Below are 55,488 nucleotides of genomic sequence, written 5' to 3' on the forward strand. Positions count from 1 at the left end.
TGCTGTCGCCGAGCGAACAGGCGCGGGTCAAAGGCTTCGTCATCAATCGTTTTCGTGGCGACATCGCGTTGCTGCAACCCGGTCTCGACTGGCTCGAAGAGCGCACCGGCAAACCGGTGATCGGCGTGCTGCCGTACGTGATGGACCTGCACCTGGAGGCCGAGGACGGCATCGATCAACGCCAGACCGACAAAGCCGAACAGGTGCTCAAGGTGGTGGTGCCGGTGCTGCCGCGCATCAGCAATCACACCGATTTCGATCCGTTGCGCCTGCATCCGCAAGTGGACCTGCAATTCATCGGCCCCGGCCAGGCGATTCCGCCTGCCGACCTGATCATTCTTCCTGGCTCGAAAAGTGTACGCAGTGACCTCGCGTACCTGCGGGCCAACGGCTGGGACACCGCCATTGCCCGGCATCTGCGTTACGGCGGGAAGCTGCTGGGGATCTGTGGCGGCCTGCAGATGCTCGGTGAGCAGGTGCATGATCCGCTGGGTCTGGAAGGTGCGCCGGGTTCCAGCGCCGGCTTGGGGCTGCTGGCGTTCCAGACTCAGCTCGAACAAGAGAAGCAGTTGCGCAATGTGCGTGGTCGTCTGGCACTGGAAGATGCGCCGGTGGCGGGTTATGAAATTCATGCCGGCGTGACTACCGGTCCGGCCCTGGAAAACGCCGCTGTGCAGCTGGATGACGGCCGCTGTGATGGTGCGCAAAGTGCTGATGGGCAGATTTTCGGCACCTACCTGCACGGGCTGTTCGAATCGCCGGCGGCGTGCAGTGCGCTGTTGCGCTGGGCCGGGTTGCAGGAGGTGCAGGCCGTGGATTATCACGGCTTGCGCGAGCGCGATATCGAGCGGCTGGCGGATCTGGTGGAGACGCATCTGGATACCGGGTTGTTGCGGCAGCTCTGCGGGATTTGAGGCGTCTGTCATGGCCTCATCGCGGGCAAGCCCGCTCCCACAGAGATTTGGTTTGATCATGAAATTTGAGTACACCTCGCAACCCTGTGGGAGCGGGCTTGCCCGCGAAGAGGCCAGTCGCTTCACTGAAGATTTTAAGGAATAAGCAATGCTCCAACTGATCCTCGGCGGCGCCCGCTCCGGCAAGAGTCGCCTGGCTGAAAAACTCGCCATCGACAGCGCCCTGGCCGTGATCTACATCGCTACCAGCCAGCCACTGGACGGAGAAATGAGCGAACGGGTAGCCCATCACCGCGCCCGTCGTCCTGCCGAATGGGCATTGATCGAAGAACCAGTGGAGCTGGCCCGGGTGCTGCGCGAATCCGCCCGTATCGACCGCTGCCTGCTGGTGGATTGCCTGACCCTGTGGCTGACCAATCTGCTGATGCTCGACGATGCCGAGCGCTTGCAAGCCGAGCGTGATGCCTTGCTGGACTGCCTGGCGTCGCTGCCGGGTGAAATCATTTTTGTCAGCAACGAGACTGGAATGGGTGTCGTGCCGCTGGGCGAATTGACTCGCCGCTATGTCGATGAAGCCGGTTGGCTGCATCAAGCTCTGGCTGAGCGTTGTCAGCGTGTCGTCCTGACTGTCGCCGGCCTGCCCCTGACTCTGAAAGGAACTGCGTTATGACTCAATCCTGGTGGCTGAACCCGTGCAAGCCGGTCGATAGCCAAGTGGTCGAACAGGCACAGGCGCGGCAACAGCAACTGACCAAGCCGGCCGGCTCCCTCGGCCAGCTGGAAGCGCTGGCGGTGCAACTGGCGGGTTTGCAGGGGCGGGTCAAGCCGAGTCTGGAGCAGGTGTGGATCGCGATTTTTGCCGGTGACCACGGCGTCGTCGCCGAGGGCGTGTCGGCGTTTCCCCAGGAAGTGACCGGGCAGATGCTGCTCAACTTCGTCAGCGGTGGTGCGGCGATCAGCGTATTGGCGCGGCAACTGGGCGCTTCCCTCGAGGTGGTTGACCTTGGCACGGTGACGCCGTCGCTGGACCTGCCGGGGGTGCGTCACCTGAACGTCGGCCCGGGCACGGCAAATTTTGTACAGGGACCGGCCATGACCGAAGCCCAGGGGCAACTCGCCTTGCAGGCCGGCCGTGACAGCGTGCAGCGGGCAGTTGCCAGCGGTGCACAGTTGTTTATCGGTGGCGAAATGGGCATCGGTAACACCACCGCCGCCAGCGCCCTGGCGTGCGCGCTGCTCGATTGCCCGGTGGTGCATTTGACCGGGCCTGGCACCGGGCTCAATGCCGAAGGTGTCAGCCACAAGGCCCAGGTGATCGAGCGCGCCCTGGCATTGCATGGCGCGCAGCGCGGCGATGCCTTGCAGACCCTGTTCAACCTCGGCGGTTTCGAGATCGCCGCGCTGGTTGGTGCCTATCTCGCCTGTGCCCAGGAGGGTGTCGCGGTGTTGGTGGACGGCTTCATTTGCAGTGTCGCGGCGCTGGTTGCGGTGCGTTTGAATCCTGATTGCCGTCAGTGGTTGTTGTTCGGTCATCGCGGTGCCGAGCCGGGGCATCGTCACGTGCTGGAAACCCTGAATGCGCAACCCTTGCTCGACCTCGGCCTGCGACTGGGCGAAGGCAGTGGCGCGGCGTTGGCTGTGCCGCTGCTGCGCCTGGCTTGCGACCTGCACGGGCAGATGGCGACCTTCGCCGAAGCCGCCGTGGCAGATCGTCCGGCATGACCTTGCGCGTGGATCTGTTGCGTCACGGTGAAACCGAACTCGGCGGCGGCCTGCGCGGCAGCATCGATGATGCGTTGACCGACACGGGCTGGGCGCAGATGCGCGCCGCCGTGATCGGGCAAGGCCCGTGGGACCGGCTGGTCAGTTCACCCTTGCAGCGTTGCGCACGGTTTGCCGAGGAGCTCGGTGCGCAACTGGGTGTGCCGGTGCAACTGGACAAGGACCTGCAAGAGTTGCATTTCGGCGCCTGGGAAGGGCAGAGCGCGGCGGCCTTGATGGAGACCGACGCGCAGGCCCTGGGCTTGTTCTGGGCCGACCCTTATTCGTTCACGCCGCCTCGGGGGGAGCCGGTTGCAGACTTTTCGGCACGGGTGCTGGCAGCACTGGAGCGTTTGCACGCGACCTGTGCCGGTGAGCGCATTTTGCTGATCAGCCATGGCGGTGTGATGCGTCTGTTGCTGGCACAGGCGCGCGGGCTGCCGCGGGAGCAACTGCTCAACGTTCAGGTCGGGCATGGCGCGCTGTTTTCGCTGACGGTGGAGCCTGCGGGCGTGTTGAAGGAAGTGCTCTGACCATGTTGCCATTCTGGATCGCCCTGCAATTTCTCAGCAGCCTGCCGATTCGCCTGCCCGGTATGCCTGAGCCCCGGGAACTGGGGCGGTCGCTGCTGTTTTATCCGTTGGTGGGATTGCTCTTTGGCGTGATTCTGTGGGCAGTCAACTGGCTGTTGCTCGGCACGCCGACCTTGTTGCACGCGGCGCTGTTGCTGAGCCTTTGGGTGCTGCTCAGCGGCGGGCTGCACCTGGATGGCCTGGCGGACAGCGCCGATGCCTGGCTCGGTGGTTTTGGCGACCGCGAGCGTACGCTGACCATCATGAAAGACCCGCGCAGCGGGCCGATCGCCGTGGTGACGCTGGTGCTGGTGTTGCTGCTCAAGTTCACCGCGCTGCTGGCGTTGATCGAGCAGCCGCATTCACTGGCATTGATCATCGTGCCGTTGATCGGTCGCAGCGCATTGCTCGGCTTGTTCCTGACTACGCCCTATGTGCGCGCCGGTGGCCTGGGCCAGGCATTGGCCGACCATCTTCCGCGTTCGACGGGCAAACAGGTGTTGGCGGTCAGCGCACTGGCCTGTGTGTTGATCGCCGGTTTAAGTGGTGTGGTGGCGGTGGTGTTAGCGGCGCTGGGGTTTGTCTGGCTGCGCCAGGTGATGTTGCGGCGCCTGGGCGGCACGACGGGTGACACGGCGGGCGCGATGCTGGAGTTGCTGGAAGTTGCAGTGCTGGTAGGCTTGGCGCTGTTTTAACTGTTATTCCGGTTCTGTAACTTGATTTAACCGACTCGCGGGTATATACACGCACCATGCTCGACTCCCAATGTTTATGCATCAACCTGCGTCGCGCCGCCCGTGGCGTCAGCAGGCACTACGACGGCGCTCTCGACGGCTTCGGGATCAACGTTGCGCAGTATTCTTTGCTGTGCAATCTGCAGCGTCTGGATCAGCCGAGTATCTCGACCCTGGCCGAGGCCATGGGCCTGGATCGCAGCACCCTGGGGCGCAATTTGCGGGTGCTGGAGGGTGACGGCCTGGTGACGCTGGTCGAGGGCGAGGACATGCGCAACCGCATCGTCCTGCTGACCGAGGCCGGGGCAGAACGCCTCAAGGCTGCCTTGCCGGCCTGGGAAGCCGCGCAGCAACGCTTGATCGATCGCCTGGGCGCCGAGAAGCGCGAAACCTTATTGAAGCTGCTGGACGAGCTGGCGTGACGCCGGTTTTTCCGATCATAAGCGGGTATATACCCGCTACCGGAGAACAACAATGACATCGATGTGGCGTACATGTGGCTGGGTTCTGTTGGGGAGTGCGCTGATCCTTGCGTTGTCGTTGGGCGTTCGCCATGGCTTCGGGCTGTTTCTGGCGCCGATGAGCGCCGAGTTCGGCTGGGGCCGTGAAGTCTTTGCCTTCGCCATCGCCCTGCAGAACCTGATCTGGGGTCTCGCTCAGCCATTCACCGGCGCCCTGGCCGACCGCTTCGGCGCGGCGAAAGTGGTGCTGATCGGTGGCGTTCTGTACGCGGCCGGGCTGATCTGCATGGGGCTCTCCGACTCGGCGATGACCTTGTCCCTGAGCGCCGGCCTGCTGATCGGCATCGGACTGTCCGGTACGTCGTTCTCGGTGATTTTGGGGGTGGTCGGCCGCGCGGTGCCGCCGGAAAAGCGCAGCATGGGCATGGGGATCGCCAGTGCGGCCGGCTCGTTCGGCCAGTTCGCTATGTTGCCCGGCACGCTCGGTTTGATCGGATGGCTTGGCTGGTCCGCGGCGCTGCTGGCGCTGGGCTTGCTGGTGGCGCTGATCGTGCCGCTGGTGAGTATGCTCAAGGACAAGCCGCTGCCTGTCCTGGGCCACGAACAAACCCTTGGCGAAGCGCTGCGCGAAGCCTGCTCTCACTCAGGATTCTGGCTGCTGGCGTTCGGCTTTTTCGTGTGCGGATTCCAGGTGGTGTTCATCGGCGTGCACTTGCCGGCCTATCTGGTGGATCAACATCTTCCGGCGACGGTCGGCACCACGGTGCTGGCGCTGATCGGCCTGTTCAACATCTTCGGCACCTACACCGCTGGATGGCTCGGCGGGCGCATGTCCAAGCCGCGTTTGCTCACCGGTCTGTACTTGTTGCGGGCGGTGGTCATCGCATTGTTCCTGTGGGCGCCGGTGACGACCACCACGGCTTACCTGTTCGGCATGGCCATGGGATTCCTGTGGCTGTCGACGGTGCCATTGACCAACGGCACGGTGGCGACCTTGTTTGGTGTGCGAAACCTGTCCATGCTCGGTGGGATTGTTTTCCTGTTTCACCAACTCGGTTCGTTCCTGGGCGGCTGGCTGGGTGGCGTGGTGTATGACCGAACCGGGAGTTATGACTTGATCTGGCAAGTGGCGATTCTCTTGAGTCTGTTGGCCGCTGCCCTCAACTGGCCGGTGCGTGAGCGGCCGGTAGAGCGTCTGCAATCACAAATGAGTGCGATATGAACAGTCTTTGGCCGCGGATCGCTGTAGCCGCTGTCTGCGCCTTATTGCTGGCGTTGTCGTGGTGGGGCTGGCATCAGGGCGGGCTGGCGCTGATGCAGTTGGGCATGGGTGCTTGCTAGTGAGCGTTGATGGCGAGTAACGTCGGGTTTGACGATTGCTCAAGGATGCTCGATATGCTCAAACGCTGGTGTGCCGTTCCCGCGTTGCTGATGGCGTTGTCCGGACTGACCTGGGCCGCTGATTGTCCGAAAGTGCTGCAGGGCTCGCTGCCGAAATTGCGAGCCAAGGAGTCCATCGACCTGTGCCAGCGCTTCGCCGGTAAACCGTTGGTGGTGGTCAACACCGCAAGTTTCTGCGGCTTCGCCCCGCAGTTCGAGGGCCTTGAGGCTCTCAATCAGCGCTACAAGGGGCAAGGGCTGGAAATATTGGGTGTACCTTCCAACGACTTCAAGCAGGAGTCCAGGGACAGCGCAGAGACTGCGAAGGTGTGCTATGCCAACTACGGCGTGACCTTCACCATGACCGAGCCGCAAAAGGTTCGTGGCGACGATGCGACGCATTTGTTCAAGGTCCTCGCCAGTCAAAGCAGCGCGCCGAAGTGGAATTTCTACAAGTATGTGGTGGACCGCCAAGGCAAGGTGATCGCCAACTTTTCCAGCCTGACCAAGCCCGATGATCCCGAGTTCATTGCAGCGGTGGAGCAAGCCCTGGCTTCACAACCTTGATCCGCACTCACTAAAAAGCCCCGCCTCTGTGAAGAGAGCGGGGCTTTTTTGATTCCGATGGCGAGCGGTTCAGGCTCGCCGGGAATCATCAGAAGCGATAGGTCGCACCGAGACCGAAACCGTTCGCGTAGTTGTCATACTTGGCATTGTAGGTCTGGCCATGGTCGTCGCCGTTGACCTTGACCGATTCCTCGCGCAGGTACGAGTACGCCAGGTCGATGGTCAGGTCGTCGGTCGGACTCCAGCCGGCGCCCACGCTGAAAATCGTGCGATCGCCAGTCGGGATGCGTGGGGAACGGTCGACGTTGTTGGTCGGTGCCTGGTCAACGGACAGGCCGGTACGCAGTACCCATTGCTTGTTCAACTGGTAGGACGCGCCGAGGGCGTGAGCCCAGGTGTCGTGCCAGTTCTGTTCTTCGGTGATGGTACCGAACTGGCCGTTCAGAACAGCCGGAACACCTTTGTTTTCAACGGTGATTTCTTTCAGGCGGCTCCAACGGGTCCAGGTGCTGCCGGCGTAAAGAGTCCACTTGTCGTCGAGCTGGTGAGTGACCGAAAAGTCCACCGATTCGGGCGTGGTCACATCCAGCGAAGCGTCGTATTTCTGGCTCGGATTCTGGCCGACCAGGCCCAGCAGGTTGTAGTTGACCTTGGTGTCACCCTCGAGCTTGTACTTCACTTTCGAGTGGTAGGTCAGGCCGACACGGGTGCTGTCGGTGGCTTGGACCAGCACGCCGATGTTGTAGCCCAGGGCGGTGTCGTCACCCTTGATCTTGACTTGACCATCGGGCAAATTCGTTAAGGTCGGCAAGGCCGTTATGTTCGATTCCAAGGTGCCGTCGATGCGGTTGATGGTCGGGCCGAAACCGATGGAAACCTTGTCGTTGAAGGCGTAGCTGACAGTCGGTTGCACGGTGACGATCTTGACTTCGCTCTTGCTGCCGAAGTAACGACCCTCAAAGCCGTTTTCGTAGTCGGTTACCAGGCCGAACGGGGCGTATATGCCAATACCGAAGGCCCAATGGTCGTCGATTGGCTTGACGTAGTAACCCATGGGCACGGCGATGAACGGAACCATGTCGCCGTCATTGCTGCCACGGTTGTTCGGGGAGGAGCTTGCGTGGCTGATGTCAGTGTGTGCGTCGATCATCGCAACACCGCCGGTGACTTGTTCGCGCTTGATGCGCGACATGCCGGCAGGGTTGCCAAAAATGGTGGATGCGTCGTCGGCAGAAGAAGAGCGCCCGGCAAACCCTGTCCCCATCCCGCTGATGCTTTGTTCGTTAAGGGCAAAGCCACTTGCGAAGATGTGCGTGGATGCCATGGCGACGGCGAGGCTAAGGGTGGTTTTGAGCATTACTTTTTTCATTATTAGAATTCCTGGTGATCACCGGGGCGAAAATTACCAACATTTTCGTCCCGGCGCCATAGGCTGTATGCCTTGATTTAGAGCGGTTTTGTAGGACAATCCGACCAGATTCGCAGCGTGTTGCGCGATGTTTGGATCCAGAGGTGTCAGCAGGCTACCTGATTCAGCGGTGAAACACAGGTCTGCCAGGCGCAAGTGAAATCACGCAGACGTCCCTGGGGCTGAAATGTCTGGCGCCAGATTCTGGCCATACCCAACAAATCATCAGGGGCGGGGAGGGGGGTATTCTGTTCTTCCACCAGCAGCCAGGCGATGGCGGTGGCGTAACGCAGGTTGACAGTCAATTCGAGGTGCGGGCCACTGAGAAACGCATGCTGGCTGGCCAGGCCGCGGACCAGGCTTGCACGGTCGGGATCAAGGGCCAGGTAGTGGTCCCAAAGGGCCTGGTGGCGGGGTTCGGCGATGCGGTACAGGCCGTGCCCACGGCGGTCATGCAGGGCGGAACCAAGGGCGGACTGGCTGGCGGCAATGCCCAGCAGCAGGGATTCGGCAGTAGCGCTATGGCGTCCGAGGTAGATCAATGTCGGACGAATCACATAACGGCACAGTTCGCTGGCAGCGATACCCATAAAACCCTCGAAACCTGAATTGGACGGCGATACCTGAAGGGGGGCTTGGCAGCAGTGAATCGGCTCAGGCTCGCCGCAAGCGGGTCAAGCCGCTTGAGTTGAAGTGTAGTGTCATATTCGCGCTGTAAAGGCCTGTTTTTAAAATATTTCCAGCGACCCGTTATAACCCTTATATCGGATCGTGCTTAGTCGTGATTCGAGATGAGGGAAATATCGGGCAATAAAAAGCCCTGCTTTTCGGGCAGGGCTTTTGGGTTTTTCAGCCGTTCTGGCGTTTCAGGCAACCAGTGCCTGACGGGTACGCTCGATCACGGCCTGCAGCGGCTCGGCGCTGGAGTATTGATCGGGGTACAGGCGTTCGCTGTGACGAGCGATACCGTGTTCGTTGACCAGGGTGAAGCTGAAGCAGCCTTTGCGAGCGGCCATGATCAGGCAGTTCATTGGTGCAAAAGCGTTGGTTAGGGTGCGAATGGCATCCTGAGTGTGGATTTGAGTAGACATTATTGGGTGTTCCTACAAATGACACGGATAAGAACCGTGCAACGTTAAAACGTTCCAGTAACGTCGATCACCATTGATCGAACGAAGAACCCGACTGGAACAAAGCAGCCAGTTTGAAGCGCTGATAAGTTGGCGCGCTTGGGCTGGCAGGTAGGTACTTAGGAGGGCAGGCAACACATCAAGGGCAAAGGTTCTGGGCCCGGGGTGAAGATCCTGATCAATTTGCAGGTTGGTTCGAGCAGAGTAGGCAGGCGGAGCAACACCCTTTGCTGTCGATTCAAAGGTTGTGTTGGCGCAAGATTTACCTGGAAACCATCGAGGTGGTCGATCCCGCTTGTTCGGTGGAGGCTTCCTTTGGGAAGGCTGACCGGGGGGATTTGTTCGACCAGAATTGACTTTCAGCTTGGTACTAACGCCGCGGATACTAACGGATTGAACTGGACAATGGAAGTGTGTTAGCAAAAAGAATTTCCTGGCAGGAGCTCGATCGGACTGTTTTGCCTTGTAGCCAAGCGTATGAAACTGCGCTGTCTCCGATTGATACGCCCTGTAGCAGAACAGAATCCGACCATTGGTCATCGAGGTTTTTAGCAACGCAACCGTCCAAACACCGGGTTTGCCAAGGCTTATCCCCAGGCATGACCAAAAAACGCGCCGAAAAAGTGCATCGATATAACCGTCGCAAAGGCACTTGTGCACATTAGTTGCGCACTCTGTCACCCCGCTGTCATCTGATGTTCAAGCGCCATGGCTGCCTGTAACCAAAATTTAAGTCAATGAAAAACATCGCTTTTTTTTACTGGTGAAAAAATCGTCAGTTTGACTGCGAGCCCCATTCCACAGGGCTTTGCGCGGGTTCAGGGGCGGTTGTCCACTGAGTTATCCACAGCTTCTGTGGATTGTCCCGAGCGCTTGCTCTAGGACGGGCGTGCCGGGATATTTTCAGCTTTACCTGTAAGAAAAAGAGAGTAAAGTTGCGCGCCTTCCGATCTGCCCCACAGTGCTTTATGAAGTTTCGCTCAGCCCCTGTTTCCTCTTCCTCCACACCGCCCTCCGTTGCCCCTACCAAGCGCTTTTCCATGCGCGTGGCAGAGTGGCTGTTGGACAGTCCGCATCTGGGTGAAAACCGCAACGTCAAACACATCGCCGGGCGATTGCTCAAGCAACCGGCCCGTGAAGGCGTGGTGGCTGCGCAAAGCCGCCTTGGCCAGTTGATGTGCCGCGAATGCGGGAATGCCCGGGACCGCCGGATCGGTCAGGACCTGTTGCGTCAGGCCGCTCGGGCAGGCGATCACCGCGCTCAACAGGAACTGGGGCTGATCGAAGACTGAGCTGTCCAAGACCGGACGCCTTGGTTAACCTTCAGGCTTTATCCGAATCGCAGGAGTGGCTATGGCAATGGACTTGACCAGCATATTGCTGGGTCTGGCAGGGGCAGCGTTGCCGTTGCTGGTATTGGCCTGGCAACTTCAGCGTCGGGCCAGCACCACGCAAGCCGATGTCGCGCTGCTGCAAGAACGCCTGGCCATGGCGCAACTGGCGCAGGACGGATTGAATGCCCAGCTCGAATCCAGCCGCGATGAAGCGGCTGACCTGACCCAGGCCAACGCCGCCAAACAGGCTGACCTGGCTGCGCTGCGTCGTGAAGTCGAACTGTTGCAGATCGAGCGCGACGACGCCCGGGACGCCGCCCATGCGTGGAACATCGAACGCGCCGGCAAAGAAGCCGAATTGCGCCGCCTGGATGCCCAGGCCGCTTCGCTTAACGCCGAATTGCGCGAACAACAGGACAGCCATCAGCAACGCCTCAACGACCTGCAAGGTTCGCGGGACGAGTTGCGCGCGCAGTTCGCCGAGCTGGCGGGGAAAATTTTCGATGAGCGCGAGCAGCGTTTTGCCGAAACCAGCCAGCAACGCCTGGGGCAGTTGCTCGATCCACTCAAGGAACGCATCCAGTCCTTCGAAAAACGTGTCGAAGAAAGCTATCAGAACGAGGCCCGTGAGCGTTTCTCCCTGGCCAAGGAGCTGGAGCGTCTGCAACAACTGAATTTGCGCCTGAGCGATGAAGCCACCAACCTGACCCGCGCCTTGAAAGGGCAGAAGACCCAAGGCAATTGGGGCGAACTGATTCTTGAGCGCGTACTCGAACATGCAGGGCTGGAGAAGGGCCGCGAGTACCAGACCCAGGTCAATCTCAAGGGGCCGGACGGCGAGCGCTTCCAGCCGGACGTGATCATTTACCTGCCGGGCGACAAGCAGGTGGTGGTCGACTCCAAGGTCAGCCTGACGGCTTACCAGCAATACGTCGCGGCTGAGGACGAGGCCATCGGCCAGATCGCCATCAAGCAGCACGTACTTTCGTTGCGCAATCACGTCAAAGGCCTGGCCGGCAAGGATTACAAGCGCCTCGATGGCTTGCACAGCCTGGATTTCGTGTTGCTCTTCGTACCGATCGAGGCGGCGTTTTCTGCCGCGTTGCAGGCTGAGCCGACGCTGTTTCAGGAGGCATTCGACCGCAACATCGTGATCGTCAGCCCCACCACCTTGCTGGCGACCCTGCGTGTCATCGACAGCCTGTGGAAGCAGGAGCGCCAGAGCCAGAATGCCCGGGAAATCGCCGAACGGGCCGGGTGGCTGTACGACAAGTTCGTGCTGTTCATTCAAGATCTGGACGAGGTCGGCAATCGTTTGCAGCAACTGGACAAGGCCTACAGTTCGGCACGCAACAAGCTGACAGAGGGGCGTGGCAACCTGGTCAGCCGCAGTGAACAACTCAAGCTGCTGGGGGCGCGGGCGAGCAAGAGCCTGCCGGCGGACTTGCTGGAGCGGGCGATGACCGATGTGGACGGGTTGGTCGAGTTGCCGGAATAAACCCCGGTCGACTGCTGATTACTGTGGCGAGGGGGCTTGCCCCCGTTCGACTGCGCAGCAGTCGTCAGTCGGGCAACGTGTTTTACCTGAAGAGGCTCATTGAATTGTATTGGGGCCGCTACGCAGCCGGACGGGGGCAAGCCCCCTCGCCACAGGAGGCTGCGTTGAACCTCGTTACAACGGCAAATACCGGCTCAACAACGCCCGCAACGCCGCCGGTTTCACAGGTTTGGCCAGGTAATCCAGCCCCGCGGCATGCACCAGGTCGACCGTCTCCGGCCGGCCATCGGCGCTGATCACCACCCCCGGAACCGGTTCGCCCATTTGCGTGCGCAACCAGGCCATCAAATCGGTTCCGGTTTCGCCATGATCGAGGTGGTAATCCACCAGCGCCAATTGCGGGCGCATGCCTTCGCCAAGCAACGCGGCGCATTCCTCGCGATTGCGCGCGGTCCAGACCTGGCAACCCCAGCGGCTGAGCAGGCTGTTCATGCCGATCAGGATGCTGTCTTCATTGTCGATACACAGCACCTGCGCGCCATTGAGCAATTTGCCATTGAGTTCGGCGACCTTGACCGGCGCTGCGGTTTGCGCGCGGTCCAGCGGCACGCTGACGCTGAACACGCTACCGCGTCCCGGCCAAGAGCGTACGCGCAAGGTATGACCGAGCACGCGACATAGCCCGTCGGCAATCGCCAGCCCCAGGCCGAGGCCTTTTTCGGCCCGTGTCTGGTGGCTGTCGAGGCGCTTGAACTCTTCGAAAATCACCTGCAGTTTATCTTCCGGAATGCCTGGCCCACGGTCCCAGACTTCCAGGCACAGTTGATCCTTGTGTCGGCGAACCCCTAGTAGCACCGGCCCTTTGCCGTAGCGGAAAGCATTGGTCAGGAAGTTCTGCAAGATCCGCCGCAGCAGTTTGATGTCGCTGTCGACCCGCAACGTGCTTGCACGAACCCGGAACTCCAGTTTTTGTTCTCGCGCCAGCACCTTGAACTCTGTACCGAGGGTGTCGAACAGTTCGTTGAGGGCGAATGGCTGGCGATTGGGGTTGATCTTGCCGTTTTCCAGGCGGGAAATGTCCAGCAGGTCGCTGATCAAGTCCTCGGCCGAGCGCAGCGAGCTGTCCAGGTGTTCGACCAGTTTCTGCGCTTCGCCGGACACCCCATCGTCCTGATGGGAGAGGGCGGCGGAGAACAGCCGCGCCGCATTCAACGGTTGCATCAAGTCATGGCTGACGGCCGCGAGGAAGCGGGTCTTGGACTGGTTGGCGGCCTCGGCGGTGCCCTTGGCTTCGGTCAGGGCAACGTTGAGCTGCGACAGTTCGTGGGTCCGTTCGGTGACCCGTCGCTCCAGCCCTTCGTTGGCTTCGGTCAGCGCCTGTTCGGCTTCGCGGAACGCGGTGATGTCGGTGAAACTCATGACGAAGCCGCCGCCCGGCATCGGGTTGCCGATCAACTCGATCACCCGGCCGTTTGGGAACAGACGCTCGGAGGTGTGCGCGCGGCCCTGACGCATCCAGTGCAGGCGACGCGCGACGTGCACTTCGGCTTCGCCGGGGCCGCACAGGCCGCGCTCGGCATTGTGGCGAATGATGTCGGCGATGGGCCGGCCGACTCTGATCAGGCCATCCGGGTAGTTGAACAAATCCAGATAGCGACGGTTCCAGGCCACCAGCTTCAGCGACTGGTCGACCACGCTGATGCCCTGGGTGATGTTCTCGATGGCGCCTTGCAGCAAGGCACGGTTGAACTGCAGCACTTCCGAGGCTTCGTCGGCGATGCGCACGACGTCCTCCAGTTGCATCTCCCGGCCTTCAATGGCGGCTTTTACCACCGCACGGGTCGAAGAGGCCCCCAGCACACCGGCCAGCAGGCGTTCGGTATGGGCGATCCATTCACTGTCGGCGTTCTGGTTCGGGTTGAAGCCCTTGCCCTGGCGATAGGCAAAACGGATGAAGCTTTGACGGGCGCGTTCTTCGCCGACGAAGCGCGCCGCCAGTTGCAGCAGGTCGTCGATCTGCACTGAAAGCATCGAGCGTGCGCTGGGGCGGGCACTGATTTCCTGGCCGATGAAGCGGCCCGCCTGCCAGTGCTCGGAAACCCGGGTGCGCGACAGCACCGAGACCCAGGCGAACAGCGTGAAGTTGCCTGCCAGCGACAGCACCACGCCTTGGGTCAGCGGGGTGATCGGCAGGTTCAGTGGATTGCTGTGCAGCCAGGCCAGCCCAGGGAAGGTGCTCAAGGACAATCCGAGGCTGAGGGCGGCAATCGGCAGGATCAAGGTGTAGAACCACAGGAAGGTGCCTGCGGCGAGGCCGGCGAAAACGCCGCGGCGGTTGGCCTGTTTCCAGTACAGCGCACCGAGCATGGCGGGGGCCAACTGGGTCACGGCGGCGAAGGCGATCTGGCCGATGGTCGCCAGGCTGGCGGTCGAGCCCAGCAGGCGATAACTGACGTAGGCCAGCAGCAGAATGACCACGATGCTGACGCGGCGCACCGACAACATCCATTGGCGGAACACTTCGAACGGGCGCTCGGCGTTGTTGCGCCGCAGCAGCCAGGGCAACAGCATGTCGTTGGACACCATGGTCGACAGTGCCACGCTGGCCACGATCACCATGCCGGTGGCTGCCGATGCGCCACCGATAAACGCCAGCAGGGCCAACGCCGGATGCGCCTGGGCCAGGGGCAGGCTGATGACGAACGAGTCCGGCAACACCGAACTGGGCAGCATCATCTGGCCGGCCAGGGCGATCGGCACGACAAACAAGGCGGCGAGGGCGAGGTAGGCCGGAAATACCCATTTGGCCAAGCGCAGGTCCTGAGGGTCGATGTTCTCGACAACGGTCACGTGGAACTGCCGTGGCAGGCAAATGATTGCCATCATCGCCACACCGGTCTGCACCACCATCGACGGCCAGTTGATGGTTTCCTTCCAGTACTGTTCGAGTCGTGGCGCAAGCATCGCCTGGTCGAACAGGTCGTCGAAACCGTCGTACAGGCCGTAGGTCACGAAGGCGCCGACGGCGAGAAACGCGAACAGCTTCACCAATGATTCGAAGGCGATGGCCAGCACCATGCCGCGGTGGTGCTCCGTGGCGTCTAGGTTGCGGGTACCGAAGACGATGGTGAACAGCGCCAGTACCAGCGACACGATCAGCGCGGTGTCCTGGGCGCGGGTGCCCGTGGCGTCGGCGCCGGCGCCGATCAGCAGGTTCACGCCGAGCACGATGCCTTTGAGCTGCAGCGCAATGTAGGGCAGCACACCGACCAGGCAAATCAGCGCCACCACCACCGCCAATGACTGGGATTTACCGTAGCGCGCAGCGATAAAGTCGGCGATCGAGGTGATGTTCTCCTGTTTGCTGATCATCACCATTTTTTGCAGGACCCACGGCGCCCCGATCAGCAACAGAATCGGCCCGAGGTAGATCGGCAGGAACGACCAGAGCTGTTCGGCGGCCTGGCCCACGGCACCGAAAAAGGTCCAGCTGGTGCAATAGACCGCCAGCGACAGGCTGTACACCCACGCCCGCACACGCGGCGGCAAGGGCGCGCTGCGACGGTCGCCATAGAAGGCGATGGCGAACAGGATGGCCATATAGGCCAGGGCGACGGTGGCAATCAGCCCGGTGGACAGCGACATGGGGACTCCAGACAAAGACTCCCGGGCCTCCCGCCCGGACAGACAGTCTCGCACGACCGCCAGCGTTAGTCAGTGTCGACCAAGGTCGTGGCGTGGCGGGGTGTCGCAGAGGAATTTGCACTGTCTGGACTGGCCTCATCGCCTTCCACCAGCGCTTGTACGGCTAGCCTGTGAATCCAGGTTACCTTGGCACCCTTTCATTGCACTCGAAGGATGGGAGGCATTGCTGAACGTCGGGGACATTTTCCATGCCTCGGTTGGCGCTGAGCATGTGGCCCACCCACTGGGCTCGGCGCGGATTCTGGTGATTGAATCGGAAGGCAGTGTTTGAATCTATATCTGTGTAATAGATAAGATATAGAGATATTACCCGTTATATAGATATTCGATTCGGATCTAACATGGGCTCTACCTCACGAGAGGACAGGAGTTCGCCATGACATGCGCCAATAGCATCAAGCCCGGCATCAAACCGTTCAGTCACTTGCAGCATCCCCGCGAGGTCATCCGCCAGTTCACCCCCAACTGGTTCGCGGCCACCATGGGCACCGGGGTGCTGGCGTTGGCACTGGCGCAATTGCCGGTCGCCATGCCTGCCTTGCACGCCTTTGCCGAAACCCTCTGGCTGTTCAATATCGCTCTGTTCCTGTTGTTTACGGCGCTATACACGGCGCGTTGGGTGCTGTTTTTCGACGAGGCGCGGCGGATTTTCGGTCACTCCACGGTTTCGATGTTTTTCGGCACCATCCCGATGGGCCTGGCGACCATCATCAATGGTTTTTTGGTGTTTGGCCTGCCGCGCTGGGGCGAAGGGGTGATTCATGTCGCCGAGGTGCTGTGGTGGCTGGATGTGGCCATGTCGCTGGCCTGCGGCGTGCTGATTCCCTACATGATGTTCACCCGTCAGGAGCACAGCATCGACCAGATGACAGCGGTCTGGCTGTTGCCGGTGGTCGCGGCAGAAGTCGCGGCCGTCAGCGGGGGCCTGTTGGCGCCGCACTTGGCCGACGCTCATGCGCAACTGGTGGTGCTGGTGACCAGCTATGTGCTCTGGGCGTTTTCCCTGCCGGTGGCCTTCAGTATCCTGACCATTCTGTTGCTGCGCATGGCCCTGCATAAACTGCCCCACGAAAACATGGCCGCCTCGAGCTGGCTGGCCCTTGGCCCGATCGGCACCGGTGCGCTGGGCATGCTGGTACTGGGCGGCGACGCACCGCTGATTTTCGCGGCCAACGGTATGCCGGGAGTCGGTGAGATTGCCGCTGGATTGGGTCTGGTGGCCGGCATCACCCTGTGGGGCTTCGGCCTGTGGTGGATGCTGATGGCGCTGCTGATCACTGTGCGCTACCTGCGTGCCGGCATTCCCTTCAATCTCGGCTGGTGGGGCTTCACTTTCCCGTTGGGCGTCTATTCTCTGGCGACGTTGAAGCTGGCCAGTACCTTGAACCTGACGTTTTTCAGTGTGTTTGGCTGTGTGCTGGTGGCGTTGCTGGCAGTGATGTGGCTGATTGTCGGCAAGCGCACGGTGCTGGGCGCCTGGCGCGGCGAGCTGTTTGTCTCGCCGTGCATTGCCGGATTGAAGAAATAACCGGCAAAGATTAGGTAATGTGTGGCCTGGATTGATGTTTGATACTCCAATACCAGTATCCAGGCCACTCTCTACCCAAATCATCAGGGACACATGGAAGATGAGTCACCCCTCACAGTTCACCTTGCTGCGCACCCGGCGTTTCCTGCCGTTCTTCATCACCCAGTCCCTCGGGGCGTTCAACGACAACGTGTTCAAGCAGTCGTTGATCCTGGCCATTTTGTACAAGCTGACAATCGAAGGTGACCGCTCGATCTGGGTCAACCTGTGTGCGCTGCTGTTCATCCTGCCGTTTTTCCTGTTCTCGGCCCTGGCCGGGCAGTTCGGTGAAAAGTTCGCCAAGGACGCGTTGATCCGCCTGATCAAGCTTGGGGAAATCGCCATCATGGCGGTCGGCGCCGTCGGCTTCCTGTTCGATCACCTGTCGTTGATGCTGGTGGCGCTGTTCGCCATGGGCACCCACTCGGCGCTGTTCGGGCCGGTGAAATACTCAATCCTGCCGCAGGCCCTGCGTGAGGATGAGCTGGTAGGCGGCAACGGCCTGGTGGAAATGGGCACCTTCCTGGCGATCCTCGCTGGCACCATTGGCGCCGGGATCATGATGTCTTCGGCGCATTACGCGCCGGTGGTGTCCGTGGCGATCATCGGCACTGCCGTGCTCGGCTACCTGGCCAGTCGCAGCATTCCCCGGGCGGCGGCCGCCACGCCGCAAATGCGCCTGAACTGGAACATTTTCAGCCAGTCCTGGGCCACGTTGAAGCTGGGCCTGGGGCAAACGCCGGCGGTGTCACGCTCGATTGTCGGCAACTCGTGGTTCTGGTTTGTCGGGGCGATTTACCTGACGCAGATCCCGGCCTATGCCAAGGAGTGGATGCACGGCGACGAAACCGTGGTGACACTGATTCTGACGGTGTTCTCGGTGGGGATCGCCGTGGGTTCGATGCTCTGCGAAAAGCTCTCCGGGCGCAAAGTCGAAATCGGCCTGGTGCCATTCGGTTCGTTCGGCCTGACCGTTTTCGGTCTGCTGCTGTGGTGGCATTCCGGCTCAATTGCGGACAGCGCCACCGGCCATGGCTGGATCGAAATCCTCGGTTTTGGCCACGCCTGGCTGGTATTGCTGGACATCCTCGGCCTGGGCGTCTTCGGCGGTTTCTACATCGTGCCGCTGTACGCGCTGATCCAGTCACGTACCGCGGAGAACGAACGGGCGCGGGTGATTGCCGCCAACAACATCCTCAATGCGTTGTTCATGGTGGTGTCGGCGATTGTCTCGATTGTCCTGCTGAGCGTGGCCGAGCTGTCGATCCCGCAGCTGTTCCTGGTGGTGTCGCTGCTGAACATCGGCGTCAATGCCTACATCTTCAAGATCGTCCCCGAGTTCACCATGCGTTTCATGATCTGGCTGCTCAGCCATTCCATGTACCGCGTCGAGCATCGCAATCTGGATCTGATCCCGGATGAGGGCGCGGCGTTGCTGGTGTGCAACCACGTATCGTTCGTCGACGCTTTGCTGATTGGCGGAGCGGTGCGTCGGCCGATTCGCTTTGTGATGTATTACAAGATCTACAACCTGCCGGTGCTGAACTTCATCTTCCGTACCGCGGGGACGATTCCGATTGCCGGGCGCCAGGAAGACATCCAGATATATGAACAAGCCTTCACGCGCATTGCCCGGTATCTGAAGGACGGTGAGCTGGTGTGCATCTTCCCCGAGGGTAAATTGACCGCCGATGGCGAGATCAATGAGTTCAAGGGCGGGGTGACGCGGATTCTCGAGGAGACGCCGGTGCCGGTGATTCCGCTGGCCTTGCAGGGGTTGTGGGGGAGTTTCTTCAGCCGCGATCCGGGCAAGGGGCTGTTTCATCGCCTGTGGTCGCGGGTGACATTGGTGGCAGGGCCGGTGGTGGCGGTCGAGGTGGCGGAGCCTGCCAGGTTGCAGCAGTTGGTGGGGGAGTTGCGCGGGGCAGTCAGATAACAGTTGAGTGTGCGGGCCGCTTCGCGAGCAGGCTCGCTCCCACTTTGGAATGCGATCCATGTGGGAGCGAGCCTGCTCGCGATGGCGGTGGTGGCCTAAGCGCTGACCTTGAGCCCAACCAACCCGGAAATGATCAACGCCACACTCGCCAACCGCACCAGCGCCATGGATTCGCCGAACAGAATGATCCCGGCAATCACCGTACCCACGGCGCCGACACCGGTCCAGATCGCATAGGCCGTACCCAGCGGCAATTCCTTCATTGCAAGGCCGAGCAAGCCAAGGCTGATAGCCATGGCCGCAACGGTCAAAACAGTGGGGAGCGGACGGGTGAAACCGTCGGTGTACTTGAGGCCGACGGCCCAGCCCACTTCGAACAGGCCGGCGAAAAACAGAATGATCCAGGACATGAAGACCTCCATCGTCTGACGGGGTCGTCCCCTGATTAATGACTCGATCGAGCCGCGAGGTCGTCCTCGCGATGCGCAATATGGTGCCCAACATTGACCGGGTGATCAAGTTTTCGAGTCAATCACTGATCTGTTGCGCCGCCATTTCCCGATCCTGTTTCTCGCTCATACGACGGAAATACGTCGAGAGCAAAGCCCCGGAAATGTTGTGCCAGACGCTGAACAAGGCGCTGGGCACCGCCGCCAGTGGCGAGAAGTGCGCGCTGGCCAGGGCTGCGCCCAACCCGGAGTTCTGCATGCCGACTTCCAGGACCAGAGACTTGCGCTGGGCCAGAGGCAGCTTGAACAGGCGCCCGGTGAAGTAACCCAGCAGGTAGCCGAAGCTGTTGTGCAGCATGACCACGGCCATGATCAACAGACCGGACTCTGCGATCTTCGCCTGGCTGGCGGCCACCACAGCGGTGACGATGATCACGATGCTGACCACCGACACCAGCGGCAATACGTCCACGGCGTGGCGAACCTTGTCGCCGAGCACCCGCTGGGCAACCACGCCACGCCGGGCATGATCACGAAATGGGCAACCACGCCCAGGGCCACGCGCCATGGGTGGCGAGCGACTTCGGCGAAGTCTTCGAGTTTGAGGGTCAGGCCCATGCCGAACATCACCAGCCCCAGCAGGGGCACGATGGCGCCTTTGAGGCCGAGGAACCATGCTGGCTGCAGAAACGCCACGACAGCGAAAATCAGTACCCAGTAGGCGAAGGTGTTGCCGACAAAACGACTCAATGCAGCCAGTGCGCGCATGGCCTGATCCTTTTTTTATTCAGTGGCACCACAAAACCAAATGTGGGAGCGAGCCTGCTCGCGAAAACGGTCGTTCCATCAACATCTATGTTGAATGTGAAACCGTCTTCGCGAGCAGGCTCGCTCCCACAGTAGTGATCACAAGCTTTTAGATCCCCTGCGGAGTCTCTTCACCACCCAGCGCTTCAACCAGCGCCGGCAGGAAGTCGCCGAAGGTCAGCATCATCAGGGTGAAGCTGGCGTCCAGTTGGCCCAGGGCTTCGTCGCCGCCGTCCTGTTCCGCCTGGTCTTGCAGCAGGTCTTCGAACTTCAGGCGCTTGACCACCATTTTGTCGTCGAGGACGAACGACAGTTTGTCCTGCCAGGCCAGGGACAGTTGAGTGACCACTTTGCCGGTGCTCAGGTGCAGCTGGATTTCTTCGCTGGTCAGGTCCTGGCGCTTGCAACGCACGATGCCGCCGTCTTCGTGGGTGTCGCGCAGTTCGCATTCGTCCAGCACAAAGAAATCGTCCGCGGCTTTCTGGGTGGTGACCCACTCGGTCATGGTCGCGGTCGGGGACATCTTCACGGTCAGCGGGCGCACCGGCAGGGTGCCGATCACTTCACGCAGGGTGGACAGCAAGTCTTCGGCGCGTTTCGGGCTGGCCGAGTTGACCAGGATCAGGCCCTGTTTCGGCGCGATGGCGGCGAAGGTCGACGAGCGGCGGATAAAGGCGCGGGGCAGGAAGGCCTGGATGATTTCATCCTTGATCTGATCGCGTTCCTTCTTATAGACCTTGCGCATTTGCTCGGCTTCGATCTCTTCGACCTTTTCCTTGACTGCGTCACGCACAACGCTGCCTGGCAAAATACGTTCTTCCTTGCGCGCGGACACCAGCAGGAAGTCACCGCTGACGTGTACCAGTGGCGCATCTTCGCCTTTGCCGAACGGCGCGACGAAACCGTAGGTGGTCAACTCCTGGCTTGCACATGGGCGCGCCAGTTTGGTGGCCAGTGCAGTTTCCAACGCCTCGGCATCAACAGGCAGATCTTGGGTCAGGCGATAGATAAGCAGGTTTTTGAACCACATGGGGTGAGTCTCTCCTTTATACAAAGGGGGGCATTATTGTCTTCGCCGTGCCATAGGCCAACCTTTCTCTAAGCCTTTGGAAGGGCTCGGAAAATTATTTTAAAAAGTGCTTGCCAGAGGTTGGGTCGCTCCGTAGAATGCGCGCCACACCGAAGCGAAGGGTGATTAGCTCAGCTGGGAGAGCGTCTGCCTTACAAGCAGAATGTCGGCGGTTCGATCCCGTCATCACCCACCATTCGTTTTCAGTGTTACGCGCAGCGGTAGTTCAGTCGGTTAGAATACCGGCCTGTCACGCCGGGGGTCGCGGGTTCGAGTCCCGTCCGCTGCGCCATATTCGGTAACCTGGAACACTGAACGCCAGGTCACCACGGAAAAGCCCGCTTAGGCGGGCTTTTTTCTGCCTAAAGTTTCACTGTTGTTCCTGTGGGTTTGCATCGTTTCACCGGTTTTTAGATTTTTTTGAAAAAAAACTTCAAATAAATCAACAATTTATAAAAACCTGTGGCATAATGTGCCCCGCAACGAAGGTAAAGGGTGATTAGCTCAGCTGGGAGAGCGTCTGCCTTACAAGCAGAATGTCGGCGGTTCGATCCCGTCATCACCCACCACTTTCAACGCTACGCGCAGCGGTAGTTCAGTCGGTTAGAATACCGGCCTGTCACGCCGGGGGTCGCGGGTTCGAGTCCCGTCCGCTGCGCCATATTCGGTAACCTGGAACACTGAACGCCAGGTCACCACAGAAAGCCCGCCTTGTGCGGGCTTTTTGCTGTCTGGCGTTTGGCAATTTCCCCCCTCCCGTACCGTGCATATACATATGTACCACCTGACAGGTACTCAGCTTTCGGACACTGGCAATGTTCTTCATGACCAACTCCGTCATGGAGCAAATTTTTTACTAGCCGAGACTGAAGCAATGAATTTCACTGCGCATGACCCAGTTGTTTCATCATCCACGTTTGATTCGGGCAATGAATCAAACCGGGCTTTCATCACTTGCGATGATGCCGCTGCCTATTTGCATGAGTCATTGAAAGAGCGACGAGGTACCGAATTCGCTGGATTTATCCTCCAGAACGAGTACGGGCACTACTTTTATGCCGCTGAAAAACCTGCCGCAGAAAAAGTTGAGGAAGAATACGATCCGATGCTGCCGCTAGTCGTATCTGTGAACTTGAGCGGCGAATTAGAAATACCTGCCGGATACACGATCGAAGCGCGGTTCATTTCGCATGTGCAAGGACGGCGAGGTCCACAGGAAAGTGATGTGGAGTGGACCCAGCGGAAGCTCTTCTTCAGGGTGTCTGACATGTTCGGAGTGATGACCCGTCGTCGAAAGTTCTCCAAGTGTTATCTGTCGGGAAGTGATGGCTGCCTCATCTCCTATACCTCCACCGACTCAGCGTTTGAACGGGAGTTGTCATCAAAGTTAGCGAGAAAGCCGGATGGTAAACTCAATTTGTTCGAGAGCCTGTATGAGAGGGGTGCAGTGCCAAGCAGCATTCTAATTTTGCTGGCAATGGCGGCTGGCGAGGTGACCACGGTGATACACGGAAGTCTCTGGAGGCGCAGGGGGAAGCTCAACGCCAGTTGGAGAGACGATATATTGGTGGACAGTCCGCCGATTGAGCTGATGCCGATCTGTGGGCCGATCTGCAAGGATGGCAAAGAGATTGCTCAATATCTTAATAACCGGATGGGCAAACTTTCGCCAGAGCATGTCGGCCTTGTACTCAAGCATCGAACGCAGAAAATATTTGTCGTCACTGACCCTGTTGTTAGTGATTACGCCACTTTCAACCGGGCGGTGCTCTTTCCCAAGGATGTGCATGGTAACCCCCTGATTCCGGCAGAGCTTCGAGTCCACGGTTCTTTCCACTCAACCAAACCAGCTCCTGCAAGCAAACTGCCCTCCACGGACGTTGAACGCTATAAAACTTCTTCTCCCCCGCAGACTTGAAGGTCGGCCTGGGTCGCATTTCGATTGCACCTCTTCATCGTTTGTTTCTGTGTACGCCCGATGGGGCGGTGTTGCGTTTCGCCCATCCGGATAACGCGAAAATGACAGCGCTACAACGGCTTCTTGCGCCTGAAAACGACAGCCAGCAAAGCATTGAGCAGCAGGTCATCTCAGGGGGCATGAGCATGCAGACATTCATCGATAAAGTAGCGGCTGCCGGGGAGCTGATTGTCCTTTTTCCAAGCGCGTCGTGGTCGACTGTCGGCAGGGTAGGTGCCCATGCTTCGGTTGTCGACGTTGAACCTGAGGTGCCGGAATGATTATTCGTCGTTACGCCTGTGTCGGTAGTCGCTGACGGCTTCATACACGGCCTTGCGCAGGCGATTGATCCCGCCAATCGGACGGTGCGCCTCGACGCCGAACCAGGGATTGAACGACTGGTTGTCGCATTGCAGGTTCAGCGCCGGTGTGTCGAAGTCCTGCGCCGGCACCTTGATCCGCGCCACCGTCTCGAAGGGCGCATCGCTCTCGCGCCACTCAATGCTGGTGTCTTCTATCGGCATGTACTTGTTGGCGTCCTGTCGCTGGATCTGCAAGGCGAAACACGCAGGCACCCGGTCGGTCGACAGCTGTTGGTTCAACGCATTGCGCAGAAAGTTCGGCAGCTTGCGATTCTGTTCCGGCAGGTTGTAGGGCGGGCAGTTATCCGGATCGGGCATCACCCGGAACTTCGCATTGGCTTCACCGAATTTGTAGGGTGAAACCGAAAAGTACGTCGTCTGGGTCGGGCTCGACGGGGCAGGGGCCAGTGTCGCCAGGGCAATGAACAGGTGGCGAACCTGCCAGGCGCGTGGATCCCGGCCGGGGAAGAAGGCCATCATCTTTTTACCGTCGGCCTGGGCGGCGACGTTCTGACGGTATTCGGCGACATTACTGACAAAGAAGTTCGGGTGGCTGAACATCACAAAGTCCTGTTCGCCTCGCCCCTGCCGGTCGCTCAACAGTTGCTTGCCCGGCACATCGAACAGTTTGATCGCCATGCCCCGTGCGTCGCGGATGCTGTCGAACTGCGGGTAGGCATTGCCGTTGGACAGGCGCATTGTCGCTTGCCAGGTTTTGCCCGGCTCGCTGAACACGCCCTGGCGCAACTCGCCTGGCAGTTCCGGCAGCACCTGAACCTCGGCCTTCACACAGCCGTGGGCCTTGGCATGGGCGTCGCGCAGGTAGCGGGTGCTTTCGCGGTGCTGATCGACGATGCGCACGGCGGTCTGGATGATGTCCCGGGTCATCGCGGCTTCGTCGTCCGCAATCAACTCCTGCGCCGAGACCGGCCCGCGATGCTGCCAGGCAAACCAGGCGCTGGCCAGGGCCCAGCCCAGCACGCCGAGACCCAGTAGCCACAGCAACAGCCTGGCGAGGAAGGCGCCCAGGCGCAGCCAGAGTGTTATCAGCATGGGAAAGTCCTTTTGACTGCGGCTGTGGTCATGGCAATTGCGCTTCCAGCGGGCCGCCCAGTACTTTCAGATATTCCAGAAGCGCCCAGCGTTCTTGCGGCTGCAACCCGCGGCCGATCACGCCATTGCCGAGTTTGCCGGCACGGAATTCATGGCCGCTGTTGTGGTTGCCGGTGATTCGCGTATCGAACAGAAAACCGTTGGCAAAGGCTTCGGTGCGGTAACCCAGGTGCCCCGGGTCGTATTCGAACGTGCCTTTATAGAACGTGGTTGCACGCTCATCCTGAGGCGACAGCAATTGATAAATGCTTGGCACCGAACCGTTGTGCAGGAACGGCGCTGTCGCCCATACACCCGCCAAAGGCCTGGCCTTGTACGAACGCAATTCGCGCACACCGATCGGCAGGCCGAAACCGTCCATTGCAGGACGCTCGGCAGGTGTGACATTGGCGTCTTGATAGGCGCGGTCCTGGACAAATGCGGTGACGTAGGCCAGCCCCTTGGCCACGGACATCTTGCTCAGGTCCAGAGGCTCGTCGGGTTTTGGCTCTACATCGAGCTTTTCCAGCTCCGCCTGCTTCCATTGCAGCGCTGTGAGGTCGAAGCGGTGGTCGGCGATGTTGTTGGCCGCGCCGGGGTCGGTGCCGATGTAATCCACCGGGAGCATTTTCAGGTGCTGGACGTATCGCCCCTCGCCCTGGGTGGTGCGCGGTACATGGCAACCTGCGCAGTTTTCGGCGAACAAGGCGCGGCCCTTGGCTGCCAGGGGTTTGTCGACCGCACCCAACAGGTCTTCCGGCCAGGCCGGCGGCGAAAGTCGTTGCAGGGTTTCTTCGATCAGGTGCAGATCGCGCACGCGGACACTGGAGGGATAGCGGGCGTCGCCCGTCAGCGGCTGGCCGTTCTTGTCGAAGAAGTTCAGCGTGGCGCCGACGCCCAGCGCCTCGCCGATGTTGCGGGCCATGGGTTGTTTCGCCGAGCCATTCCACTGCACCCATTCGAACGTCCACATGTCCCACAACTGCGGATAATCGACCGGGGCATTGGCCACGCGGTAGTTTTCGGGGGATATCGCATCACCGAAGCTGGCGTTGGCGATGCGCCCGAAGGCGTCTGTGCGCCCCGGGCCTTCCTCGGTCGGATAGAGCCCGCGATGGGTGTCGTTCCAGGCCACGTTGAGGAACGTATCCAGTGAGGATTTGAAATCTTTGCGCAACTGTTGGTGGCTCGTCTCGTAGTCCTGGCCGAGCACGTTGCGTGCGAAGCGCTCGAATTTCCACGGGTTGTAGTAAGTGGAGGCGAGGCTGGCCACCAGGGCCTGTCCGAAACTGCCGCCTTTGAGTGTAGGAACACTGGACGGCAGCACATGCTGCGCTGAGCCACCGTCGATACGCACGGCCTGGCCCTTGAAACGCAGTTCACCGGTGTGGCAGGCCGCGCAGGTGATATCCAGAAACATATCCGTGCTCCCCGCATTCTGGTGCCGGGTAAAGCCTGCGGGGAGGTTGCCGGGGTTGTTCGGTGTCTGTTTCTGGCCGGGGTCCACCAGAAAACCGAAGCGGGCGAGGTATTCGGGGGTGGCGAAGCGTTGTTGCGAGAAGGGCAGTTCGAGGGCGGTGAACCAGTCGTAGCGCAAGCCTTTGACCTGAGTGCCTTGGGGTGTGAAGTAATAGGTCTCGCGATCGGCGGCGCTCCATTGCTCCAGGTAATGCACCTGTTGCGCAGGCGACCAGGCCGGCAATTTCGGGTTGGCGACGTAGTAAAGAACCACGGCCATGACCAGTCCGAGCAGTACTGCGACGAGAGCCAGCAAGCGAAAGAAGAGGCGCAAGATAAACATCCTTGTCGAATTATCATGCTGTTATGCCCGAGTACCCGGGGTGCGGCAAGAGGCCATTACGCCAGATGCTGTAGTTCCGGAATCCGCCTGCGTCGGCGCAAAGTGAAAGAAGCTTCATCAGCCGAATGGTGAAATGCGTTTAAACACCTGAACTTATCAATTGTTTCCGGCTCTCATGCCGGTAGCCATTGGTCGTGGCGGCCTGATAAGCTCGCGGCTTTACTCGATTGCCCTTTAGGCGCATGAACAAGGAAATAGCATGAAACAGCATCGGTTGGCGGCGGCGGTAGCCCTGGTTGGCCTGGTACTCGCGGGTTGTGATTCGCAGACCAGCGTAGAGCTGAAAACTCCGGCGCAAAAAGCTTCCTACGGCATTGGCCTGAACATGGGCAAGAGCCTGGCTCAGGAAGGCATGGATGACCTGGATTCCAAGGCTGTAGCCCAGGGCATCGAAGACGCCGTCGGCAAGAAAGAGCAGAAGCTCAAGGACGAAGAACTGGTCGAGGCGTTCGCCGCACTGCAAAAGCGTGCCGAAGAGCGCATGGCCAAGATGAGTGAAGAGTCGGCCGCTGCCGGCAAGAAATTCCTCGAAGAAAACGCCAAGAAAGCCGGCGTGACCACCACCGCTTCGGGCCTGCAGTACGAAGTCGTGCAGAAAGCCGATGGCCCTCAGCCAAAGGCGACTGACGTGGTGACCGTTCACTACACCGGCAAGCTGACCAACGGCACCGTATTCGACAGCTCCGTCGAGCGCGGTAGCCCGATCGATCTGCCGGTCAGCGGTGTGATCCCGGGTTGGGTCGAAGGCCTGCAACTGATGCACGTTGGCGAGAAGTACAAGCTGTACATCCCTGCTGACCTGGCTTACGGCGCTCAAAGCCCAAGCCCGGCGATTCCAGCCAACTCGGTACTGGTATTCGACCTGGAACTGCTGGCCATCAAGGATCCGGCAAAAGAAGACGCCGCTGCCAAGTAACCAGCGCCTGCTTCGATAACAACGCCTCGCTCATGCGGGGCGTTGTTGCATCTGGCGTTCGGCAGGGGTAAACAAAACGAACAGACGCTCTAGGCCGGAGTCTTAGGCATAGTGGCGTTGGCTGTAGTCGCACAAGGCCTCCAAGTCAATGAAATTATGGGTTTTTTTTGATGAGTAAAAAACGCCCGATCTGAACGCAGGCCTTGTAACACGGGGCTTACAGCGGTGAAAAGCAGCTCTGTTCACAAGGTTATCCACAATTTGTGTGGATAACATTTCAACGGGAGGAATGATGAAAGCACCCTGGAGTTTCGCTCGTTTCCTGCCACTGGCTGGACGCCTGCTGGCACGGGGTCGATTGCCGACCCTGTTGTTCGCGGTCGCCAGCAAAGGCGCAAGCCAGGGCAACCGGTTGGGCAAGATCAAGGACGACTTGAAGCTGTTGCAGGCACTCTGCCTGGCCTACTGGCGTGGTGAGTATCGCGCCATCAGCCCCAAGGCGCTGGTTTCGGTGGTTGCGGGCCTGATGTACTTCCTCAGCCCGGTGGATGCGATCCTGGATTTCATTCCAGTATTTGGCATGCTCGATGACATCGCGGTACTGGCATGGCTGATGAAAGTGCTCGACGACGAGCTCAATGCCTTCCGCGCCTGGCGCAATCGGCAGGTGCCGGAGAAGCTCGCGGTGGTTGAGCGTCTGCCTGATACCCCCGAGCAACTTCAACTTCAAGGCCCGAAAAAACACTGAATCGATTTTGACCTGTTCACAGATTGATGTCCCCCGCGACCTTGGCCGCTGTTAGGATTACACTTCTAGGGAAAAGTGCTGACTCGCTAAGTGTTGTTGTCCTACGGGGTAGTGATGGATATTCAGATAATTACACGCGAAGGCGAGCCCGAATATGCGGTTCTGCCATGGGCTCAGTATCAGGCGTTACTGAAAGCAGCGGGTATCAAGGAGCAAGCGTCACCTCAAGCCGCAAAGCTTCAGGTGGCAACACCAGACGCGATTCTTCCGGGTCTGGATCAACTACGCAGTTTGCGCGAGGGGAAGGGCATCGCCATCGAGGCGCTGGCCCGCACGGTAGGCATCAGCCCGTCTTACCTGGCCATGATCGAAAGCGGCGAGCGTCTGCCCGACGCCGCGATTCGTCGCAGCCTGGCCTGGGAATTGACGGTGCCTGGGTGGAGGGATGAATCGTGAGCGTACGCATCAGTCGTCAACACTGGGACGGATTGCTGGGCGAACTGGATCAGGCGCGTCGCCAGCGCCATCTGTTGACGTATCGGGCATTACTGGAACGTTTGCAGTTGCCGACCCCGGCCATGCAGACCCTGACGGCGGCCCTTGAGCATCTGGCGGCCCTGGACGCCAGGGCGGAGCAGCCATTGCGCAGTTCGCTGGTGATCAGTCAGGGCGCCAGCCGCTTGCCGCGCACCGGATTCTTTGAGTGTGTCGAGCGTCTCGGGCGTTTTTCCGGGCCGTCGGACGGCGTTGCCGCCGCGTCCTGGCATGCTTCGGAAGTGGTGCGGGTGTTCGAGTACGAATACCCGGAATCGGCCGAGGCCTGAGTGTTCTTGCAACTCAAGGCGCGGGCCGGTTACTGGCTCGCGCGCCGACTGTTTCACTGGTCATGGTTTGTCCGTCAGCCACGGGGCTGGCGCTGGCTCGAAGGCCAGTTCGCACGCATGGCCAACCTGGGCGATGTCGGCGCCCAGAGCTTCTATGGGCACATCCTGGCGTTTCGCGGCGTCGGCCTCGGTGCTCGTGAGGAGGGCGTGCGTTTGTTGCGCCTGGCGGCGTTGGCGGGCGATGGCAAGGCGGCGTATCAAGTGGGTGTGATCAGTTTGGCCGGGACGGCGAGCAAGGCTCCGGACCCGGTCGAAGCCGCGCGGTTCTGGGAGATCGCGGCGAAGGCCGGGCATCCGTTGGCGGCGATCAAGCTCGAAGAGCTGAAGTCTTCCTCGGCGCCTCGTTGATTGGACTGATGCCGGAAAGCGGCCTTATCGATGCCCGGAAACGAGCACCTCATCAACAGTCGAAACCACCAGGCTATCAATCACATGCACGCTATAGCCCTGCACATTCTTCGCATGGTGCTTGGCCTGTGATGCCATCTCGGCCAACTGACTCGCATCGAGTTGTTCACAGGCCTGTGGGTGCAGATGCACCACGCCGATCGACAGTGACAACAACGCAAACTCCTGGCGCTGACCCTGGCGATTCGGTGCGATGAAGCAGCCGGCTTCCAGGTGTTCGCTGCGGTAGAAGCGCCGGCACTGGCTCTGGAAGTCGTCGAGCAACTGGTTCAAACGTTTGCGCCAGTCTTCCGGGCCGAGCACCAGCAGGAAATCATCGCCGCCGATGTGGCCGACGAAGTCGCGGGACGGGTCGACGCGGTCGTTCAGGCATTGCGCCAGGCACAGCAGGACTTCGTCGCCGCGACCATAGCCGTAGATGTCGTTGAAGGGTTTGAAGCTATCAATGTCCACGTAGCAGATCACCGATTCCCGTCGCTGTTGCAGCAGCCGCGTCAGGCATTGCTGGATCGGCACGTTGCCCGGAAGCAAGGTCAGCGGGTTGGCGTAGCGGGCCTGCTGGATCTTCAGTTCGGTGATCAGCTTGAGCACGTCGATCACCCGGCCCAAGCCCAGATAACCGCCGTTGAGGGTGATGATGAAATCTTCTTCGATGCGCTGGCGAGCACGGCTGGTGATCAGGCGGCTGACCTGTTGCAGGGACTGGCTCAGTTCGACGGCGAGGAAGTCATCATTCATCAACCGGCTGATGGGCTTGCGGGCGAACAGGTCGGTGGCAAAGGGCTTGAGCAGGGCCTCGGAGAGCGAATGACGATGGACAATGCCGCAGGGCTGACCCTGTTCATCCAGGACCGCTAGCGAGTTCAGGTTGGCCTGGCGACGAAAGGCTTCGAGCACCATGGCGGTCGGGGTGTCCCGGTTCACCGCGGGTAGCTCGTTGAGCAGGGCACTGAGGTCGCTGCCGTCCTCGCTCAGTACAACGGCGGTGCTGTCCTGTCGGGGCATCAATGCCCGGGCATCCCGGGGTGGGTGTTCCTGGGGACGGCAAAGCAGATAGCCCTGCACCAGGTCCACGCCCATTTCGGTCAGCACCGTGAGTTCTTCGGCTAGCTCGATACCTTCGGCAATGACTTGTGCCCGCGAGGCCTTGGCGATTTGCAGGATCGAGCCAACGAACTCGCGCTTGAGCGCATCCTGATGAATGCCATCGATGAAATGCCGGTCGATTTTCACGTAATCGGGCCGCAGTTCGGACCACAAGCGCAAACTCGAATAGCCCGCTCCCAGATCATCCAGCGCAATCGAAAACCCCATCGCCCGATAGTGGTGCAGGGCGGTTTGCAGCAACTGGAAATCATCCGTCGGCGTCTGTTCCGTGAGCTCGATGACCACCTGGCTCGGCGGGATGCCGAAGTCCTGCAGCAATTGCAGGGTACGCCCCGGTTGGTGGGCCGCTTCGAGCAGGGACTCGGGGGACACGTTAAGGAACAGCATGCCAGGCAGTTGTTGCTCATTGAAGCGTCGGCAAGCGCTTTCGCGGCAGGCAATTTCCAGCTCGCTCAGGCGTCCGGCCTGGCGGGCGACGGCGAACAGGGCGACAGGGGAGTGCAGAGGGCTGTTGGAGGGGCCGCGACTGAGGGCTTCGTAACCGAGGATGCGTCGTTCAGAGAGGCTGATGATCGGTTGGAACAGACTGTGTAAACCGCTTTGACTCAGGATCGAGCTCAAGGCACTCAGCTGTTCGGTTGTGGTCATGGCGATCTCTGGCAATAAAAAAAGGACCGGGCGTGCCCTTGGTAAAAAGAGCACGCCCGGTCCTTTATTTCACGACAGAATGATGACTGTTTGATGACGCTACAGGGGCGTCAGCATTAAATTGCCATCAGTTGTTTGTACAAACTCAGTGCTTGGCCACTGCCGTGTTGAGTTTCAGGTAGTCCAGCAGAATCCGCCCTGTTTCGCTGAGGTAGGCGTCGTCTTCCGGTTTGGTCTTGTCATCCTCGGCCGCAATGGCGTCCTCGTCTTCTTTCTTCAGCTCTTTGAGCGGTTCTTCGCCCTTGGCCTTGCGACGGATGTTTTCCATGGCCAGCTGTTTGGCTTCGATGTCGGCGTGCTGGGCACGACGCTCGACTTCATTGAGGCTGACGGTTTTCTCGGCCATCAGTTTCTGCGCCAGGGCCAGCTTGTCGCGGATGAACACGAACTCCGCATCTTTGGCCGTGCGCACGTCGTGCTCGGACTGGAGCTGCGAAATGTACGGCTTGAACGGGTCGAGCGCAGGCTTGATCGCCGCCTTGATGGTGTCCCACGGCATGGCTTCCGGCAGGGCGCTTTCACCGATTTCCTTGGTGTCGATGATCGACGGGTAATCGATGTCCGGCAAGACGCCCTGATGCTGGGTGCTCTGCCCGGAAACCCGGTAGAACTTGGCCAGGGTCAGTTTCAGTTCGCCATGGTTGAGCGGCTGAATGGTCTGCACGGTGCCTTTGCCGAAGGTCTGGCCGCCGATGATCAGTGCGCGGTGATAGTCCTGCATGGCGCCGGCAAAAATCTCCGAAGCCGAGGCGGACAGGCGGTTGACCAGCAACGCCATCGGGCCTTTGTAGAACGCACCCGGGTTTTCATCTTCCAGCACATCGACCCGGCCATCGGCGTTACGCACGAGCACGGTCGGGCCTTTGTCGATGAACAGGCTGGTCAACTCGGTGGCCTCTTGCAAGGAACCGCCGCCGTTGTTGCGCAGGTCGATGACCACGCCGTCGACTTTATCTTTCTGCAACTCGGTCAGCAGTTTCTTGACGTCGCGGGTGGTGCTCTTGTAATCCGGATCGCCGGCACGGAAGGCCTTGAAGTCCAGATAGAACGCCGGGATCTCGATGACGCCGAGCTTGTAGTCCTTGCCGTCCTGCTTGAGGTTCAAGACCGATTTCTTCACGGCCTGATCTTCGAGCTTCACCGCTTCACGGGTGATCGGCACGATCTTGGTGGTCTGGTCGTTCGGCGCATTGCTGGCCGGGATGACTTCCAGGCGCACCACGGTGCCCTTCGGACCACGAATCAGCTTGACCACTTCGTCCAGGCGCCAGCCCACGACGTCGACCATTTCCTTGTTGCCCTGGGCAACACCGATGATCTTGTCGGCCGGTGCAACCTGCTTGGTCTTGTCCGCCGGACCTGCCGGCACCAGGCGCACGACTTTCACCTGGTCGTTATCGCTCTGCAACACGGCACCGATGCCCTCGAGGGACAGGCTCATGTTGATGTCGAAGTTCTCCGCGTTATCCGGCGACAGATAGTTGGTGTGCGGGTCGTAGGACATGGCGAAGGTGTTGATGTACGCCTGGAAGATGTCTTCCGCGCGGGTCTGGTCCAGGCGCGCCAGCTGGTTCTTGTAGCGCTTGGTCAGGGTTTCCTGGATCTGCTTGGAATCCTTGCCGGCGATCTTCTGCCGCAGGACTTCGTCCTTGACGCGTTTGCGCCACAGGTCGTCGAGTTCTGCGGTGGATTTGAGCCAAGGGGCGTCCTTGCGGTCGATCAGCAAGGTTTCCTTGGTGGTGAAGTCGATCTTGTCGACGCCCTTGTTCAACTCGGCAAGGGCGAAGTCCAGACGCGCCTTGACGCGGTCCAGGTAGCGCTTGTAGATGGTGAACCCGGCATTCAGGTCGCCGCTCTTGAGGAAATCGTCGAACTGCGTCTTCCACTTGTCGAATTCGGCAATGTCGCTGGCCATGAAGTAGCTGCGCGACGGATCCAGCAGCTTGAGGTAGCTGTCGTAGATGATTACCGAACGTGCGTCATCGAGTGGCGGCTTGCTGTAGTGGTGGCGCTTGAGCAACTCCACGACGTTCAGGCTGGCGATCACTTCGTCACGATCGGGTTGAAGCTTGTCCCAGCTATTGGCTGCGAATGTATTGCTCGACATCGGCATCAAGCCGATACCGATGAATAGGGCGAGGGCAGTGCTGGGGAACAGATGCTTCATGCTGATTCGACGCGGGGACAATTGATAACGCATATTAGGCCGTCTTTGAAGTCGCCGGTTCTTTGGGAGCCGGTCGCATAATGCAAAAAGCCCGGCGCTATAGCTTCGGGCTCAGTCCAGACTCACTATGGAGGCACTGTGAAAGCATTGCAAGGCGTTGACGGTCAAGTGGTGTGGGTTGATGAGCCGCGTCCTACATGCGATGTAGGGCAAGTTCGCATCCGAGTGTCGGCAGCGGGTCTCAATCGCGCCGATCTGTTGCAGAAAGCCGGTCTTTACCCGCCACCACCGGGGGCCAGTCAAGTGCTTGGTCTAGAGTGCTCGGGGGTCATCAGCGAGGTGGGCGCCGGGTCCTCCTGGCAGGTTGGCGATCGGGTTTGCGCCTTGCTGGCTGGGGGCGGGATGGCCGAAGAAGTGGTTGTCGACGGGCGGCATGTGCTGCCGGTTCCCGACGGAATGTCATTGGTCGAAGCGGCGGCATTGCCCGAAGTTTATGCAACAGTCTGGCTGAATTTGTTTCAACTGGCTGCGCTCAAACCGGGTCAGAAGGTTCTACTGCATGCCGGGGCAAGTGGAATCGGTTCAGCGGCCATTCAGCTGTGCAAGGCGTTCGGTAACCCGTGCTGGGTCAGCGTCGGTTCCGCCGAGCGCCTGGCGTACTGCCAGGCGCTGGGTGCCCAGGGCGGCGCGGTGCGTAATGGCGATCTGGAAAGCTTGCGGGATCTGGGGCCGTTCGACGTGATTCTCGACCCGGTGGGCGGCAATTACGCGGCGTTGAACCTCAAGCTGCTGGCCCAGGATGGCCGTTGGGTGTTGATCGGTCTGATGGGCGGCCGCGAGGCCAAGCTGGATCTGGCCCAGGTGCTGGCCAAGCGCGTGCAGTTGCTGGGTTCGACCCTGCGCAGCCGTGACGATCAATTCAAGGCCGATCTGTTCAGTGACCTGAGCCAGCATGTCTGGCCGTTGTTTTCCGAGGGACGGTTGAGCCCGCAACTGGCCAGGACATTCCCGATCAAGGATGCCGAGGCGGCGTTTGCCGAGCTGGCGAGTAATACCGTGGCGGGGAAGGTGGTGTTGGTGATTGACGAGAGCCTGAGCTGACAACACGGAACCTGTAGGAGCGAGCCTGCTCGCGATGGCGGCTTAACATTCAACGCAAATGCTGAATGACACACCGCTATCGCGAGCAGGCTCGCTCCTACAAGGGGGCCTCGATTACTTCCAGAGATGGATCGGCCAGCCAGCCTTTTCAGCCTGCTCGCGCAGCACCGGATCCGGGTTGACCACGTGGGGGAAATCCACCTTCAGCAACAGCGGCAGGTCATTGCGTGAGTCGGAATAGAAACTCGCGCCTTCGAGATTTTCCTCCTCTGCATCCAGCCACTCCAGCAAGCGGGTGATCTTGCCTTCGCGGTAGGTCAGGGTGCCAACGGTATGACCGGTGTAAACGCCATGGGCCACTTCCAGTTCGATGCCCAGAATCTCGTCGATGCCCAGGCGCTCGGCGATGGGGCCGACCAGGTGGGTGCCCGAAGCGGAGATCACCAAAATCCGGTCGCCGGCCTTGCGGTGCGCCGCGATGGCTTTGGTGGCGTCGCTGAAAATGATCGGCTCGATGTAGTCTTCCACCCACGGACCAACCAAGTGCGCGACTTCTTCAGGCGTACGACCAATCAAGGGTTCCAGGCTGAAGGCCATATAGTCCTCCATGGCCAGATGGCCCCTGCCGTAGGCATCCATCAACTCCTTGTCGCGACGCAGGAACGATTCGCCATCGACCCAGCCGAGGCGGACCATTTGCTCGCTCCACAGTGAGGCGCAGTCGCCGTGGATCAGGGTTTCGTCCAGATCAAAAATTGCCAGGGCCATCAGTGCAGTTCTCTCTTCAGCGTCAGCAAAGGCATCAGGCTACCTCACACAGGGCCGTCGGATCGATGGAAAGCGCCAGGCGCTGACCATCGGGATGCAGGTCGGCCGCCGAGCGGTTCAGCACATCCACCACCAATTCCACGCCCCGGGCTTCGACCCGGTAGCGAATCACGTTGCCCAGCAGGCTGTGGCTGCGTACCTGCGCGTCCAGTTCGCCATTGAGGCTCAGTTCGATGGCTTCCGGGCGAATGGCGATGCGCTTGCTGATCGGACGCTGCAACAGCTTCGAAGCGCTGTCGGCATCCAGCAGGTTGTAGTTGCCGATGAAACCGGCGGCGAACACATCCACCGGTGCGGTGTAGAGGGTTTCGGCGTCGCCGCTTTGTACGATTTTTCCCTGATTCATCAGGAAAATCCGGTCAGACATGGTCAGGGCTTCTTCCTGATCGTGTGTGACGAAAATCGTGGTCAGGCCCAGTTCGCGCTGGATCTGACGAATTTGTTCACGCAGATGCTTGCGAATCCGCGCGTCCAAGGCCGACAGCGGTTCGTCGAGCAGCAACAGGCGTGGCCGGGTCACCAGGGAGCGGGCGAGGGCGACGCGCTGGCACTGCCCCCCCGAGAGCTGATGCGGGTAACGCGCGGCAAAGTCATTGAGCTCCACCAGTTTCAGCACTTCGGCAACGCGTTTGCGACTGTCGTCTGCATTGACCTTTTGCATGCGCAGACCGAAGGCGACGTTTTGCTCCACGGTCATGTTGGGGAACAACGCATAGCTTTGGAACACCATGCCGATCCCGCGTTTCTGCGGGCTCACGGGCACGATGTCCTGGCCGTCGAGCAGGATCTTGCCGCCATCCACCGAAGTCAGGCCGGCGATGCAGCGCAGCAGGGTGGATTTGCCGCAACCGGACGGGCCGAGCAGGGTGACGAACTCACCTTTGTGGATTTCGCAATTGATGTCGCTGAACACCGTGGTGCCGGCGAAGCTTTTCTGAAGATGTTGGACGCTGACATAGCTCATTCGCTTTTGTCCCTGTTCAAGATATTGGCAATCCAGGTCAGAACCAGCACAAAGAAGAAGTAGGAAATCACCAGCGCACTGGTGAAATGACCGCTGCTGTTGCGCATGTTGTTGAGATAGACCTGCAGGGTTTCGTAGCGGGTACCGACAAGGATGTTGGCGAACACGAACTCACCGAACAGGAACGAGAACGACAGCAGCAACGCCACCATCAGGCCCTTGCGCAGGTTCGGCAGCACCACCAGGAAGGCGGCTTGAAAGGTGCTCGCACCGAGCAACTGGGCGGCGTCCATCAGGTCGCGCAGGTTGATCGCCTGCAGGTTGTTGGTGATGGCCCGGTACATGAACGGCAGCGCCACGGTGAAGTAGCAACCGATCAGGATCCACGGCGTCCCGACCATGGCGAACGGTCCGGAACCGTAGAGCTGCAACAGCCCCACCGACGACACCACCGGTGGCACGGCGAAGGGCAGCAGGATCAGGATGTTCATCAGCGCGTCGAGTTTCGGGAAGTGGTAATGCACCACGAACAGCAGCGGCAGAATCAATACCACCGCCAGAACAAGGGCGCCGACGCAGACCAGCAGCGACTGGCCGAAAGCGCTCAGAAAACGCGGATCGCTCCACAGCTGCGCATACCATTTGATACTGAAGCCGCTGGGCAGAATGGTGGCCGACCAACTGCTGGAAATCGAATAGATAAAGGTGCCGACCAGCGGCAGCAACATAATGGCAAACAGCAGGTAAACCACCACGCGATGGTAGATGCCGACAGGCCCCAATTCAACGCGAGACATGGTAGCTCCTCTTCAACAGCAGTTGATGGACGATGGTCACCAGGGTCATCAAGGCCACCAGCACCACGGCCAGGGCACTGGCCAGGTTCGGGTCGAGGGAGATGTCACCCGAGACCATCGCCGCAATACGGATCGGCAAAACGTTGAAGTTGCCGGTGGTCAGTGCGTACACCGTGGCATAGGCGCCGAGGGCGTTGGCCAGCAGGATCACGAACGTGCCGAGCAGCGCTGGGGTCAGCACCGGTAGACCGATGTGGCGCCAGAACTGCCAGCCATTGGCGCCGAGCAGCGCGGCGGACTCGCGCCAGTCTTCGCGCAGGGCGTCGAAGGCCGGGTACAGCAGCAGCACACCGAGGGGAATCTGGAAGTAGGTGTAGAGAATGATCAACCCGGTTTTCGAGTACAGATTGAAGTCTTCAATGATCCCGGCCTGCTTGAGCATGATGGTGAAGCTGCCGTTGAAGCCGAGCAAAATGATGAACGCGAAGGCCAGGGGCACACCGGAGAAGTTGCTGGTCATGTTGGCGAAGGCGTTGACGAAGTTGCGCAGTTTCGAATCGACCCGGCGCAGGGAATAGGCGCCCAGAATCGCGATGACGATCCCCAACACGCTGGACCAGAAGCTGATCTCAAGGCTGTACTGGATGGCCTGCAGGTAAAACTTCGAGCTGAAGATTTTGCTGAAGTTGGCCAGGCCCCAGCCGAACTCTTCCGATTGCAGGCTGTTGATCATCACCCAGGTCAACGGTGCGATTTCGAACACGATGAAGAACAGCGCGAACGGGACCAGGCATAAGGCTGCCAGCCATTTACTGCGGGTCATGGCATTCACTTCAACAGCTCCCGGCAGACCGGTTTGTCGTGGGGCACACCGAGCAACTGGCAGACGGTGCCGCAGATCTCGGTCTGTTTCGGCGCGGCACCGGCGTCGAGGCTGAACGCGTCACCGAGCACGAACAGCGGCACTTCACGTTCTTCCGGCAGCAGGCCGTTGTGGGAGCGGTCGTTGTTCATGCCGTGGTCGGCGGTGACCAGCACCTGGTAACCGGCATCGAGCCAGCCTTGCAGGTAGTCGGCCAGGATAATGTCGGCGGAGCGGGCGCTGTTGCGGTACTGCGGGGTGTCGAGGCCGTGCTTGTGCCCGGCGTCGTCGATGTTCATCGGGTGGATCAGCAAAAAGTTCGGCGCGTGGCGCAGGCGCAGGTGTTCGGCGTCGGCGAACAGGTGCGAGTCCGGGTAGTGATCGTTCCAGTAGAAATGCCCGTGCTGGATCGGCAGTTGCGGGTCATCGGTGTGACGGTCCCGGGCCGCCACGAAGGGCGAACGGTTGTACAGCTCGCTGACCCAGTGATAAGCCGCCGCGGCGGTGACAAGACCTGCGTCGGTGGCGTAGTGATAGATGCTGCGCTGGTTGGACAGGCGCGAGACGTTGTTGTGGACGATGCCGCTGTCGATCGGCGCCACGCCGGTCAGGATGCATTCGTACAGCGGGCGGGACAGGGCTGGCAACTCGCACTCCAGTTTGTAGAGTGCAGCACGTCCTGCGCCGACGTACGCCTGCAGGTGCCCCATCGCGTGGCGGGCAACCTCGTAGTTGAGGCCGTCGAGCACGACAAGGATGACGTTGTGCTTCATAGGGGCAAAAACTCCGTGAAACAGATGATTCAAATACGCAACCAATCCCTTGTGGGAGCGAGCCTGCTCGCGATGGCGGCCGACCATTCAACATTGATGTTGACTGAAACGACGCTATCGCGAGCAGGCTCGCTCCCACAGGGATCTCCATCAGGCCTCCCGTTGGTGGGCTACCCGCTTACTGCATATTGATGATGACTTCTTCCTGCCACTTCTGAGGAAGGGCCTTGGAGGTCTTTTCCCAGGCATCCGCGTCCTTGATCGGCGTGACCTTTTTGTACTGCTCGTTAGGCAGCAGCTTGGCCTGTACTTCGGCTGGCAGGGTCAGGTGCTCGGCACGGATCGGACGGGCGTTGCCCTTGGCCAGGTTGATCTGGCCGGCGTCGCTGAAGATGTATTCGCGGGTCAGCTTGGCGGCATTCGGGTTTTTCGCGTACTTGTTGATGATGGTGGTGTAGCCGGAAATCACCGAGCCGTCGGACGGAATCAGCACCACGTAGTCATCCGGGTTGGCCATCTTGGCCTTGTAGCTCAAACCGTTGAAGTCCCAGACCACGCCGACTTCGATTTCGCCTTTTTCCATGGTGGCAATCGTCGGGTTGGACATCGACAGGCGACCTTGCTTGGCGATGTCGGCGAACAGATCCAGGGCAGGCTTGAGGTTTTTCTCGTCGCCACCGTTGGCCAGTGCCGCGGCCAGTACGCCGTTGGCTGCCTGGGCCGCGGTGCTCACGTCACCGATGGAAACCTTGTATTTGCCGGTCTTGAGGTCAGCCCACTTGGTTGGCGCCTCGGAACCGTGCAGCAACTTCTTGTTGACGATGAAAGCGATGGTGCCGGTGTAGGCCAGTGCCCAGTTGCCGTCCTTGTCCTTGGCCCAGGCTGGAACCTGATCCCAGGTGGAAGGCTTGTAAGGCTGGACCACGCCTTGCTTGACCGCGATCGGGCCGAACGCCGCACCGACGTCGCCGATGTCGGCGCTGGCGTTGTCTTTTTCTGCGGCGAACTTGGCGATTTCCTGGGCCGAGCTCATGTCGGTGTCGATGTGCTTGAGGCCGTACTTGTCGCTCAGGTCTTTCCAGGTGCCGGCCCAGTTGGCCCAGTCATTGGGCATGCCGACGCTGTTGACGGCGCCTTCCGCTTTTGCGGCGGCTTCCAGGGTTTTCAGATCGGTGTCGGCCGCCATGGCGGCGGTGCACATTGCGATGGTCGAGCCTAACAGTGATGCCAGGAAAAGCTTTTTCATTCCGAAGCTCCTTGGGTCGTGTTCAACGCTGCGATTGCGGTTCGTGTTGGTCTAGGTCAGCAATACCTGAGCCAATTTAAGGGGGCTGGATGACACTTTGATGTCGTTCGTCGCCCGGAATGACTTTTTGTTCAGCGGTATCGCGACTGGCCTGCTAAGCGTAGACCATGGTCAAGGCCCCGGAGGGCAAGGGACTTGGCCGATGAATTGCAGGTTGTTGAGGCCAGAGAATGGCGACCGTTGGGCCGCTTTGTCACATCTCGGTCATCTGCACTGCCTACGCTTGCAGACTATTGAATGAGCCGGTTTACGCTGTGGTTCTGCCCTGAAATGGTGCTGGTCTAGTCCAGAAAGGAAACGTTGATGCGTGAAGAGGCAACAAAAGCGGTAACAGCCATCGGCCAGGTGCTTCAGGAGCAGATCGACCACGGACTGTTGACCCCCGGCAGCAAATTGCCGGCCGAGCGCAAGCTCAGTGAATTGTTCGGCACCACGCGGATCACTTTGCGTGAAGCGTTGTTGCAGTTGGAGTCACAGGGACAGATTTATCGCGAGGAGCGTCGCGGCTGGTTCGTCTCGCCGCCACGCCTGGCCTACAACCTCATGCAGCGCAGCCACTTTCACGCGATGGTCAGCGCCCAGGGGCGGGTGCCGTCCACCGAGGTGATCTCGGCGCGATTGCAACCGGCATCGGCGGCGGTGTGTGCCTGGCTGCAATTGCCGGCGCTGTCGAGCGTGATTCAAATCTGCCGCTCACGGCGGATCGACGGGCGACTGGTGTTGTATGTGGAGCACTATCTGAACCCGCAGTACTTTCCCGGGATCCTCGATTTCGATTTGAATCAGTCGATCACCGAGTTGTATGCGCGGCATTACGACCTGCACTACGGGCGGGTGCGCTTCGAGATTGTGCCCACGGCGTTGTCGGTGGATGCGGCGGCGGCGTTGAAGGTGTCAACGGGCAGCCCGGGCTTGCAGATTGCCCGGGTCAACTATGACCAGCATGAGCGGTTGATCGATTGTGATCTGGAGTTTTGGCGGCATGATGCGATTCATGTCGGGGTGGATGTTGTCTGACGCGGCTTTTGTAGGAGGTTATTCATCCTGCGGACCACCACCAGCGGTAATCACCTGAATACTCATCCGCGGTGTCGCCAGGTCCAGTCCGGCTTCATCCATGTGCCGCTTGAGTGACAGGTTGAACGCTCGCGACACTTCCCACTGCTTGATTGGCGCGGTCTTGAAGCGGGCGCGAAGGATGGCATTGCCCGACTCGAAACTTTCCACCCCCTGGAACTCCAGCGGCGACCAGATATTGCGTCGCTGCAACGGATCGGTGCGCATTTTCTGGCCGACTTCGCGCATCAGTTTGATGGCGTTGTCGATGTCCATGTTGGCCGGCACCGCTACCCGGAAGATCGCGTAGCCGAATTCCCGGGAGTAGTTCTTGATGCTTTTGATTTCGCTGAACGGAATGGTGTGGACGATGCCGTCGATGTCCCGCAGGCGCACGGTGCGGATGGTCAGGCCTTCGACCGTGCCGAGGTGGCCGCCGACATCCACGTAGTCGTCGATGGCCAGGGAGTCTTCGATGATGATGAACAACCCGGTAATCAGGTCGGCCACCAGCGACTGCGCACCAAAACCGATGGCCAGACCGATCACGCCGGCACCAGCCAGCAGGGGCGTGACGTTCATGCCCATGTTCGCCAGGGCAACGATCAGCGCGACGATGAAAATGGCCACGAACAGCACGTTGCGGATCAGCGGCATCATCGTCTGCGCGCGGGCGTTGGCCAGGCCTTTGCGCGAGCGGGTGAGTGCGTGATGCACGGCGGTGTCGCTGAGAATCCAGATCAGCCAGGCGAACAGCAGCGTGCCGGCGAGGCTGAACAGTTTGACGCTGACTTCATGGCCATCGCCTTCGGTAAAGCGGATCAACGACATGCCCCAGACCCGCAGGCCGAGCTCGATAAACGCCAGCCACACCAGCAGGTGGACGATGGTGTAGAAGAAGTTTTTCAGCCGTTCCGAATACACGGCGTAACGCCGGATACCGCGTTGGGGTTTGAGGCCATGGCGGCGCACCAGGCCGTTGATGACCATGCACAGCACCAGCAACACAGTGCAGATCAGCGACTGGCGCAGGGCGGTGCTGGTGTCGCCGGCGGAAATGAACGTCGCGAACAGGGAGATGGCTACCAGCACCAGTGCCGGCACGTACCAGAAGGTGCCGAGAATCGACAGGGTGTCGTTGAGGGCGCGGCGGGTCAGGCGCCGGGACAGCGGCTGGTTGCGGATCAGGTGGGCGATCGGCCGGCGGAAGCGCAGGATGAAGCGCCCCGTGGAGAGCGCGGCCAGGACATTGGCGACAGTCGCGGCGGTATGGGCCAGATGGCTGCCCAGGCTGTTGACCAGTTGCGGGTCGCTCAGTGCTTCGCCAAACGCGGCGAAGCTGCCGATCAGCCACAGCGGCCGAAACGCCTGGTGCCGCAGGATGTACAAGGCGCGGTGGCGGTGCGGGCCGTCGAGCAGGGAAAAGGCAATCACGCAGATGGCCGAGAAGCAGGTGCCGACCACCAGCGCATAGGCCAACACCATCGCCAGGCTCTTGCCCAGGGACGAGGGTAGGGCGTAGCTCATGTAGACCGTGATCACCAGGGCGATCAGCCATGGCCCGAGTTTACGCAGCGCAAAACGCAACATGTCCAGGGCCCGGGGGTGCTGCGGCAGTTCTTCGGTCAGGCCGAAACGCATCCGCACGCGGTGGCTGATCCAGATCAGGGCGGCGGCCAGCAGGCTCCAGACCATCAGGATCATGGCGAAGGCGAACAGCATGGGCAGCCATTCATTGGCCGGCAGCGCCAGCGCCACCAGTTCTTCCCTGGCCTGATCGAACTCACTGGACCAGCGCGTGAGGGGACTGTCGTCGCCGGAAAACTTCTTCTCGAAATTGGCCAGGGTTCCGCCAATCAGGCCCAGCACGCCTTCTTCGGTAATCGGCTGTGCCTGTTTGGTGGTGTCGCGGAGCTTTTTCAGGTCGGCCAGCAGCTTGCTGCGTTGCTGGTCGTTTTCCAGTGACTTGATCACTTCGTCCAGGGATTGCCCCAGCGGTTCCTGTGCTTCGGGCTGCGCCTTGGCCTGGCTGTTGAGCAGGCCCGGCAGGCCGGCCGCCTGGGCAGGCGCCACTGACAGCAGCGTCATCAGGCAGACAAGGACAATACACGGGAGGGCAAAAAGACGAGCGAACACTAGGCGGTCAACCTCGCAGGGAGCGGATCGACCGAGTGTACGAGCCCGTCAAAATCAATGCGAGCCAAGGGTGATGAATTATTCGTTGAGTTTGGCGAGGATCTTGATCACCACGGTCGCGAGGATGGTCAGCATGCCGATCCACATGACAAATACACCGGCATTTTTGTCGCGAAAGTTGAAGCCGACGGCCAGCAGGAGCATCCCGGCAAGAATCGGAATCAGCATGGCGTGGAAGGTAGACATCGAAATCATGGAGACAGCCTTGTCGAAGGGATACTTGAAGTCTAGGCCGCTTTTGATGCGGCCGGTGTGATGTGTATCAATGCTGTATGGGCAGCGAGCTTTTGTGGCGAGGGGGCTTGCCCCCGTTGGGCTGCGTAGCAGCCCCAAGCATTTCTGTCAGACGGACTGCATCAGCAGAATTTGCGACCGCTTCGCGGTCTTGCGGGGGCAAGCCCCCTCGCCACATCAGTCCCTCATTGCATCAGATTTATGGCAACTCGCGGCAGGCGTAGAACGCGCTCAGCACCTTGACCAGATGCGCCAGGTCATGGCTGCCGCACAGTTCGCGGATCGAATGCATGGCGAACGTCGGCAGGCCGATGTCCACGGTGCGCACGCCCAGGTGGCTGGCGGTGATCGGGCCGATGGTCGAACCGCAGCCCATGTCGCTGCGCACCACGAAGCTTTGCACCGGCACTTCTTCAGCCATGCACAGGTGACGGAAGAACCCGGCGGTTTCGCTGTTGGTGGCGTAGCGCTGGTTGCTGTTGACCTTGATCACCGGGCCGGCGTTGAGTTTCGGGCCGTGGTTGGCGTCGTGCTTGTCGGCGTAGTTCGGATGCACGCCGTGGGCGTTGTCAGCCGAAACCAGCAGGGATTTCTGAATGGTGCGTACGAATTCATCACCTTCAGGCAGCAGGCGGCGCAAGGTTTGCTCAAGCATCGGGCCGTCGGCACCGCAGGCCGAGCAGGAACCGACTTCTTCGTGGTCATTGCAGACCAGCACGCAGGTTTCGTCGGTGTCGGCCGTCAGCAGCGCTTGCAGGCCGGCGAAGCACGACAGCAGGTTGTCCAGACGCGCGCCGGCGATGAAGTCGCCATGCAGGCCAATGACCGCCGCGCTTTGGGTGTCGTAGAAACTCAGCTCGTAATCGAGCACCACGTCGGCATTCAGGCCGTGTTCGCGGGCGAGCTGGTCGGTGAGCACTGCGCGGAAGTCCACGCGCTCGTCACCGGCAAATTGCGCGAGGATCGGCGGCAGCTCGGTCTGGGCGTTGATTGCCCAGCCCATGTTGGCTTCACGATTGAGGTGAATCGCCAGGTTCGGAATGATCGCAATCGGTGCCTTGAAGTCGATCAACTGGCTCTCGACCTTGCCATCACGACGGAAGGTTACGCGGCCCGCCAGGGACAGGTCACGGTCGAACCACGGCGCCAACAGCGCGCCGCCATAGACTTCGACGCCCAGTTGCCAGAAGCCCTGGCGTTGCAGCTCCGGTTGCGGCTTGACGCGCAGGCACGGGCTGTCGGTGTGGGCGCCGACCAGGCGAATGCCACCGTGCAACGGTGAATGGCGGCCCATCTTGATCGCGACAATCGAAGAGTCGTTGCGGGTGACGTAGTAGCGACCGTTGGCTTCGGTATTCCACGGCTCGCGCTCGTCGAGGCGTTGATAACCCGCCGCTTCCAGACGCTGGACAAGGCTGGCGGTGGCATGGAACGGGGTAGGGGAGGCCTTGAGGAAATCGATCAGGCCTTGGTTCAACTCTTCGCGCATAAAGTAGCTCCAGACAGCAGTGGCGCCAGTTTAACGTATTGGCTTGGCAAATGGCGTCGCACTGATTGTGGGGCTGGCCATCGAAATTGAATCTGGAGGAGATCCCTGTGGGAGCGGGCTTGCTCGCGAAGGCGTAGTGCCAGACAACATCAATAGTGACTGTTACACCGCTTTCGCGAGCAAGCCCGCTCCCACAATTTTAAAACGGTGCCGGGCACTCGAAGCGCAGGCGCTCGCCACTTTGCGGATGGGTGAAGCTGAGCATGCTGGCGTGCAGGCACAGGCGCGGCCAGGCCGCCAAGGCCTGTTCATGGGCGTAGAGCCCGTCACCCAGCAACGGATGGCCAATCGAGAGCATGTGCACGCGCAATTGGTGGGAACGGCCGGTGATCGGTGTCAGTTCGACGCGGCACCAGTCGCCGCAACGTTCGAGCACGCGCCAGAAGGTCAGCGCATGTTTGCCGAATTCATGGTCGACCACGTGGCGCGGCTTGGTCGGCGGATCGTAGCGCAACGGCAGGTCGATGCTGCCGCTGTCCAGTTCCGGCTGACCCCAGCACAGGGCGGTGTAGGCCTTTTCGGTTTCGCGGTCGTGAAACTGCCGGGACAGCTCGCGATGGGTGTCCGGGTCGCGGGCCAGCAGGATGATGCCGGAAGTCTCCCAGTCCAGGCGGTGGACGATGCGCGCTTCCGGGTAGCCGTTTTCCTGCAGGCGGGTAATCAGGCAGTCCTTGTTGTCATCGGCCCGGCCAGGGACAGAGAGCAACAGGGTCGGTTTGTTCACCACCAGTACGGCGGCATCCTGATGGATGATGTGGATGTTGGACAACGGCATTAAAACAGCCTCGTAACAAACGCCAACGGCGGCTCAGGTCCCTTCCGCTTGCAGGAGGGACCTGAGCCGCCGTGGCTCCAGCCGGATCGACTCAGCGATCTGGCAGGGTGATATTGAGTTCCAGAATCGAGCAACTGCCCTGGCTTTCCAGTGCGACATGCACGTCATCGGACCCGATATTGACGTACTTGCGGATCACCTCGACCAGTTCCTTCTGCAAGGCTGGCAGGTAGTCCGGGGTACTGCGTTGGCCGCGTTCGTGCGCCACGATGATCTGTAGACGCTCTTTCGCTACCGACGCGGTGCTTTGCTTTTTGTTGGCACGAAAGAAGTCAAAAAGGTTCATTGCTTAGTTGCCTCCAAACAGGCGCTCGAAGAATCCCTTCTTCTGTACATCAAGGAATCGATGATCCACGGTCTTGCCCAGCAGGCGATCTACGGTATCGCTGTAGGCCTGGCCGGCATCGCTCTGGTCGTCGAGAATCACCGGAACGCCCTGGTTGGATGCCTTGAGCACCGCCTGGGATTCAGGGATCACGCCGAGCAGGGTCACCGAAAGGATTTCCTTGACGTCTTCTACGCCGAGCATTTCGCCTTTGCTCACACGTTCCGGGTGATAACGGGTAATCAGCAGGTGTTCCTTGATCGGGTCTTCGCCGCGTTCGGCACGACGAGACTTGCTGGCCAGCAGGCCGAGCATGCGGTCGGAGTCGCGCACCGAGGACACTTCAGGGTTGGTCACCACGATCGCTTCGTCAGCGAAGTACATGGCCAGGTGGGCGCCTTTCTCGATGCCCGCCGGGGAGTCGCAGACCACGAACTCAAAGTCTTCCTTGAGTTGCATCAGGACTTTTTCCACGCCTTCGACGGTCAGCGCGTCTTTGTCGCGGGTCTGGCTGGCAGCCAGTACGTAGAGGTTTTCCAGGCGCTTGTCTTTGATCAGGGCCTGTTGCAGGTTGGCTTCGCCGTTGACCACGTTGACGAAGTCATACACCACGCGGCGCTCGCAACCCATGATCAGGTCGAGGTTACGCAAGCCCACGTCGAAGTCGACGATCACTGTTTTGTGGCCGCGCAGAGCGAGGCCGGTACCGATAGCGGCGCTGGTGGTGGTCTTACCCACACCACCCTTGCCGGATGTAACCACGAGAATCTTGGCCAAGGTGTTTCACCCCTAAGGAAGAAGGACTTTTCAGTCCCTGAAAAACATCTCCTGAAAAACTACTGCAGTCGGACAGCCTTGGCTGGAATCCGGTTTTGAGCGGCGTTTACCCCCGGTAAACACTGCTTTCGGCCTTTTTCCTACTTCGTTTGAGCCGTTTTCGCTATGTTTTAGAGATGCTTGGAAAATGCGGCAGTATCCGTTAAAGCCGAATGATGTTCAACACGTCGCCGGACAGGCTGACCTGCACACCCGAACCCCATAGAGGGTCGCGGCGCAGATCTTCGGACACCTTGTAATGCCCGGCGATGGAAATCAGTTCAGCACTCATTTGCTGACAGAAAATCCGTGCCTTGGTGTCGCCCTTGACGCCGGCCAGCACGCGACCGCGCATCGGGCCGTATACATGGATGTTGCCATCGGCGAGAAGTTCCGCCCCCGGGCTGACCGAGGAGATCACCACCAGATCGCTGCCCTGGGCATAAATCTGCTGACCGCCGCGTACTGGCGAGGTGATGATTTTCGTCGGCTTGATGGTCGGCTCGGGCGGTTTTTCCGGTTTTTTCTTCGGTTCGCCTTCGGTCAGGTCCAGTGGACGCTCCCGGGCACCGGACGGTGGCAGCACCGGCAGGTCGACCGCGATGGCGGCGGCAATGTCTTCGATGCGGCTGGCGCGGATCGCCAGGGTACGCAGGCCATGCTGGCGGCAGACGCGCATCAGCCCTGGCAGATCGACCGCGCCTTCGTTGGCCGGGAGTTTGTCCAGGGCCAGTACCAGCGGCGCGTTGCTGAAGAAGTTGGGCGCCTGGGCGACCTTGGCGGCCAGTTGCCGATCAAGGCTTTCGAGGTCGTTACGGGCCAGTTCCAGCACCGTAATGGCCAGCATGCTGCCCTTCAACTGGAACACGGGATCTTGGTCTAGCGGTTCGGTTTGGCTCATGGTCGGCATACAACGACTTGTCACTAAAAGTGCCGAGACTTATAACGAGAACGCCCGCGGGCCGCAAGCCGGGTCGAACGATGTAGAATGCGCGGCCATTGTCATTCCGGAAGCATTAATGGACCGCCCGCGTTTTCGAAAAGCATTTCTATCTCCACGTTTCTGGCCGCTGTGGTGTGGCTTGGGGCTGTTGTGGCTGATCGTCCAGTTGCCGTATCCGGCACTGCTGTGGGTCGGTCGTGTCCTGGGCGCTTTGATGTATCGGGTAGCCGGCGACAGACGGCGCATTGCCAAGCGCAACCTGGAACTGTGTTTTCCTGAAAAGACCGCCGCCGAACGCAAACGCCTGCTCAAGGAAAACTTCGCCTCCACCGGCATCGCTTTCTTTGAGATGGCGATGAGCTGGTGGTGGTCGCGCAAGCGCCTGGCGAACCTGGCTCATATCGAAGGGCTGGAGCATTTGCAGCAGGCCCAGCGCGAAGGCAAGGGCGTGATCCTGATGGCGTTGCACTTCACGACGCTGGAAATCGGCGCGGCGTTGCTCGGTCAGCAGCACACCATCGACGGCATGTACCGCGAGCACAAGAATCCACTGTTCGACTACATCCAGCGCCAGGGCCGCGAGCGGCACAACCTCGACTCGCTGGCGATAGAACGCGAAGACGTGCGCGGCATGCTCAAATTGCTGCGCTCGGGCCGGGCGATCTGGTACGCACCGGATCAGGACTACGGCGCCAAGCAAAGTGTTTTTGTGCCGCTGTTCGGCATTCAGGCCGCGACCGTCACCGCCACCAGCAAGTTTGCGCGGCTGGGCAAGGCGCTGGTGGTGCCGTTCACCCAGGAGCGTCTGGCGGACGGCAGCGGGTATCGCCTGGTGATCCATGCGCCGCTCGAAGGCTTCCCCGGCGAAACCGAAGAAGATGACTGCATTCGCATCAACCAATGGATCGAAGGCGTTCTGCGTGAATATCCCGAGCAATACCTGTGGGCCCACCGCCGCTTCAAGAGCCGACCACCGGGCGAGCCCAAGCTGTACGCCAAACGTCGTTGAGCAATCGATCCCTTTAAGCACCATGGAGTGTTGCGATGAGTCCAGCTGAACCGGTTACAGGGTTGATTCTTTCCGGTGGCGGGGCTCGGGCGGCCTATCAGGTCGGGGTGCTGGCGGCGATTGCCGAATTGCTGCCGCCGGGGGCGAGCAATCCGTTTCCGGTGATCGTCGGCACCTCGGCGGGTGCGATCAACGCCGTCAGCCTCGCCAGCGGGGCAATGGATTTTCGCAACGCCATCGAACGCCTGACGGCCTTCTGGCAGGGTTTTCGCAGCCATCTGGTATTGCGCAGCGACTGGCCCGGGGTCATTCGCCAGGCCAGCCGTTTTGTCAGTCACAGTTTGCTCGGCATCGGTAAGCACATGCCGGTGGCGCTGCTCAACAGTTCTCCGCTGCGGGACTTGCTCAACGACAAGCTGCATATGGGCGGCATCGCCGAAGCGATCGCACAGAAGCAATTGCATGCGGTGGCGGTCACGGCGTTCGGCTATGAGTCCGGCCAGGCAGTCACCTTCTATCAGGGCGGCGGCAAGATCGATGCCTGGTTGCGCCATCGACGCATCGGCGTTCCCACCCGGTTGTCCGTTGAACACCTGCTCGCCAGTTCGGCCATTCCGCTGTTGTTCGCTCCGGTAAAAATCGGTGAAGAGTATTTCGGTGATGGCGCGGTGCGTCAGTCGGCACCGATCAGTCCGGCGCTGCATCTGGGCGCCAGTCGGGTGCTGGTGGTGGGTGTCAGCGGCAACCCCCGCGGAGTCGACCCGCAACAACCCTTGCTGCGCAGCTACACCGGTCAGCAGCCGACCCTGGCGCAGATCGGTGGGCACATGCTCAACAGTACGTTCATTGACAGCCTGGAAAGTGATATCGAGTTGTTGAAGCGCCTGAACCAGTTCAGTCACCTGATGCCCGAGGGGACACCAACCCGCGCTTTGGGCGTGGCGCCGGTGGACGTATTGGTGATTTCACCGAGCCAGCCGATCGACGAAATTGCCGCGCGCCATCGCCAGGAATTGCCGGCGGCGTTGCGCCTGTTTCTGCGCGGGCCGGGTGCGACCAAGACCAGCGGGGCGGGGGTGCTGAGTTATCTGCTGTTCGAGGCGGGGTATTGCAGCGAGTTGATCGAGCTGGGGCGACGGGATGCGTTGGCCAAGCGCGGGGAGTTGTGCCGGTTTCTGGGGTTGGCAGAGCCTGTCATTCCCGTTTGAGATTTGTGGTGCAGCCAATCGCGGGCAAGCCCGCTCCCACAGGTAGTTTCGTCGTAAGTAAAATTTGAATTCGACGACAGTCACTGTGGGAGCGGGCTTGCCCGCGAAGGCGTCTTTACAGACGTCGCCGGATCAGAAGTGAACCTTGACCAGGAAGCTGGTCACGCTCTGATCGGTCTTGAAGCCCTGGCTGTCTTCGATACCGTACTTGTTTTTCCAGTAGTCGTACTCGACACCGACGTACAGCTGCTTGGCACCCAGGTTCAACGCCTTGCCCAGGTCGTATTTGACCTGCGGGTTGAAGTGCAGGTTGGCGTGGTACTCGCCTTTGTCATTGACGTCGTTGTCGACCACCCAGTCCATGAAGCCGTCGATCAGCACATCCGAATCACCCACCGGGATGGTGTAGGACCAGACCGGCGAGACCTGCCAGATGTCGTCGCCCGGGCGGTCGCCTTCGGTGTGACGGTTGTAGAAGTTCAACTGGAAGTAATCGAAGCCCGGGATGGCCAGGTCGAAACCAGGGCCGATCAGGTAGGACTCGGTATCGTCTTCACCGAACTCGTAGGTCATGGCCAGCAGCACGTCCTTGATCGGGCCGAACTCGAACTTCTGGTCGAAGATCTTGTTGAACGACAGGCGCGGACTGAGCTCGCCGTAGTGGGTGTTCTCGCCCGCGAAATGGTCTTCCTTGCCGTTGTAGAAGATCTTGTCGATGAAGAAGAAGTTGTCGCCGTACTTCCAGCCATCGGCGTGTTCGAAGGTCACCGTCTGCTGGATGCGCGGGTTGACCTGGAAGTCCTTGCCATAGAGGTAGGTCAGGCTGTTGTTCTGCCACTGCAGCAAATCGCCGGCCATGGCCTGGCCCCCGGCCAGCATCGATCCCGCCAGCATCAGGCTAGTGCACGTACGTTTCATTCGGTTGCTCCCAAAAAGTAGGTGGTTCCACGTTATTTTTTTAAGGTCGGCGCTCTGGTGTGGCGCCTTTTTCTGTAGCGGTAAAAAATCATCCATTTGGTCAGCTTTAATGCTGGTAGCAAGAGCTGAGCCAAGGCTTTCAAAAAGCAAAAAAACTCCCGTTCGGCGGCTCAAGAGCGGTCGATTGAGAGGGGTTTTGGAGTGCCTTGGTGCCTGCCAGAGCCGGGATAAGTTGGCTTTATGGTCAGGTTTTACATCCGGGCTTTTTTTTAAACCGGATTCGGGCGGCCGCGGAGAATACTGACTCCTCGGCCAGGTCTCAAGTGCTCCGCAACGGCGCACCGACGACAGGTTTGGGGCGCTGTTGCGGGGCAGCATCAGAAATGCACCTTCACCAGCAGGCTGGTGGTGTTTTCATTGGTGTCGAAGTTGGAGCTGTTTTCGATGCCGTACTTGTCTTTCCAGTAGCTGTATTCGACGCCGACGTACACCTGTTTTTCGCGCCAGCCCATGGCCTTGCCCAGGTCGTACTTGATTTGCGGGTTGAAGTGCAGGTTGGCGTGATAAGTGCCATGGGAGTTCTGGTCGTTATCCACGACCCAGTCCATGTAGCCGTCGATCAGCAGGTTCGAGTTGCCCAATGGAAGGGTGTAGGACCAGGCCGGCGTGATCTGCCAGACGTCATCGCCGGGACGCGAGCCTTCGGTCTGGCGATAGTAGAAGTTCAAGGTGAAAAAGTTGAAGCCCGGTACCGCAAGGTCGAAACCGGGACCGATCAGGTAGGCCTCGGTGTCGTCTTCGCCGTTCTCGTAGGTCATGGCCAGCAGCACGTCCTTGATCGGGCCGAACTCGAAACGGCGGTCGAGGATCTTGCCGAAGGACAGGCGCGGGCTGAACTCGCCGTAATAGGCATGAACGCCTTTGTTTCGGTCTTTCTCGCCGTTGTAGTAGGTGCTGTCGATGAACATGAAGTTGTCGCCGTACTTCCAGCGGTCGGCGTGTTCGAAAGTTATCGTCTGCTGGATCGACGGGTTGACCGCGAAATCCTTGCCGTACAGGTAGCTCAGGCTGTTGGTCTGCCACAGCAGTAAATCGCCGGCCATGGCCTGACTCGCGGCCAGCAGGCCAGCACCCAACAGCAGGTTGGTTTGTGTCCGAATCATCTGTTGCTCCCTCTTGTTTTTATTTTTTGAGGCACAAGCAATCATCACCTCTGTAGGAGCGAGCTTGCTCGCGAAGGTCGCTAACGATTACGCGTGTTTTCAGAGTGCACGCGGCGCCTTCAAGTCCATCGCGAGCAAGCTCGCTCCTACAGGGTTCGTGTTTCCGGTATTAATGCGAATGAGCCTGACAGTCGTTGATGGCCGCGCGTTCGGCGCCACCAAGGATGTTGAACAGCAGGTTCAGCGTCAGCGCGCTGAGGGTGGCCATGGCGATGCCGCTGTGGGTGATCGGGCTCATCCACACGGGCAGGTGGGCGAAAAACTCCGGGCGTACAACCGGGATCAGACCCATGCCTATGCTCACCGCCACCAGCAACTGGTTGCGACGGTCACCGATGTCGGCTTCCTGGAGAATCTTGATCCCGGTGGCGGCGACCATGCCGAACATCGCAATCGCCGCACCACCCAGTACTGCCGGAGGAATCGACGCCACCAAAAACGCGGCTTTGGGCAGCAGGCTCAGCACGATCAGCAACCCGCCGGCAACGATGGTCACTGAACGGCAACGTACGCCGGTCATCTGCACCAGGCCGATGTTCTGGGCGAAGGAGGAGTGGGTGAAGGTGTTGAAGAATCCGGCGAAAAACGAAGCGCCGGCATCGCACAACAAGCCGCGACGCAGCATCCGTGGGCAGACTTCCTGGCCGGTGATTTTGCCCAGCGCCAGAAACATCCCGGTGGACTCGACGAAAATGATCACAACCACCAGACACATCGAAAGGATCGGCGCGAGTTCGAATTTCGGCATGCCGAAGTGCAGCGGCGTGACGAATTGCAGCCATGGTGCCTGAGCCATGCCACTGAGGTCGACCATGCCGAGCAGGCCGCAGAGCACGTAGCCCAGGCACATGCCGATCAGCACGGAAATATTGACCCAGAAACCGCGCATGAAGCGATGCACCAGTAAAATGGTGCCCAGTACCAGTGCGGCGATGGTGAGGTAGATCGGTGAACCGAATTGAGTGGCGCTGGCACCGCCGCCGGCCCAGTTCACGGTCACGGGGAACAGCGACAAGCCGATCGAGGTGATGACCGTGCCGGTCACCAGTGGCGGGAAGAAGCGCACGACCTTGGACATGAACGGGGCGATGAGCATGCCGAAGAACCCGGCGGCGATGGTCGCGCCGAAGATCCCTTGCATGCCGATACCAGGCATGCCGGCCATGGCGACCATGCTGCCGACGGCGGCGAAACTGGCGCCCATCATCACCGGCATGCGAATGCCCATGGGGCCGATGCCGAGGGACTGGACGATGGTGGCGATGCCGGCCACCAGCAGGTCGGCGTTGATCAGGAAGGCGATTTCTTCACGACTCAGGCCAGCGGCCTGTCCGATGATCAGCGGCACCGCGATGGCGCCGCCGTACATCAGCAGAACATGTTGCAAACCGACCAGGATCAGTTGCAAGAGTGGCAAACGCTGAATGGCGGGTGCGTCGGGGATGCGCGCTGTGGATAGCTCGGACATGCAACACCTCGGATCTTTTTTATTCTTGTGATTTACAGCTGCAGTGCTGCTGGCAGCTGTATTCGAATCTGGTGGGCCGCGTTGCGGCCAATCGCAGGCAAGCCAGCTCCCACAGGTCCTGTGTAAACCCTGTGGGAGCGAGCCTGCTCGCGAAGCTTTCAACGATTAATTGGTCTGGGCTCCCTGCACAATCCAGGCACCGATCAGGTCACGTTCCTGCTGGGTCATCTGGGTGATGTTGCCCAGTGGCATGATCTGGCTGGTGACGGCTTGCGCCTGAATCCGCGGTGCGTTCTGGCGGATCTGCTCGGGGGTGTCGAGCATCACACCGGCAGGGGCCGCACTGAACAGCGGGCTGGTCGGTTTGGCCGAATGGCAAACCGTGCAACGTTCCTGAATCACGCTGTGCACCTTGTCGAAACCCGGACCGGCATTGGCTGCCTGAGCCGGGGCGGCTGCAGGCGCTTCTGCGGGTTTGGCTTCGGCAGGTTTCAAACCACCGCCCACTGCAGTTTCCGGCAGCGGCTGGTATTCGATTTTCGCTGGAGCGTTGGCCACTTCAGGGGCGCTGGACATCGGCTTCGGACCGGTCACATAAGCCAGGCAAATCATACCCACCGCTGCCACCGGCAGGGTCCAGGCAAACTTGTGGCTGTCGTGACGGGTGTTGAAGTAGTGACGCACCAACACCGCCAGTACCGCGATCCCGGCCAGGATTAACCAGTTGTACTGGCTGCCGTAGGTGCTCGGGAAGTGGTTGCTGATCATGATGAACAGCACTGGCAAGGTGAAGTAGTTGTTGTGACGTGAACGCAGCAGGCCTTTGGCCGGCAATGCCGGATCGGGCGTGCGGTTCTCGGCGATGGCCGCTACCAGTGCGCGCTGTGCCGGCATGATAATGCGGAACACGTTGCCGACCATGATGGTGCCGATGATCGCGCCGACGTGCAGGTACGCACCCCGACCGCTGAACACTTTGCTGAAGCCGTAGGCCGCGGCGATGATCAGGACGAACAGGATTGCGCCAAGCAGGGCAGGGCGTTTGCCCAGGGCCGAGTCGCACAGGAAGGAGTAGACGAACCAGCCGATGAACAGCGAGCCGATACCGATGGCCACGCCTTCAGGACCGCTCAGGGAGCTGCCCGGAGCCAGCAGGTAGAGCGTCGGGTTGGAGTAGAACACCACGCACAGCAGCGCGATACCCGACAACCAGGTGAAGTAGGCTTCCCATTTGAACCAGTGCAGGTTGTCCGGCATGGTCGGTGGAGCCAGCTTGTATTTTTCCAGGTGGTAGATCCCGCCACCGTGGATTGCCCACAAATCGCCAGCCAGGCCGCTCTTCGGGTTGACCCGGTTGAGGTTGTTTTCCAGCCATACGAAATAGAACGACGCACCGATCCAGGCCACGCCAGTAATCATGTGAACCCAGCGCACGCTCAGGTTCAGCCATTCCAACAGATGTGCTTCCACAGTCTTTACCTCTCGCCTGTCACTCTGTTGTCGAGTGATCAGACCTTCTCTTATTGGTGGGGGGCGAGGATCAAACGCTCATCCTCTTTGAAAAAATGCTCATCG

General features: G+C 60.1%; 52 protein-coding genes, 4 tRNA genes and 2 pseudogenes (2 of these 58 only partly in view). 29 read left to right on the forward strand and 29 right to left on the reverse strand.

Features of this window, described 5'->3' with window-relative positions:
• The 9 genes from AC3IX1_RS08525 to AC3IX1_RS08565 all read left to right on the forward strand — a co-directional run.
• Positions 1-914, forward strand: the 3' portion of a protein-coding gene (locus AC3IX1_RS08525) for a cobyric acid synthase (protein WP_489387839.1). 538 nt of this gene lie to the left of the window's left edge; 914 of the gene's 1,452 nt are visible here — the last part of the coding sequence; its start codon lies off the left edge, out of view; the stop codon is at positions 912-914.
• A gap of 148 nt (positions 915-1,062) precedes the next feature.
• Positions 1,063-1,584: a bifunctional adenosylcobinamide kinase/adenosylcobinamide-phosphate guanylyltransferase gene (gene cobU / locus AC3IX1_RS08530; protein ID WP_489387840.1), complete on the forward strand. Its 522-nt coding sequence runs from the start codon at positions 1,063-1,065 to the stop codon at positions 1,582-1,584.
• Complete coding sequence (gene cobT, locus AC3IX1_RS08535) at positions 1,581-2,636, forward strand: nicotinate-nucleotide--dimethylbenzimidazole phosphoribosyltransferase (protein ID WP_489387841.1); 1,056 nt, start codon at positions 1,581-1,583, stop codon at positions 2,634-2,636. The genes cobU and cobT overlap by 4 nt, the downstream gene beginning before the upstream one ends.
• Positions 2,633-3,208 (forward strand): alpha-ribazole phosphatase family protein, encoded by a 576-nt coding sequence (cobC, locus tag AC3IX1_RS08540; protein ID WP_489387842.1) that lies wholly within the window; start codon positions 2,633-2,635, stop codon positions 3,206-3,208. Before cobT ends, cobC begins: the two co-directional genes overlap by 4 nt.
• 2 nt (positions 3,209-3,210) lie before the next feature.
• Positions 3,211-3,942 carry an adenosylcobinamide-GDP ribazoletransferase gene (locus tag AC3IX1_RS08545; protein ID WP_489387843.1) on the forward strand — a complete coding sequence of 244 codons (732 nt, stop codon included), beginning with the start codon at positions 3,211-3,213 and terminating at the stop codon, positions 3,940-3,942.
• Between the two features lie 56 nt (positions 3,943-3,998).
• Entirely contained in the window at positions 3,999-4,403 is a 405-nt protein-coding gene (locus tag AC3IX1_RS08550; RefSeq protein ID WP_046037619.1) for a MarR family winged helix-turn-helix transcriptional regulator, read from the forward strand.
• A gap of 52 nt (positions 4,404-4,455) precedes the next feature.
• Positions 4,456-5,664 carry an MFS transporter gene (locus tag AC3IX1_RS08555; RefSeq protein ID WP_046037618.1) on the forward strand — a complete coding sequence of 403 codons (1,209 nt, stop codon included), beginning with the start codon at positions 4,456-4,458 and terminating at the stop codon, positions 5,662-5,664.
• Positions 5,661-5,783: a hypothetical protein gene (locus AC3IX1_RS08560; RefSeq protein ID WP_007977581.1), complete on the forward strand. Its 123-nt coding sequence runs from the start codon at positions 5,661-5,663 to the stop codon at positions 5,781-5,783. The genes AC3IX1_RS08555 and AC3IX1_RS08560 overlap by 4 nt, the downstream gene beginning before the upstream one ends.
• Before the next feature lie 54 nt (positions 5,784-5,837).
• The gene (locus tag AC3IX1_RS08565) at positions 5,838-6,389 is read left to right on the forward strand and encodes a glutathione peroxidase (protein WP_489387844.1); all 552 of its coding nucleotides are present in this window, start codon (positions 5,838-5,840) and stop codon (positions 6,387-6,389) included.
• Between the two features lie 88 nt (positions 6,390-6,477).
• Here the strand turns inward: AC3IX1_RS08565 and AC3IX1_RS08570 are convergent, their stop codons facing one another.
• From AC3IX1_RS08570 to AC3IX1_RS08580, 3 genes are all read right to left on the reverse strand, one after another.
• A complete protein-coding gene (locus AC3IX1_RS08570) occupies positions 6,478-7,758 on the reverse strand; it encodes an OmpP1/FadL family transporter (RefSeq protein WP_489387845.1) in 1,281 nt (426 codons plus the stop codon).
• Positions 7,759-7,904: 146 nt separating this feature from the next.
• A complete protein-coding gene (locus AC3IX1_RS08575; protein ID WP_046037615.1) occupies positions 7,905-8,387 on the reverse strand; it encodes a hypothetical protein in 483 nt (160 codons plus the stop codon).
• A 276-nt stretch (positions 8,388-8,663) separates the two neighbouring features.
• A complete protein-coding gene (locus AC3IX1_RS08580; protein ID WP_007898912.1) occupies positions 8,664-8,888 on the reverse strand; it encodes a hypothetical protein in 225 nt (74 codons plus the stop codon).
• Positions 8,889-9,895: 1,007 nt separating this feature from the next.
• Here AC3IX1_RS08580 and AC3IX1_RS08585 point away from each other — a divergent pair.
• Together AC3IX1_RS08585 and AC3IX1_RS08590 are read left to right on the forward strand one after the other, a co-directional pair.
• Positions 9,896-10,219, forward strand: a complete 324-nt coding sequence (locus tag AC3IX1_RS08585) for an SEL1-like repeat protein (RefSeq protein ID WP_079246787.1) — start codon at positions 9,896-9,898, stop codon at positions 10,217-10,219.
• Positions 10,220-10,394: 175 nt separating this feature from the next.
• A complete protein-coding gene (locus AC3IX1_RS08590) occupies positions 10,395-11,759 on the forward strand; it encodes a DNA recombination protein RmuC (RefSeq protein ID WP_162252406.1) in 1,365 nt (454 codons plus the stop codon).
• A 174-nt stretch (positions 11,760-11,933) separates the two neighbouring features.
• Here the strand turns inward: AC3IX1_RS08590 and AC3IX1_RS08595 are convergent, their stop codons facing one another.
• A complete protein-coding gene (locus AC3IX1_RS08595) occupies positions 11,934-15,404 on the reverse strand; it encodes a hybrid sensor histidine kinase/response regulator (RefSeq protein WP_489387846.1) in 3,471 nt (1,156 codons plus the stop codon).
• A 223-nt stretch (positions 15,405-15,627) separates the two neighbouring features.
• Between AC3IX1_RS08595 and AC3IX1_RS08600 the strand changes: the two are divergent.
• The 3 genes and pseudogenes from AC3IX1_RS08600 to AC3IX1_RS08610 form a co-directional block, all read left to right on the forward strand.
• A pseudogene (locus AC3IX1_RS08600) lies at positions 15,628-15,735 on the forward strand (cupin); the annotation flags it as partial.
• 105 nt (positions 15,736-15,840) lie between these two features.
• Positions 15,841-16,992: a TDT family transporter gene (locus AC3IX1_RS08605; RefSeq protein ID WP_489387847.1), complete on the forward strand. Its 1,152-nt coding sequence runs from the start codon at positions 15,841-15,843 to the stop codon at positions 16,990-16,992.
• A gap of 100 nt (positions 16,993-17,092) precedes the next feature.
• On the forward strand, positions 17,093-18,967 hold the full coding sequence (locus AC3IX1_RS08610) for an MFS transporter (RefSeq protein WP_489387848.1): 1,875 nt from the start codon (positions 17,093-17,095) through the stop codon (positions 18,965-18,967).
• A 95-nt stretch (positions 18,968-19,062) separates the two neighbouring features.
• On the opposite strand, the gene sugE is transcribed toward AC3IX1_RS08610, so the two are convergent.
• The 3 genes and pseudogenes from sugE to rdgC all read right to left on the reverse strand — a co-directional run bounded on the left by sugE (position 19,063) and on the right by rdgC (position 21,253).
• Entirely contained in the window at positions 19,063-19,377 is a 315-nt protein-coding gene (gene sugE, locus AC3IX1_RS08615; protein ID WP_007977599.1) for a quaternary ammonium compound efflux SMR transporter SugE, read from the reverse strand.
• A gap of 118 nt (positions 19,378-19,495) precedes the next feature.
• Positions 19,496-20,184 (reverse strand): annotated as a pseudogene (locus AC3IX1_RS08620) (bile acid:sodium symporter family protein).
• Positions 20,185-20,332: 148 nt separating this feature from the next.
• Positions 20,333-21,253: a recombination-associated protein RdgC gene (gene rdgC, locus AC3IX1_RS08625; RefSeq protein ID WP_007969735.1), complete on the reverse strand. Its 921-nt coding sequence runs from the start codon at positions 21,251-21,253 to the stop codon at positions 20,333-20,335.
• A gap of 159 nt (positions 21,254-21,412) precedes the next feature.
• Between rdgC and AC3IX1_RS08630 the strand changes: the two genes are divergently transcribed.
• The 6 genes from AC3IX1_RS08630 to AC3IX1_RS08655 all read left to right on the forward strand — a co-directional run bounded on the left by AC3IX1_RS08630 (position 21,413) and on the right by AC3IX1_RS08655 (position 23,530).
• Positions 21,413-21,488: transfer RNA gene (locus AC3IX1_RS08630), tRNA-Val, on the forward strand.
• A 19-nt stretch (positions 21,489-21,507) separates the two neighbouring features.
• Positions 21,508-21,584 (forward strand) — tRNA-Asp (locus AC3IX1_RS08635).
• Positions 21,585-21,785: 201 nt separating this feature from the next.
• A tRNA-Val gene (locus AC3IX1_RS08640) sits at positions 21,786-21,861 on the forward strand.
• A 15-nt stretch (positions 21,862-21,876) separates the two neighbouring features.
• A tRNA-Asp gene (locus tag AC3IX1_RS08645) sits at positions 21,877-21,953 on the forward strand.
• A 213-nt stretch (positions 21,954-22,166) separates the two neighbouring features.
• Entirely contained in the window at positions 22,167-23,210 is a 1,044-nt protein-coding gene (locus AC3IX1_RS08650) for a hypothetical protein (RefSeq protein WP_489387849.1), read from the forward strand.
• Between the two features lie 68 nt (positions 23,211-23,278).
• Positions 23,279-23,530, forward strand: a complete 252-nt coding sequence (locus AC3IX1_RS08655; RefSeq protein WP_489387850.1) for a hypothetical protein — start codon at positions 23,279-23,281, stop codon at positions 23,528-23,530.
• Here the strand turns inward: AC3IX1_RS08655 and AC3IX1_RS08660 are convergent, their stop codons facing one another.
• The gene (locus AC3IX1_RS08660; RefSeq protein WP_489387851.1) at positions 23,531-24,664 is read right to left on the reverse strand and encodes a catalase family protein; all 1,134 of its coding nucleotides are present in this window, start codon (positions 24,662-24,664) and stop codon (positions 23,531-23,533) included.
• 28 nt (positions 24,665-24,692) lie between these two features.
• Complete coding sequence (locus tag AC3IX1_RS08665; RefSeq protein WP_489387852.1) at positions 24,693-26,495, reverse strand: di-heme-cytochrome C peroxidase; 1,803 nt, start codon at positions 26,493-26,495, stop codon at positions 24,693-24,695.
• A gap of 268 nt (positions 26,496-26,763) precedes the next feature.
• Here AC3IX1_RS08665 and bamJ point away from each other — a divergent pair, with 268 nt between their 5' ends.
• The 5 genes from bamJ (at position 26,764) to AC3IX1_RS08690 (ending at position 29,460) form a co-directional block, all read left to right on the forward strand.
• Complete coding sequence (gene bamJ, locus AC3IX1_RS08670) at positions 26,764-27,480, forward strand: BamJ family beta-barrel-assembly machinery protein (RefSeq protein WP_489318941.1); 717 nt, start codon at positions 26,764-26,766, stop codon at positions 27,478-27,480.
• 292 nt (positions 27,481-27,772) lie between these two features.
• On the forward strand, positions 27,773-28,228 hold the full coding sequence (locus AC3IX1_RS08675; protein WP_489387853.1) for a YkvA family protein: 456 nt from the start codon (positions 27,773-27,775) through the stop codon (positions 28,226-28,228).
• A gap of 114 nt (positions 28,229-28,342) precedes the next feature.
• Entirely contained in the window at positions 28,343-28,684 is a 342-nt protein-coding gene (locus AC3IX1_RS08680; protein ID WP_489387854.1) for a helix-turn-helix domain-containing protein, read from the forward strand.
• A complete protein-coding gene (locus AC3IX1_RS08685; RefSeq protein WP_007898892.1) occupies positions 28,681-29,052 on the forward strand; it encodes a hypothetical protein in 372 nt (123 codons plus the stop codon). The genes AC3IX1_RS08680 and AC3IX1_RS08685 overlap by 4 nt, the downstream gene beginning before the upstream one ends.
• Positions 29,053-29,460 (forward strand): SEL1-like repeat protein, encoded by a 408-nt coding sequence (locus AC3IX1_RS08690; RefSeq protein ID WP_489387855.1) that lies wholly within the window; start codon positions 29,053-29,055, stop codon positions 29,458-29,460.
• Between the two features lie 24 nt (positions 29,461-29,484).
• On the opposite strand, the gene AC3IX1_RS08695 is transcribed toward AC3IX1_RS08690, so the two are convergent.
• The gene (locus AC3IX1_RS08695; RefSeq protein WP_489387856.1) at positions 29,485-31,275 is read right to left on the reverse strand and encodes a bifunctional diguanylate cyclase/phosphodiesterase; all 1,791 of its coding nucleotides are present in this window, start codon (positions 31,273-31,275) and stop codon (positions 29,485-29,487) included.
• A 145-nt stretch (positions 31,276-31,420) separates the two neighbouring features.
• Positions 31,421-33,502: a carboxy terminal-processing peptidase gene (locus tag AC3IX1_RS08700; protein WP_489388706.1), complete on the reverse strand. Its 2,082-nt coding sequence runs from the start codon at positions 33,500-33,502 to the stop codon at positions 31,421-31,423.
• A 138-nt stretch (positions 33,503-33,640) separates the two neighbouring features.
• On the opposite strand from AC3IX1_RS08700, the gene AC3IX1_RS08705 reads away from it, so the two are divergent.
• Positions 33,641-34,603, forward strand: a complete 963-nt coding sequence (locus AC3IX1_RS08705) for a zinc-binding dehydrogenase (protein ID WP_489387857.1) — start codon at positions 33,641-33,643, stop codon at positions 34,601-34,603.
• A 114-nt stretch (positions 34,604-34,717) separates the two neighbouring features.
• Here the strand turns inward: AC3IX1_RS08705 and AC3IX1_RS08710 are convergent, their stop codons facing one another.
• The 6 genes from AC3IX1_RS08710 to AC3IX1_RS08735 form a co-directional block, all read right to left on the reverse strand.
• A complete protein-coding gene (locus AC3IX1_RS08710) occupies positions 34,718-35,371 on the reverse strand; it encodes an HAD family hydrolase (RefSeq protein WP_489387858.1) in 654 nt (217 codons plus the stop codon).
• A 34-nt stretch (positions 35,372-35,405) separates the two neighbouring features.
• A complete protein-coding gene (locus tag AC3IX1_RS08715) occupies positions 35,406-36,395 on the reverse strand; it encodes an ABC transporter ATP-binding protein (protein WP_489387859.1) in 990 nt (329 codons plus the stop codon).
• A complete protein-coding gene (locus tag AC3IX1_RS08720) occupies positions 36,392-37,192 on the reverse strand; it encodes an ABC transporter permease (protein WP_489387860.1) in 801 nt (266 codons plus the stop codon). The genes AC3IX1_RS08715 and AC3IX1_RS08720 overlap by 4 nt, the downstream gene beginning before the upstream one ends.
• Complete coding sequence (locus AC3IX1_RS08725) at positions 37,179-38,015, reverse strand: ABC transporter permease (protein WP_191624998.1); 837 nt, start codon at positions 38,013-38,015, stop codon at positions 37,179-37,181. Before AC3IX1_RS08725 ends, AC3IX1_RS08720 begins: the two co-directional genes overlap by 14 nt.
• A 5-nt stretch (positions 38,016-38,020) precedes the next feature.
• Complete coding sequence (locus tag AC3IX1_RS08730) at positions 38,021-38,827, reverse strand: alkaline phosphatase family protein (RefSeq protein WP_489387861.1); 807 nt, start codon at positions 38,825-38,827, stop codon at positions 38,021-38,023.
• Between the two features lie 178 nt (positions 38,828-39,005).
• Positions 39,006-40,073: an ABC transporter substrate-binding protein gene (locus tag AC3IX1_RS08735; protein WP_489387862.1), complete on the reverse strand. Its 1,068-nt coding sequence runs from the start codon at positions 40,071-40,073 to the stop codon at positions 39,006-39,008.
• A 363-nt stretch (positions 40,074-40,436) separates the two neighbouring features.
• Between AC3IX1_RS08735 and AC3IX1_RS08740 the strand changes: the two genes are divergently transcribed.
• On the forward strand, positions 40,437-41,150 hold the full coding sequence (locus AC3IX1_RS08740) for a UTRA domain-containing protein (RefSeq protein WP_489387863.1): 714 nt from the start codon (positions 40,437-40,439) through the stop codon (positions 41,148-41,150).
• Positions 41,151-41,168: 18 nt separating this feature from the next.
• Here AC3IX1_RS08740 and AC3IX1_RS08745 read toward each other — a convergent pair whose 3' ends face one another.
• The 7 genes from AC3IX1_RS08745 to minC form a co-directional block, all read right to left on the reverse strand.
• Positions 41,169-43,277 carry a mechanosensitive ion channel domain-containing protein gene (locus AC3IX1_RS08745; RefSeq protein ID WP_489387864.1) on the reverse strand — a complete coding sequence of 703 codons (2,109 nt, stop codon included), beginning with the start codon at positions 43,275-43,277 and terminating at the stop codon, positions 41,169-41,171.
• 126 nt (positions 43,278-43,403) lie between these two features.
• On the reverse strand, positions 43,404-43,580 hold the full coding sequence (locus AC3IX1_RS08750; RefSeq protein ID WP_178076693.1) for a hypothetical protein: 177 nt from the start codon (positions 43,578-43,580) through the stop codon (positions 43,404-43,406).
• A 238-nt stretch (positions 43,581-43,818) separates the two neighbouring features.
• The gene (locus tag AC3IX1_RS08755) at positions 43,819-45,108 is read right to left on the reverse strand and encodes a M18 family aminopeptidase (protein WP_489387865.1); all 1,290 of its coding nucleotides are present in this window, start codon (positions 45,106-45,108) and stop codon (positions 43,819-43,821) included.
• Between the two features lie 199 nt (positions 45,109-45,307).
• Complete coding sequence (locus AC3IX1_RS08760) at positions 45,308-45,943, reverse strand: RluA family pseudouridine synthase (protein WP_046037585.1); 636 nt, start codon at positions 45,941-45,943, stop codon at positions 45,308-45,310.
• A gap of 91 nt (positions 45,944-46,034) precedes the next feature.
• The gene (gene minE, locus AC3IX1_RS08765; protein ID WP_007974947.1) at positions 46,035-46,289 is read right to left on the reverse strand and encodes a cell division topological specificity factor MinE; all 255 of its coding nucleotides are present in this window, start codon (positions 46,287-46,289) and stop codon (positions 46,035-46,037) included.
• Between the two features lie 3 nt (positions 46,290-46,292).
• The gene (minD, locus tag AC3IX1_RS08770; RefSeq protein WP_007974946.1) at positions 46,293-47,105 is read right to left on the reverse strand and encodes a septum site-determining protein MinD; all 813 of its coding nucleotides are present in this window, start codon (positions 47,103-47,105) and stop codon (positions 46,293-46,295) included.
• Positions 47,106-47,307: 202 nt separating this feature from the next.
• Positions 47,308-48,045 (reverse strand): septum site-determining protein MinC, encoded by a 738-nt coding sequence (minC, locus tag AC3IX1_RS08775; protein WP_007974945.1) that lies wholly within the window; start codon positions 48,043-48,045, stop codon positions 47,308-47,310.
• A 118-nt stretch (positions 48,046-48,163) separates the two neighbouring features.
• Here minC and AC3IX1_RS08780 point away from each other — a divergent pair, with 118 nt between their 5' ends.
• Positions 48,164-49,096, forward strand: a complete 933-nt coding sequence (locus tag AC3IX1_RS08780) for a lipid A biosynthesis lauroyl acyltransferase (protein WP_489387866.1) — start codon at positions 48,164-48,166, stop codon at positions 49,094-49,096.
• Between the two features lie 35 nt (positions 49,097-49,131).
• Complete coding sequence (locus AC3IX1_RS08785; protein ID WP_489387867.1) at positions 49,132-50,304, forward strand: patatin-like phospholipase family protein; 1,173 nt, start codon at positions 49,132-49,134, stop codon at positions 50,302-50,304.
• Between the two features lie 132 nt (positions 50,305-50,436).
• Here AC3IX1_RS08785 and AC3IX1_RS08790 read toward each other — a convergent pair whose 3' ends face one another.
• From AC3IX1_RS08790 to AC3IX1_RS08810, 5 genes are all read right to left on the reverse strand, one after another.
• Positions 50,437-51,222 carry an outer membrane protein OmpK gene (locus AC3IX1_RS08790; RefSeq protein ID WP_489387868.1) on the reverse strand — a complete coding sequence of 262 codons (786 nt, stop codon included), beginning with the start codon at positions 51,220-51,222 and terminating at the stop codon, positions 50,437-50,439.
• A gap of 377 nt (positions 51,223-51,599) precedes the next feature.
• Positions 51,600-52,385, reverse strand: a complete 786-nt coding sequence (locus tag AC3IX1_RS08795; RefSeq protein ID WP_489387869.1) for an outer membrane protein OmpK — start codon at positions 52,383-52,385, stop codon at positions 51,600-51,602.
• Between the two features lie 169 nt (positions 52,386-52,554).
• Entirely contained in the window at positions 52,555-53,913 is a 1,359-nt protein-coding gene (locus tag AC3IX1_RS08800; protein ID WP_489387870.1) for a nucleobase:cation symporter-2 family protein, read from the reverse strand.
• 165 nt (positions 53,914-54,078) lie between these two features.
• Entirely contained in the window at positions 54,079-55,383 is a 1,305-nt protein-coding gene (locus tag AC3IX1_RS08805; RefSeq protein WP_489387871.1) for a urate hydroxylase PuuD, read from the reverse strand.
• A 50-nt stretch (positions 55,384-55,433) separates the two neighbouring features.
• Positions 55,434-55,488, reverse strand: partial view of an ureidoglycolate lyase gene (locus tag AC3IX1_RS08810; RefSeq protein WP_008146154.1) — the 3' end only. Its footprint extends 449 nt past the window's final position; only the last 55 of its 504 coding nucleotides appear in the window; its start codon lies off the right edge, out of view; it ends in the stop codon at positions 55,434-55,436.

This window comes from Pseudomonas sp. KH_046_2 (genome assembly GCF_057838985.1).

What these genes read in the sequence shown, in the direction of transcription:
- cobU (WP_489387840.1), top strand. Translation starts at nt 1,063, where the DNA reads ATGCTCCAACTGATCCTCGGCGGCGCCCGCTCCGGCAAGAGTCGCCTG.
- cobT (WP_489387841.1), top strand. Translation starts at nt 1,581, where the DNA reads ATGACTCAATCCTGGTGGCTGAACCCGTGCAAGCCGGTCGATAGCCAA.
- cobC (WP_489387842.1), top strand. Translation starts at nt 2,633, where the DNA reads ATGACCTTGCGCGTGGATCTGTTGCGTCACGGTGAAACCGAACTCGGC.
- AC3IX1_RS08545 (WP_489387843.1), top strand. Translation starts at nt 3,211, where the DNA reads ATGTTGCCATTCTGGATCGCCCTGCAATTTCTCAGCAGCCTGCCGATT.
- AC3IX1_RS08550 (WP_046037619.1), top strand. Translation starts at nt 3,999, where the DNA reads ATGCTCGACTCCCAATGTTTATGCATCAACCTGCGTCGCGCCGCCCGT.
- AC3IX1_RS08555 (WP_046037618.1), top strand. Translation starts at nt 4,456, where the DNA reads ATGACATCGATGTGGCGTACATGTGGCTGGGTTCTGTTGGGGAGTGCG.
- AC3IX1_RS08560 (WP_007977581.1), top strand. Translation starts at nt 5,661, where the DNA reads ATGAACAGTCTTTGGCCGCGGATCGCTGTAGCCGCTGTCTGCGCCTTA.
- AC3IX1_RS08565 (WP_489387844.1), top strand. Translation starts at nt 5,838, where the DNA reads ATGCTCAAACGCTGGTGTGCCGTTCCCGCGTTGCTGATGGCGTTGTCC.
- AC3IX1_RS08570 (WP_489387845.1), bottom strand. Translation starts at nt 7,758, where the DNA reads ATGAAAAAAGTAATGCTCAAAACCACCCTTAGCCTCGCCGTCGCCATG.
- AC3IX1_RS08575 (WP_046037615.1), bottom strand. Translation starts at nt 8,387, where the DNA reads ATGGGTATCGCTGCCAGCGAACTGTGCCGTTATGTGATTCGTCCGACA.
- AC3IX1_RS08580 (WP_007898912.1), bottom strand. Translation starts at nt 8,888, where the DNA reads ATGTCTACTCAAATCCACACTCAGGATGCCATTCGCACCCTAACCAAC.
- AC3IX1_RS08585 (WP_079246787.1), top strand. Translation starts at nt 9,896, where the DNA reads ATGAAGTTTCGCTCAGCCCCTGTTTCCTCTTCCTCCACACCGCCCTCC.
- AC3IX1_RS08595 (WP_489387846.1), bottom strand. Translation starts at nt 15,404, where the DNA reads ATGTCGCTGTCCACCGGGCTGATTGCCACCGTCGCCCTGGCCTATATG.
- AC3IX1_RS08605 (WP_489387847.1), top strand. Translation starts at nt 15,841, where the DNA reads ATGACATGCGCCAATAGCATCAAGCCCGGCATCAAACCGTTCAGTCAC.
- AC3IX1_RS08610 (WP_489387848.1), top strand. Translation starts at nt 17,093, where the DNA reads ATGAGTCACCCCTCACAGTTCACCTTGCTGCGCACCCGGCGTTTCCTG.
- sugE (WP_007977599.1), bottom strand. Translation starts at nt 19,377, where the DNA reads ATGTCCTGGATCATTCTGTTTTTCGCCGGCCTGTTCGAAGTGGGCTGG.
- rdgC (WP_007969735.1), bottom strand. Translation starts at nt 21,253, where the DNA reads ATGTGGTTCAAAAACCTGCTTATCTATCGCCTGACCCAAGATCTGCCT.
- AC3IX1_RS08650 (WP_489387849.1), top strand. Translation starts at nt 22,167, where the DNA reads ATGAATTTCACTGCGCATGACCCAGTTGTTTCATCATCCACGTTTGAT.
- AC3IX1_RS08660 (WP_489387851.1), bottom strand. Translation starts at nt 24,664, where the DNA reads ATGCTGATAACACTCTGGCTGCGCCTGGGCGCCTTCCTCGCCAGGCTG.
- bamJ (WP_489318941.1), top strand. Translation starts at nt 26,764, where the DNA reads ATGAAACAGCATCGGTTGGCGGCGGCGGTAGCCCTGGTTGGCCTGGTA.
- AC3IX1_RS08675 (WP_489387853.1), top strand. Translation starts at nt 27,773, where the DNA reads ATGAAAGCACCCTGGAGTTTCGCTCGTTTCCTGCCACTGGCTGGACGC.
- AC3IX1_RS08680 (WP_489387854.1), top strand. Translation starts at nt 28,343, where the DNA reads ATGGATATTCAGATAATTACACGCGAAGGCGAGCCCGAATATGCGGTT.
- AC3IX1_RS08695 (WP_489387856.1), bottom strand. Translation starts at nt 31,275, where the DNA reads ATGACCACAACCGAACAGCTGAGTGCCTTGAGCTCGATCCTGAGTCAA.
- AC3IX1_RS08700 (WP_489388706.1), bottom strand. Translation starts at nt 33,502, where the DNA reads ATGAAGCATCTGTTCCCCAGCACTGCCCTCGCCCTATTCATCGGTATC.
- AC3IX1_RS08710 (WP_489387858.1), bottom strand. Translation starts at nt 35,371, where the DNA reads ATGGCCCTGGCAATTTTTGATCTGGACGAAACCCTGATCCACGGCGAC.
- AC3IX1_RS08715 (WP_489387859.1), bottom strand. Translation starts at nt 36,395, where the DNA reads ATGAGCTATGTCAGCGTCCAACATCTTCAGAAAAGCTTCGCCGGCACC.
- AC3IX1_RS08720 (WP_489387860.1), bottom strand. Translation starts at nt 37,192, where the DNA reads ATGTCTCGCGTTGAATTGGGGCCTGTCGGCATCTACCATCGCGTGGTG.
- AC3IX1_RS08725 (WP_191624998.1), bottom strand. Translation starts at nt 38,015, where the DNA reads ATGACCCGCAGTAAATGGCTGGCAGCCTTATGCCTGGTCCCGTTCGCG.
- AC3IX1_RS08730 (WP_489387861.1), bottom strand. Translation starts at nt 38,827, where the DNA reads ATGAAGCACAACGTCATCCTTGTCGTGCTCGACGGCCTCAACTACGAG.
- AC3IX1_RS08735 (WP_489387862.1), bottom strand. Translation starts at nt 40,073, where the DNA reads ATGAAAAAGCTTTTCCTGGCATCACTGTTAGGCTCGACCATCGCAATG.
- AC3IX1_RS08740 (WP_489387863.1), top strand. Translation starts at nt 40,437, where the DNA reads ATGCGTGAAGAGGCAACAAAAGCGGTAACAGCCATCGGCCAGGTGCTT.
- AC3IX1_RS08745 (WP_489387864.1), bottom strand. Translation starts at nt 43,277, where the DNA reads ATGACGCTGCTGTCAGTGGCGCCTGCCCAGGCGGCCGGCCTGCCGGGC.
- AC3IX1_RS08750 (WP_178076693.1), bottom strand. Translation starts at nt 43,580, where the DNA reads ATGATTTCGATGTCTACCTTCCACGCCATGCTGATTCCGATTCTTGCC.
- AC3IX1_RS08755 (WP_489387865.1), bottom strand. Translation starts at nt 45,108, where the DNA reads ATGCGCGAAGAGTTGAACCAAGGCCTGATCGATTTCCTCAAGGCCTCC.
- AC3IX1_RS08760 (WP_046037585.1), bottom strand. Translation starts at nt 45,943, where the DNA reads ATGCCGTTGTCCAACATCCACATCATCCATCAGGATGCCGCCGTACTG.
- minE (WP_007974947.1), bottom strand. Translation starts at nt 46,289, where the DNA reads ATGAACCTTTTTGACTTCTTTCGTGCCAACAAAAAGCAAAGCACCGCG.
- minC (WP_007974945.1), bottom strand. Translation starts at nt 48,045, where the DNA reads ATGAGCCAAACCGAACCGCTAGACCAAGATCCCGTGTTCCAGTTGAAG.
- AC3IX1_RS08780 (WP_489387866.1), top strand. Translation starts at nt 48,164, where the DNA reads ATGGACCGCCCGCGTTTTCGAAAAGCATTTCTATCTCCACGTTTCTGG.
- AC3IX1_RS08785 (WP_489387867.1), top strand. Translation starts at nt 49,132, where the DNA reads ATGAGTCCAGCTGAACCGGTTACAGGGTTGATTCTTTCCGGTGGCGGG.
- AC3IX1_RS08790 (WP_489387868.1), bottom strand. Translation starts at nt 51,222, where the DNA reads ATGAAACGTACGTGCACTAGCCTGATGCTGGCGGGATCGATGCTGGCC.
- AC3IX1_RS08795 (WP_489387869.1), bottom strand. Translation starts at nt 52,385, where the DNA reads ATGATTCGGACACAAACCAACCTGCTGTTGGGTGCTGGCCTGCTGGCC.
- AC3IX1_RS08800 (WP_489387870.1), bottom strand. Translation starts at nt 53,913, where the DNA reads ATGTCCGAGCTATCCACAGCGCGCATCCCCGACGCACCCGCCATTCAG.